This is a genomic window from Streptomyces sp. NPDC004327 (assembly GCF_042873935.1).
Taxonomy (GTDB): Bacteria; Actinomycetota; Actinomycetes; order Streptomycetales; family Streptomycetaceae; genus Streptomyces.
Genome location: NZ_JBIAME010000003.1, coordinates 391434 through 446184 on the forward strand (window position 1 = coordinate 391434; position 54751 = coordinate 446184).

Below are 54751 nucleotides of genomic sequence, written 5' to 3' on the forward strand. Positions count from 1 at the left end.
GGACGCCTACCAGCTCGTCGTCCGGCCGAAGCAGTCCGGCTCGACGGTCGAGTCGATCAAGATCGCGGTCGACGCGGCCACCGGCACCCCGCTGAAGTTCACGCTCGCCTCGGTGAGCGGCGGCAAGCCGGTCGTCGACGCGGGCTTCACCAAGGTCGACTTCGGCAAGCCGGCCGCCTCGACGTTCACCTTCACGGCGCCGAAGGGCGCGAAGGTGACGGAGGGCCTCAAGGGCGACGACAAGGCCCCGAAGGGCTTCGAGGACCCGTTCGGCGGCCTGCTGAAGGGCGGCGGCCTGGGCGGCGAGCACGGCGACCCGGGCAAGAAGGGCCTGAACGGCGGCCCGCGGGTCATCGGTGAGGGCTGGACCACCGTCGCCAGGCTCGACACCGGTGCCCCGGCGCCCAAGACCGAGGACGCGCCGAAGGAGTTCCAGGGCTTCCTGGACTCGTTCGGCGACAAGGTGAGCGGGAAGTTCGGATCGGGCACGGTCTTCAAGACGAAGATCGTCAACGCGCTGATGACGGACGACGGCAAGGTCTACGTCGGTGCGGTGACCCCGCAGAAGCTGGTGGAGGTCGCCAACTCGGCCAAGTAGGAGGCCGATTGGGGCCCGGGCGGGTCGGGGGCAATGGTCACCGGCCCGCCCGGGAGCTTTTTCGTGCGCGAACCGCCTTACGGGAAGGTCAGCTTGAAGCTGTTGATCGTGCCCGTGTCGGACGCCGCCTTGTCCTGGACGCGGAGCTTCCAGACGCCGTTGGCGACCTCGCTGGAGGCGTTCACGGTGTAGGTCTTGTTGATGTCGTGCGTGCTGGAGCCGGTCCGGTTGTGCAGGTTGTAGACCGAGCCGTCGGGCGCGATGAGGTCGACGACCAGGTCACCGATCCAGGTGTGGCTGATGTTCACGCCGACCTGGAGGCTGCTGGGCGCGTTGCCCGTGATGCCGGAGACGGTCACCGACGAGGTCACCGCGGCACCGGCGTCCGGGATGGCCACCGGGGTGGTGTTCTGGAAGACCGTGCCGGTCGGCGGGGTGGTCGTACCGGTCGCCAGGTTCCACACCGCGTAGGCGATGGCGTCCGAGTTGCGGTCCAGGGCGGTGTCGTTGATGTTCGCCGAGGTGTCGCACGAGGCGTGGTAGCAGCGGTCGAACGCCTGGCCCGACGTGCCGCCCCAGTTCTGCGCCTGGGTGGCGGTCTTGATGTAGTCGGCGCCGGAGAACAGTCCGCCGACCGGGATGCCCGCGTTCTTGAAGGGCGCGTGGTCGGAGCGGCCGTCGCCCTCCGTCTCGGGCTCGGTGACGATGCCGAGACCGGAGAAGTAGGTCTTGAAGGTCTGCTCCAGGGTCGGGTCGTCGTCGTAGACGAAGTAGCCCGGGTTCGGCGAGCCGATCATGTCGTAGTTCAGATAGCCGCTGATCTTCGCGCGGTCGGCGGCCGCCAGGTTGTTCACGTAGTACTGGGAGCCGACCATGCCGAGCTCCTCGGCGCCCCACCAGGCGAAGCGTATGTGCTTCGTCGGCTGGAGCTGCGCGCGGGAGACGGCGAGCGCGGTCTCCAGGATGGCGGCTGAGCCGGACCCGTTGTCGTTGATGCCGGGCCCCGCGGTGACCGAGTCGAGGTGCGAGCCGGACATCACGACCTGGTTCGGGTCGCCGCCCGGCCAGTCGGCGATCACGTTGTAGCCGGTGGCGCCGTTGTACGTGAACTGCTGGAGCGTGGTGGTGTATCCGGCCGCGTCGAGCTTGGCCTTCACGAAGTCGACGGAGGCCTTGTAGCCGGTGCGGCCGTGGGCCCGGTTGCCGCCGTTGTTGGTGGCGATGGTCTGCAGGTCGGCCAGGTGCTGCTTGACGTTGGCCACCGAGATGTCGGGCGGTGTGACGGCGGCGGTGCCGGACGCGGCCGCGGTGGCGGGCGCGGCGCCGGCGAGGGCGCCGACGATCAGGGCCGAGGTGCCGGCCAGGGCGGAAAGTCTCGCGGAGAGTTTCATGTGGGGGCTCCGGATTCCGAACTGGGGATGGGACGGAACGTACGAGCGCCTCGCGTCGTGGGTGGCGCGAGGCGTTGGAGCTGTGCGGGTTGCGGTGCTGTGCGGGTTGCGGTGCTGTGTGCGCAGGGCTCTGTGAGACGAATGTTCAGCGGGAGTCTGATATTCCGTCAAGATGGAAACCGGTCACGGGTGTTCGCTGAGCGGACAAGGGTTCCCGTCGGGTGCTTCCGGCCGTTGCAGCGATAGGGCGGCCAGCGAATGGATGAAACACGGCGAAACGGACACCGGGTGCGTCCGCTCTCCTCTCTCCGGCGCCCACGATGCCGAGTGGCCGCGCGAGTCCCGCGGCCGTGCCGTCCGGCTCCGGGAGAGAAGGAATCACCTTGGCAACCACACGAAAAGTCCGCCGCACCATGCTGGCCACCGTGGCCGCGCTCGCGATGGGCGTCGGCATGGCCCAGGCCGCGACGAGCTCGCAGCCGGCGGACGGCGCCGCCGCGAAGAGTGCCGCAGCACCGGCCAAGAAGTGGCTGACCTCGCACGCGCCCAAGGAGCACACTCCTGCCGGCCAGGCCCAGCCGAAGCACCCGCGACCAGTGACCGGGCCCCGCCTCACCGCGACCGAGCGGGAGCTGGAGCTGGCGGCCCGGACGACGCCGGAGGTGAAGCGCCCGGGCGTCGGCAACCGGATCGGGCAGGCCCCGGTCCTGGCCCCGCCCGGGAAGTCGTTCAGCTACGAGGGCGCGAGCCAGAACACCTCCCTCTACCCGCCGGACACCCACGGAGCCGCCGGCAAGGTCAACTTCGTGGAGGTCACGAACGGCGAGGGCGTCAGCGTCTACACCAAGACGACCGGCACGCTGCAGAAGAAGACCTCCTTCGCCAGCTTCTTCGGCTACACCGACCAGACGATCTTCGACCCGCGTGTCGTCTACGACAAGACGTGGAACCGCTGGGTGATCAGCGCCGAGGCGTTCCCGGAGGCCGGCGGCGCCCAGTACGCCTTCATCGCCGTGTCCAAGACCTCGGACCCCAAGGGCGCGTACTACGTCTCCCAGTTCGACGTCTCGGGCCTCGGCGGCTTCTTCGACTACCCGCAGCTCGGCCTCGACCAGGACGCCGTCATCATGACGGCCAACGAGTTCAGCGACGTCGCGTACACGGGCTCGTGGGCCTTCGGCATCGGCAAGGCGCAGCTCTACAACGGGCTCGGCTTCAGCGTCCCGGCGTTCGACCTCGGCACGCCCGGCACGGTGGCGCCCCCGATCGTGGAGGACAACAGCACGAACGCCTTCCTCGTGGCGGCGGGCGTCGGTGACAACACGCACCTGAAGCTGTTCAAGGCCAGCAACTTCGGCCGCAGCGGCGTGACCGTCGCGGCCCCGACCGATGTGACGGTGACCGCGTTCAGCGCCCCCGCCCCCGCCGCGCAGCCGGGCACGGACCAGACGCTCGACACGCTGGACGCGCGCTTCCAGAACAACAGCACGCAGATCGGCAACCAGCTCCTCAACGTCCACACCATCGGTGGCAGCCTGCCGACGCCGAAGTGGTACCAGATCAACACCGGCACGAGTGCCCTGACGGCCAGCGGCCTCTTCTACGAGACGACCACGTCGTCGGACTTCAACCCGTCGATCGCCGGCTCCGCCGTGGGCGGCACCCTCGACAACCCCATCGGGCGGTTCTTCGTCACCTGGACGGCCACCGACACCGGCCCCACCCCGCACCAGGTCAGGGTGAAGGGCAGCGGCCGCCTGGCCTCCGACCCGGTCAACTTCACCGGGGGCGCGACCTTCGGGCCGACCGCGTCCACCTTCTACAACCCGGACTCGGACACCGTCGGCCGCTGGGGCGACTACTCGGCGGTCTCGATCGACCCCAGCCCCGCCACCGGCTGCGACGTCGGCAACCGCGCCTTCATCGTGAACGAGCGGCAGAACAGCCAGACCCAGTGGGCCTCGCGCATCGGCCGCCTCGGCTTCTGCTAGGCCGGTAGGGCACCACCAGGACACTCACCGAGGCGGAGGAGCGGCGGCACGCTCCTCCGCCTCCGCCGTGCCTATGGTGGAAGGGACGAGGACGGGAGGTGGCGGGACATGCGCCGGTGCCGGGGGCACGCACCCGACCGGACCCGTCTGCCCGGGCTCCGGCCGCTCGGGCTCCTGCTCGCCCTGCCCGCGCTCGTCATGTGCCAGCACACGCCGGCAGCGCCGCCGGCGCCGTCGGCGACACCGTCGTCCGGGATCACCGGAGTCGTCGTGCTCTGGCCGGCCTGCCCGGTCGAAGGCGTCCCCGGCCGCGACTGCGGCGCGCGGCCCACCGAGGCGACCGTGGTGGTGCGGCAGGACGGGACGGTCGCCGCGACCGTGCGGAGCGGGCCCGACGGCCGCTTCCGGGTCGCCGTGGCGCCCCGGACGTACACCGTGACGGCCGAGGGCCCGCGCGGGCGCCCCTGCCCGCCGGTCGGCGTCACGGTCCGCGCCGGTGCGTACGCGGACGTCACGCTGCGCTGCGACTCCGGCATCCGCTGACCCCGGAGCGGGCGCTCAGCGCGCCGTGCCCAGCAGCCGGCGCAGGGCGGTCGGCGTGTGGCCCACGTGCTCGCGGACGGTACGGGTGAGGTGGGCCTGGTCGGAGAAGCCGAGCCGGGTGGCCAGCTCGGCGAGGCCGGTCGCGCCCTCGGCGATGCCTTCCATGGCCCGGGTGACGCGGACGCGGTTGCGGTAGCGGGTCAGCGAGACGCCCATCTGCCGGGAGAAGACCCGGCTCAGCCGGTACGGCGACACCTTCAACAGGGCCGCGAGGCCGACGAGTTCGGCGGACTCCACAGCTCCTTCGAGGATCGCCTCGCGCGCGGCGGCGGCCAGCGCCCGGTCGGCCGCCGCCCGCGGCCGGGTCTCCCGCGCGCCCGCCGTCTCGCCGGACGCCGCCGTGACCAGCCGCAGCAGCTCCTCGGTCAGCGCGTACTCGACGTCGCCGGAGCCGGCGGCCGCGACCAGGCGGCGGTGGGCGAGATCGACGCGCGCGTCCACGTACACGGTCCGTGCGGCGGGCGTGCGTTCGAGGAGGGAGGGCCGGAAGGTGATCGACGTGCAGGTGTCGCCGCCGGCCGGATGAGCGAAGCGCTCCTCCTCGCCGGGCGCGCCGAAGTAGGCCATGGTCGGGTCGAGATCGGCGTCGGCGCCGTCGGCCAGGCGCCGGAAGCGGCCGGTGCGGACCAGCACGAGACGGTGGCTGTCGTGGGTCTCCGGCTCGGACCACCGGGTGTGGTCGGAGCGGCACCCGACCACGGACACGGTGAACTCGGGCCGGCGGGCGAGGGGCGAGGCGGACAGCATGCTGCGGACACTACGCGCCGGGACTGACGGTCAGGTGCGGTCCGGTGACGAAAGGGGTTCGCCCGCAAGGATCTTCAAGACCGCGGGGGCGGTCGCGGCGGATGCTGGAGGCCACGTGAAGACACGAAGGGAACCATCCATGGCCGTCAACGCACAGCTCAGCTCGATCGTCCTCGACTGTGCCGACCCCCAGGCGCTCGCCGCGTTCTACGCCAAGGTCACCGGCTGGGAGATCAACTCGGCCGACGACTCCTGGGCCTCCGTCGGCCAGGGCCCGGTCCAGCTGGCCTTCCAGCACGTCGACGGCTACCAGGGCCCGGCCTGGCCGGACGCCGGCAAGCACGTCCACCTGGACTTCAAGGTCGCCGACCCGGAGCTCGCGGTGAAGGAGCTGCTCGCGGAGGGCGCGACCAAGCCGGAGTTCCAGCCGGGCGGCGACAGCTGGACCGTCCTGGCGGACCCGGAGGGTCACCTGTTCTGCGTCATGGCCGCCTAGTCGGCCGGCCGGCTGGTCGGCCGAAGCGCGACGAGGTACGACGCACGACGCATGACGCGCATGACGCATGACGCGCATTACGCATGACGCGCGAGGCCGCGTCGCCGGAGCACGGCTCCGGCGGCGCGGCCTTCGCGTTCACCGGGATTCGTCGTCCTCGGCCTTCGTGTAGAGCACCTCGCGGGCCTGCTCCGCCGCGCGCAGCAGGCTCTCCGAGATGAAGTCGAGGAAGCGGGCGACGTTTTCGAGGCGGTTGGCGGCCGGTGTGCCCGCGCCGAGGACGGCGACGCCCTCGCGGGCGGCCGTGCTGAACGTGTTGTTGTCGCGGGCGCTGCGGATCATCGACTGGTACCAGAGGTCGTCGTCGACGAAGTAGCGCTCGCGGCGGCGCTCGTCGCGCTCGCGGCGGACGAGTTCCATGGTCGACAGGAACGTGACCGCCTTGGAGACGGACGCCGGGCTGACCTGGAGGCGCTGGGCGAGTTCGGCGGCGGTGAGGCTGCCGGCGTCGGTGGTGTAGAGGCAGGCCATGACGCGGGCCATCATCTTGGGCAGGCCCGAGTGCATGAGGACGGTGGTCAGCGTCTCCTCGTACGCGCGCACGGCCTCCGCGTCGCGCCCGTGCGGCTGGGGCACCGCCTGCGAGCCCTTGGCGGCGGCGGGGGTACGGCGCTGGGCGCGGCGCTCGGTGGCGCGGTGGGCGAGGTCGGCGCGGTAGGAGGTGGGGCCGCCGTTGCGCATGACCTCGCGGGTGATCGTGGACGTCGGCCGTTCGAGGCGGCGGGCGATCTCGGCGTAGGCGAGGCCGTCGGCCAGTCCCAGCGCGATCTGCTGGCGTTCCTGCTGGGTGAGCCTGCCTCCCGGCATGTGCGGTCTCCTCGGTTCGTGTCGCGGGTCGGTTGGTGTCGCGGGCCGTTGCGGGTGCCAGCCTAGCGTTCACCTTCAATCCATTGCAATGACTGGGAGGGGGTTCGTTGCGTTAGGCGAGAACTCGTTGCAACACTTTTCCTCATCTGACCTGCATTTATGGGGAAGTTGCGCAACGAGCATGTTGCCGAGATCTGGAAAGCAACGTAGCTTTTCCCATGTCGGAAACGCCGACGAGAACAGCAGGACACAGGAGAGAACGATGCAGCAGTTCGCCACCACCGCCCCGATCACCGCCGTCCTCGACATCCCCGCCGGCCGGGTCCAGTTCATCGCCGCCGACCGCTCCGACACCACCGTCGAGGTCCTCCCCGCCAACCCCGGCAAGGACCGCGACGTCAAGGCCGCCGAGCAGACCACCGTCAGCTACGACGACGGCATCCTGCGGATCCGCGCCGCCGAGCCCGCCAGCAAGCTCCTCGGCTCCACCGGCTCCCTGGAGATCACCGTCAAGCTCCCCGCCGGCTCCGGCGTCGAGGCCAAGGCGGGCGCCGCCGAGCTCCGGGTGGTCGGCCGCCTCGGCGACCTGGCCTTCGACGGCGCGTACCGCCAGATCAAGATCGACGAGGCCGCGAGCGTCCGCCTCACCGCCATGGACGGCGACGTGGAGATCGGCCGCCTCACCGGCTCCGCCGACATCCGCACCGACCGCGGCGACATCCGCGTCGCCGAGGCCGGCCGCGGCACGGTCGTGCTCCGCACCCAGGACGGCGACATCACCGTCGCCGCGGCGGCCGGCGTCTCGGCGGCGCTGGACGCCGGCACCGACTACGGCCGCGTCGACAACGCGCTGCGCAACGACGGCACCACCGAGCTCGCGATCCGCGCCACCACCTCGCGCGGCGACATCACGGCCCGGAGCCTGTGACGGCCGGGGTGGTGGTCGCCGCCACTCCGTCCCGCCGCCGCTGCCGGGTGGTCCTCAGGGTCCACCCGGCAGCCAACGCGGTGCCCGCGGTGCCCGCCGTCGCCAGGTGGCCCGGTCATGCCCTCGGCGACATGGCGCGATAGCCGAATTGGTCTTGGAGGACGCGGCCCAACAGGTCATAGCGTCAGGGGAGTTCGCGTACACGGTTCGCGTACGGAGTTCACGTACGCGGTTCACGACGAGGAGGCTCCGCCATGGTCCCCGACGCAATCAGCGGCACGACGGGCAACGGCACGACGGGCAACGGCAAGACGGGCAGCGGCAGGGCGAGCGGCGGCAGGCGACGCGTGACGCTCACGAGGGTCCTGGCCGCCTCGATGGCCACCGCCGCGATCGGATTCGCCGCGGTGGGCAACGCCGACGCCGACGCCCCGCGGCAGCGCGACCGCGTCGAGATCCTCGAACTCAAGGTCCGCAACGACCAGTACACGGCCGTGGACCTCGGCCCGGCGGGGCCGAGCCTCGGCGACATGGACGTCTACTCCGGTACGGCGATCAAGGACGGCCGCGGTGTCGGGCGCGGCGGCGGACAGTGTCAGGTCATCGCCCTGTCCGGCGCGGAGACCACCTCGCAGTGCGTCCTGACGATGGAGGTCGAGAGCGGCTCGCTCACGATGCAGTCGCTCTGGACGAAGGGCGGCACCGCCCCGCTCGACATGGCCATCACCGGCGGCACCGGCGCGTACGCCGGCGCGCGGGGCATCGTCCGCTTCTGGGACATCGGGACGGCGGACGAGCGGGCGCGGGCGGAGATCCTGCGCTGACGGCTGAGACGGCTGAGACGGCTGAGACGGCTGAGACGGCTGAGACGGCTGAGACGGCTGAGACGGCTGAGACGGCTGAGACGGCTGACGGTCAGGCGTCGGCGGGCGGCTTCGGCCGGGACAGGCGGGCGACGAGGAAGAGCAGGACGCCGCACGCGCAGACGAGGATCCAGCCCGGGCGGGACGCCTGCGCGAGCTGCGTCGGGCCGGCGCCCGTGACCAGGCCGCCCGCGACGGCGATGCCGAGGGCGGCGCCGATCTGCCGCGCGGTGGAGGTGATCGCCCCGGCGACGCCGGCCCGGGCGGGCGGGAGGCCGTTGACGGCGGTGTTGGTGATCGGGGCGTTCGCGAAGCCGAATCCGACGCCGATCAGCGCGTACGCGGCGAGCAGCAGGAGCACGGGCGTGTGCGGGGTGAGCCGGACCAGGCACAGTCCGCCCGCCGTGATGAACGCGCCGGCGAGCAGCAGCGGCAGCCCCGGTCCCGTACGGCCGACCATGCGGCCGGACCACGGCGCGCAGACGGTCGCCCCGGCGGCCAGCGGCAGGGTGGCCAGGCCGGCGGCCAGCGGTGTCCAGCCGCGGGTGTGCTGGAGGTAGAGGGTGTTCAGGAGCAGCGTCATGTTGAGGGCGACGAAGACGGCGACGGCGCCGGCGACGGCGCCGCCGAAGACCGGCCGCCGGAACAGCCGCAGGTCCATGAGGGGCTCGCTGCGGCGGGACTCGACCCACACGAACGCGGCGGTCGCCACGGCGGCGCACGCGTATCCCGCGAGCGCGAGCGGCGACGTCCAGCCGATGCGCGGCCCCTCGATCAGGACGCCGACCACGGCCGCGAGGAGCACGGTCAGCAGCACCTGCCCGGGCAGGTCGAGCCGCCGGGCCGGCTGTCCCGGGGCCCGCTGCCCCCGGGACTCCGGCACGAAGACCGCGCTCAGCAGCAACGCGGCCGCGATGACGGGCGCGTTGATCCAGAACAGTGCCCGCCAGTCGAGCCCGGCGAGCAGCGCGCCGCCGGTCACGGGCCCGGCGGCCATGCTCAGGCCGAACACCGAGGCCCAGACGCCGATCGCCTGCGCCCGCTCCTTCGGGTCCGGCATCGCGTTCACCACGATCGCGAGCGCCACGGGGCTGAGCATCGACGCGCCGACACCCTGTACGGCCCGGGCCGCGACGAGCACGCCCGCCGACGGCGCGACCGCGCAGACCAGCGAGGCCGCGCCGAACACGACGAGGCCGGTCTGGAAGACGCGGCGCCGCCCGAAGCGGTCGGCCAGCGCGCCGGAGGTGACCAGGAGACCGGCCAGGACGAGGGTGTAGGCGTCGACGATCCATTCGAGCCCGCGCGTGCCGGTGCCGAGCCCGCGCCCGATGGCGGGCAGGCCCACGTTGATGATGGTGGTGTCGAGGCCCACCAGGAACATGCTGAGACAGCAGACAGCGAGCACGGTCCAGCGTCTTCGCGCGCTCAGCGCGGTCTGAACGGGCGGTGGGGCGAGGGGTGTTGTAGCGGTCACGGTCGGCCTCCGGGGTCCGGGAACGGTGCCCGGCAAGGGTCGGTCCGGACGGCGTCCGCGGCCCAGCGATTTTGCTGACACGGCAAAGAGAATTTCCGGAGAGCGACCGGCGCGGCGGTCCCGCACCTGTGAACCGAATTTCCGCACCGCATCGGACGGCCGCATCGGACGGCCGCACCGGATTGACGGTCAATCCACCCGCCACTTAAAGTCGAATGGATTCGAGTTTGACCTCTTCGGTACACAACGTGACCGGGACTGCCCCCGTATGCCCGGATTCCGGCTCCCGGTTCCCGCGAAATGAGTGAGCATGGCTACACACAGCAACCGCGACGTGGCGGTCATCGGCAACGGGCTCATGGGCTCCTCGATCGCCCGCGCCCTGGGACGGGCCGGCTGGTCGGTCACCGCGTACGACCCCGACACCTCGCGCTCCGAGAGCCTCGCCGCCGAGCTGCCGGACCGCATCCGGGCCGAGGCGGACCTGGTGGCGGCGGTCGCCTCGGCCCGCCTGGTCCTGACCTGCGCCCCGGCGTACGGAGCGGTCCTGAAGACCCTGGAGGCCGTCGAGGACTGGGCGGGCAAGACCCTGCTCAACACCGGCACCAGCTCGACGGAGGAGTCGGAGACCGCCGGCGCGTGGGCCGCCGAGCGGGGCGTGCCCTACCTGGACGCCGCGATCCTCTGCTTCCCGCAGGACATCGGCACCGAGCGCGGGTACGTCCTGTTCTCCGGGAACGCCGAGGCCTGGGCCGAGCACGAGAAGCTGCTGGGCGCGCTCGGTCCGGCCATGCGTTTCGCCTCCGAGCAGGTGCAGGCCGCGAGCGCGGTCGACGCCACGATCGTCGGCGGCGTCTACACCGCCGCGCTGGCCGGCTACGTGGAGGCCGTGGCCTACGCCAGGAGCCAGGGCGTCGGCGGCGAGGTGCTCGACGAGGCCACGGACAAGGTCCTGGCGGCGCTGAAGGACGGCACGCGGGAGGCCGTGCAGGCCATCGACAGCGGCGACTTCACGACCGACCAGGCCACGCTGGAGGTGTTCCTCCACGGCGGGGAGACCGTCCTCGCCGGCATGCGTCGTGCGGGCTTCGCCGCGAACGTGCTGGAGGCCGCGGTGCGCAATCTGAAGACGGCCGAGGCTGCGGGCCTCGGAAAGTCGGGCTTCTACGCCCTCGCGAAGGTCGCCGCGGACGACTCGGCGATCCGGCAGCAGGGGTAGGAGGGGCGAGCGGTTCGCACACCCGCTCACCCGGAGGGCGGCGGTCACGACGACCGCCGCCCTTGCCGCCGTTACGCGACCGCCGCCCTTGCCGCCGTTACGCCGCCGACGTCCGGCCGGTCGTCGAGCCGAAGCCCAGCCACGTGTGCCGGTTGCCCCACCAGCACCAGCCGACCTTGGGCGCGTCGCGGCGCTCGCGGCCGTCCCGCCCCGTGCCGTTGCTGATCCAGATCGCCGGGGTACGGGCGTCGAACGTGCCGTTCGGCTTGCGCAGCCGGGCGCCGACGGTCATGAAGCAGAGGTTGCGCTCCAGGGCGGCGGGCTGCTGGAGCACCCAGTGGATGCCCTCGGTGAGGATCAGCGGCGAGCGGCCCTCCTCGGCGAGGGCGGGCAGCGCCTCCTCGGGGCTCCAGTTGGCCATGCGGTCGCCGCGGTCGACGCCCGCGAGGAGATAGAGCGGCTCGTCGGGCACCTCGACGCCGCCGGCCGGGGCGAACGCGTCGACGTCGGTCATGTCGACGACGACGAACCCCGGCTTTCCGTCGCGGTCGAGCAGCGGCGCGAGAGCGGAGGCGGGAACGCGGTCCGGATGGACGGCGAGCAGGACGTCACTCCTGTCCCCGCCGGCGCGCTCGGCGAACGCGCGCAGCTCGTCGGCCGGCATCCCGGCGCGCTCGTGCACGCCGAGCGCGATCAGCCGCTCGGCCTGCGCGGCGAGCGCCGGCAGAGCGGCGACGTGGGAGGGAGTGGTGGCGGCGGTGGCGGTTCCGGGCGTGGTGTCGGGCACGTGACTCCTCGGTTCGCTGTTCGTCGCGCGGTGCTGGTCGCAGCAAGCGCAGCGGGGCAACGCGGCGAGCCGCCGAATCGTTCCCGCTGCCGTCGCCGCCCTGGTTCGGCCGGCAGCCGCACGAAAGACGCCAGCACCCCGCTCGACGTGGATATTCGGCCATATCTGCGGCCGGACTCCTGCAAACGTTTGCATGTGCGTTTCCGCGCTGGGAATCATGGCCACTCCGCCTGAGGTGCCGAAGGGTTCCCGGGACGGGGACACGGGGAGGGGTCTGCGATGGGGTGGGACGAATGGGAACAGGCCAAGGCCGATGTGGCGGCGCAGCGTTCCTCTTCGATGCGGCTCAATCAGATTCCGGCCGAGCCGGGAGGCGGTGCCGGGGCCTCGGAGGAGCTGAAGTCGGACAAGCGGGCGTGGGTGAAGGCCGGTGAGGGTGTCACGGGCCTGAAGGACGGTGTCGGCAAGGCCTTGTCGAAGCTGGACGACGGGCAGACGGGGCTCGGCGACACCGCCGGGTGTCAGAGCGCGGCGGCGCAGAAGGAGTTGTTCGACTCCTGGAAGAAGTACGTCGGCGATGTGAACGGCCGCTGTGACGCCCTGGGCGGGCTGCTGGAGAAGTCGGGGCACGATCTGACCAAGCCCGACTCGACCCTCGTGGACGAGCTCGCCGCCTTCAAGACCAGGTACGCGGACACCGAGGCCGTCGGCGGCCAGGCGAAGGGGAAGTGATCGCGGCCATGGATCTGGCGACGTTGAAGGCCTTCAAGCAGGCGGAGTACGAGGAGGCCGCGGACGGCTACCGGGCCGTCGCCGACACGGCCGGCACGGCGAAGGACGCGATCGAGAACCGGATCTCGGCGGGCATTCGTGCCGAGTTGTCGGGCAAGGCGGCGGAGGCGGCGCTCGGGGAACTCAAGGAGCTGTCGGCGAACTTCCACTACGCGCGGACCGAGTGCGCGCTGGCCGGCACCGCGCTGAACGGCTTCGCCTTCGACATGGCGGTGGCCAAGCGAAAGCTGGACGCGGCGCTTGAGGACGCCCAGGCCGACAACTGCACCGTGAACCCAGACGGTTCGGTCACCTTCCCCGCCGGCGCGAAGCCCGGCGCCGACAAGGTCGCCGAGGGCGGCACGGTGACGGGCAGCGCCGGTCCGGGGAACGAAACGTCCGACGCCCTGGAGCGGCAGGCCGCCAACATCCATCCGAACCCGAACTTCGGCAAGGCGTGCGGCTACGCGGACCGGATCGCCGAGGCGCTGAAGGAGGCGTCGGACGCCGACGCGAAATGGGCGCCGAAGCTGCGGGCGCTGAAGGCGGACGACGACCTGAAGGTGAGCAACCGGGACTGGACCGACGCCAAGTCGGACATGGACGGGGTGCTCCAGGCCGCCGATCCCTATCTGCACAGCATCAAGGCCCCGCCCAAGGACGGCACGCCGGACCAGAACGCCGAGTGGTGGAAGGCCCTCTCCCCGGAGCAGCGCGCCGATTACCTCTCCGTCCACCCGGGCGCCCTCGGCGCGATGAACGGGCTCCCGTCCGACATCCGCGACGAGGCGAACCGCATGGTCCTGGCGGAGACCAAGGCGGCGTACCGGCTGGAGCTCGACGGCATCCCGAAGGAGCCGGCCAAGTACGCCCCGAACTCCAACGGTGGCTACCCCGTCGCGGTGATCACGCCGGAGTGGCGGGAGTGGCAGGAGAAGTACGGGGACAAGAAGTCGAGGATGGAGGGCGTGATGAAGGGAATGGACGCCATCCAGGCCCGCTTCGACCGGACCGGCGAGCACGGTCTGCCCGAGGCCTATCTGCTCGGGTTCGACCCGACGGGACTCGGCGACGGAAAGGTCATCCTCGCCAATGGCAACCCGGACACGGCCGATCACGTCGGCGTCTACGTCCCGGGTACGTTCGCCGGCATCGAGGACATCGGCGGCGACGACGACAGTCACGGGGACCTCGGCCGCGGGGACCGGCTCTGGGCCGACAGCACCAAGTTCGCACCGGGGCAGAAGGTCTCCACGATCACCTGGCTCGACTACCGGACAGCATCGTTCCGCAGGCCACGCGGGGCCAGTACGCGGAGGAGGGCGGCCCCCGCCTGTACGACTTCCTGCAGGGCAACAGGGCGGCCCAGGAGGGCGCCGACGGCTCACGGGCCCACACGACGGTCATCGGCCACAGCTACGGCAGTACGGTGGTCGGCGTCGCGGCCCAGTCCGGCAGTTGGAAGGACCCGGGCGCGATGGACGACTTCGTCTTCGCGGGCAGTCCCGGCGTTCAGGCGGACCACGCGGCGGACCTGGGAGTCGGGGCCAAGCACGTGTGGGCGATGGGCGGCCCCTGGGACGATCAGGTGGTGCGGCAGGGCGGTCGCCTGATGGGCCTCGGTGACAACTGGACCATTCCCACCGACGACTCGTTCGGTGGCAACGTCATGAAGAGCGACGCGGGCGGGCACACCGCATTCTTCGACGAAGGCTCTCTGAGCCTTCGAAACCAGGCAGCCGTGATAGCCGGCCGTTACGACAGGGTTGAACTTGACTAGGCGATTTTCGGTTTCTGTGGCTGTTGTGGCGACCTGCATGCTCGCTGTGGCGTGCACGAGCGGAAGCGAGGCGAAGGTGGAAGTGCGCGACAGCGCCACGGTGCAGGCCGATACGGAGAAGGCGTCCAGCCGGGTCCTCGAAATGCTGGGGCTCAAGGGGAAGGCCACCGAAGCGGGAGCGCAGATCGCACCGTGCTCCGGCTACGCGGAGGACGAGCGGGTCTACCGCGCCCACCACCCCTGGAGCGTCTACGGGGTTCCCTTCGCCGACATGCAGAAGGCCATGGACCGGCTGCGGGGCGAGCTCCCCAGGAACGGCTGGCGGATCACCAAGGACGGCGTGGACGGCAGCATCGCGAAGAGCCCCCAGATCGTCGCGGAATCGAGCGGGCGAGAATTCGCCGTCGATGTACGTCTGCAAAAGGCGAGCCCGAACGAATCCAACCCGAGGGACTTCATCGAAGTCACCACCGAGTCGGCCTGCTTCAAGAAGAAGTAGGGCTCCGGGTACTAGGTTCACCATGAGACCGGGTGCAGGCTTCATGGCACCGTCCTCCTGAGGTGCCCTAGCGTCGTGCCATGACGATTCCAGCTGGACTGAGGCGCACGGTCCTCCGGGCGCGGCGGGACACCGGCTTTCTTGCCGCTGGTGTGCTGCCGCACCTGGCGCTGGTGCCCGTGTGGGCCTGGGCGGCGACGACCACCGCCAGGACGGGGAACTGGCTCCTCACGGTTTCCGTGTCGGCGGTCCTGGTCGTGCTCGTCGCCCCGGTGCTGACGGCCGTTCAGCGGGCGCGCTACCGGCGGCTCATCGGTGTGGACGTCCCCCGGCTCACGCCCGCCGCGCCGGAACGGCGGACGTGGGCCTCGGTCGCCCGGTGGCTCGTGGCGGCGCGGCCTTGGCGCAGGATCGGCTACCACCTCGTACTGGGCCCGCTGCTCGCGCTGCTGGAGCTGCTGCTGCTCGTGGCGGCAGCGGCGTGCCTGGCGGGCGTCACCGCCCCCGCCTGGTCGTGGGCGCTGCCGACCGGAATCCGCCTGGACTGGTTCGGCTACGCGACCCGGCTGCCGGTCTACGCAGCGGCTGGCCTCCTCCTCCTGTGCGCCCTGCCCTGGATCGCGCGGGCGGTGGCCGGGGCCGAGACGCGCATGGCGTTGGAGCTGCTCGGGCCCAGCCGATCGCAGCGGCTCCAGGAGCGGGTCGATCAGCTGGCCGTGAGCCGGACCGACTTGATCGAGGCCGTCGACGCGGAGCGCCGCCGGATCGAGCGCGACCTGCACGACGGCACCCAGCAGCGGTTGGTGTCTCTCGCGGTCAACCTGGGTCTGGCCATTGCCGGCCACCCGGACCTGCCGAGTGAGGCCCGCGAGGTGATCACGAGAGCGCACCTGGAGGCGAAGGAGGCGATCGGCGAACTCAACGACCTGGTACGGGGGCTGCACCCGGCCGTGCTCGAAGACCGGGGTCTGGACGCGGCGTTGTCCGGGCTGGCCGCCCGTACGCCGCTGCCGGTGCGGCTGCGGGTCGATCTGGAGGAGCGGGTGGCGCCCAACGTGGAGTCGGTGGCGTACTTCGTGGTCTCGGAGGCGCTGACCAATGCGACGAAGCACGCCAACGCGATGCGTGCGGAAGTGATGGTCCGCCGGGTCGGCGAGGTGCTGCGGGTGCGCGTCACCGACGACGGGCTGGGCGGTGCCGACGCCGCCGGCGGCACGGGGCTGACCGGGCTGGCCAGGCGGGTCGGTTCCCTCGACGGGTCCTTCCACGTCAGCAGCCCCGTCGGGGGGCCCACCACGATCACGGCGGAGCTGCCGTGCGCGCGGTGATCGCCGAGGATTCGGTGCGGTGCGCGGCTGACCTGCTGTCCCGGGCCTGACCTTCCCTCCGTGATCACGATCTGCTTCCCGCTCGGCGCGCGCCGCTGCCCCGAATGGTGTATCGAGCGAGCTGAGCGCAGAATGAGAGGTAACGGATCACTCACGCTCATCGCCATGTTGTCTGTGTGCGCATGCGTCTGCGTATGCGTATGGGAATGCGATATGCGCATGTGTGCGTACCGAGTTCGAATGCTCTGCGGATCACCGGGGATGTGATCGCATGAGGTATGAGTTGAAGCACCGGCCCCTGACGCCCGAGGAACTCAGGGACCGCGCACCGGAGATCGAGCGAGAGGGGCGCGAACCCCCTGCTCAGCTCACCTCCTTCGTCACCGGCACGGAGACTCCGCGCCCCAAGGTGGCGGTCCACCGCACCGGGGACGGGTGGCTCGTCGACGTCGAGGTGAACGGCGCGAAGGTCGCACACCGGGCCGGACGGTCCGAAGAAACGATCCCTCGCCCGAGCCATCGGAGAGGACCGCTCCAGCTCGACGGCTTCGTTCCCGCTCACGCGGCCGTACGGCTGACACCGGAGACGGCCATGCCGGCCCCACGAAAGCGCCTGATCGGAAAGAAGGGCGAATTCACGCCGCTCGGGGTGTTCCCGCCCGACGGCCGAACGTTGTTGACGGACAAGAGCTACCCGTGGAGGTGCACCGGGCTCGTCACGACCAGCGATGGAGAAGCCGGCTCGGGTGTTCTCGTGGGTGACCGGCTGGTGCTGACCGCGCATCACTTGCGACCCTCGGTCAGTATCGGCAATGGCTCCTGGTGGGTGTCCTTCGCCCCGGAGTACGACAACGGCAATGGGGCGTTCGGGGCGAGCGACGTCAGCGACCTGCGTCACTACGACGCCGAGAGCGACGACGACTACCGGGTGGGCCACGATTACATGCTCTGTCGCCTCTTCGAGCCGATAGGAGTGCACTGCGGCTATCTGGGCTCGACCGTCTTCGCGGACAGCTGGAGGGGCCAGCAGGTGTGGGCCAACGTCGGATATCCGAAGGATGTGGGAGGCGGCCAGCGTCCCGCGGTGCAGTGGGGCCAGAGCATGGAAGACGACTACGAGGACGACAACGGACAGATCATCGAAACCGAGGCGAGCCTCAATCACGGCAACTCCGGCGGCCCGTTCTTCTCCACCTTCGACGACGGCAACACGCGACTCTGCGGAGTCGTCTCCGGTGAAGGGAGCTTCGACGGCGACGTGGACAACGCACTGGCCAGCGGTGAGGACATGGTCGCCCTGATCGACGGGGGCCGTGCCGACTGGCCGGCATGACAGTGCCTGGAGCCCGGCAGCCGTTGGCTTCGGCCTCGGATCATTGACGGGACAGCCTTTGGCCAGCCCCTTCAGGCGGCCGGCCAGCCCCTTCAGGCGGCCTCGGTGTCCGTGTGGCGGCAGTCGCGGCAGAGGGCGTCGGTCGGCGGGGCGCCGCGGAAGGGGCGGCCGCAGTCGCTGCATTCGGCGAAGGGGGAGCGGGGGGAGGTCACGGTCACCCGGGCTCTGGGGGCCGGGGCGGCGATGTGCACCGGCGGCGGGAGCAGGGCCGTGAGGCGGTGGGCGAGGAGGCCGGCCGGGTGGGCGAGGTTGTCCGGGAGCGTGGCCGTGAGGGTGCGGGTCACGGCTTCGGGGTGGGCGCCCCGGTCCAGCCAGGCCGTGACGCCGGGCGCCAGGCGTTCGATGTCCGCCTCGCCGAGCAGGAGGCGGGGCTCGTGGGCGCGGAGGCCCGCGAGCAGGGCGGCGGCGGGGCGGTCGCGTTCCACGAGCGGGGGAGGAGCGGGCCGCTTCGGGCGCGGTACGGGCTCCGGTGGCGGCGGCGTCGCGCGTACGGGCTCGGGCTCAGCCCCCGGCCGGTTGTACGAGATCGTGCGCGGCACGAACCTGCCGTCGGGCAGCCGTTCCTTGGTGCGCTTCACGTAGCCGTGCTTCTCCAGCTCCCGCAGGGCGGCGGCGATGCGCAGCTCGCTCTCCGGGTGCAGGGCCGCGATGGCCTTGATGCCGACGGAGGCACCGGCGGGCAGCGACTGGATGTAGACGGCCAGGCCCTTGGCGAGCAGTGAGAGCTCGCGGTGCTGGGCGAGGTGGTTGCCCACGACGGTGTAGCGGGTCGTGTGCCGGACATTGACATGAATGAGCCCGGAGGCGCGCGGGGGCGCGCTAGGCTGCGTGGAAGCCATCAGGAAGGTGCTTCTTCCTCGGTGGTCAGGCCCTCGATCGGGATTGCGAGTCCCGGCCGGGGGCCGACGTGTTTTTGGGGTTGTCGGGTGATGCTGGCGTGAGCATATGCCAGGCAAGCAGCCATAAATCCAGCCCAGTTGGCTCAAGTCACCCGTCCGAGTGACGGACGTCGACGGGGAGGACGGAGGGGTTGGGAGGGTGATTCCCCAGGCCTTTAAAGCTTTTACGTCGTAGGCCTCCGCGTCGCGGGAATCCACGACGTGGAGGCTGCGGGGTTGGAGCCGGATCCGGGGCCGGGGCCGGTGGCTAGAGCTCCAGGAGCGCGATGCGGATGGCCCGTTCCACGTGCGCGGCGGCGTTGGCGTGTCCTTCGGCGTTGGGGTGGACCAGGGTGACGCGCTTGCCGATGAGGCCGCAGTTCAGGAGCGTGCCGGGGAGCGTGGTGGGCCAGTAGTCCGCGGCGTCGCCGCAGATGCCCTCGATCCACTTGGTCTCCGCGGGCTGGCAGGCGTCATGGCCCACGCTGGAGGCGTAGACGTCGACGTAGCGGTCGCCGAAGAATTCCGTGACGGTCTTGATCGTGTTGTTCAGCTGCTTGAGGACGTCGTCGCGGAGCCAGTTGACGTCGGCGCGGGTGATGCCGCCGAGCTCGTTGAGGGAGAGCCGGTTGCAGGTGCTCGCGTCATCCGGCAGGACGGCCGGGTAGCCGACCGTGATCACCTTGGCGTTGGGAGCGGCCTGGTGCACGTGGGCCAGCATCCCGATGTACTCGTTCTGGACCCGGGCGAGCTTGTCGTGGATGTTCTCCTCGCCCTCCGGCGGGTTGGTGTAGAAGTCGCGGCAGGACTTGTTGACCGCACCCGTTTCGAGGCACTTCAGGAGCACGCCGCCGAAGGGCAGGCTGTTGCCGCCGACGCCGATGGTGACCACGTCGGTCTGCTCGTTGAGCTTGGCCCGCGTGACCTGCGGGTCCACCGCGGGCCAGCCGCCCTCGGGCGGCTCGACCGGGCTGATCGGCGTCTGCTTGGCCGAGGCGATGTCGGCGATGGTCGCGGCGCCGCAGCTGACGTTGGTCAGGCGGACGGGCTTGCCCGGCGGGAACTCGGCCAGCTCCCGCTCGACGAGATCGGGGTAGGAGTTCGTGGTGCGGTCGCAGCCGTCCCGCGAACCGTCGCCCAGCGCGGGCTGCGGGTCGCCGACGAAGACGCCGGCGGTGTACGAGTCGCCCAGTGCGGCCCACTCGTACTGGTCGGCCGCACCGGCGGAGCCCGAGGGCAGCAGCGCGGCCGCCGCCAGCACGAAGCCGGCGGCCATCGCCTGCACGCGTCGGCGGGAAACAGGGTGTCGCATGGATCCTCCAGGATCTGCGGAAGACGCCCGGGGCCGGAGAGTGACCTCGGGCGGTGGCACCTCGACCAAGATCATCCAGACTGTCCGCCCTGTCCCTCCGGCGATTCGGCCCCACCACCCCCGAACGAGCTAAATGATCAGATCTTTCGTGTCGCCGCCGGGCGTCCCGGCCCCTTACGGCGACAGCGCCACCTCGGCCCACACCGTCTTCCGCGGTACCGGCCCGGTCCACACGCCCCAACTCCGCGCCAGCGCCGCGACGATGACCAGCCCGCGCCCGGTCTCGCCCGCGCCCGCGTGAGCGATGCGCGGGAGCCGGTCACCCCGCGTGTCCGTCACCTCGATCCGGAGCGTCGCCCCGGCCGCCAGCAACGCGAGGTGGAAGTCCCGGCCGGCCACGTGGCCGTGCGTCACCGCGTTCGCCGCGAGTTCGGCGACGATCTGGGCCGCCGGCTCCGCCGCGTACACCAGTTCCCACGAACGCAGCTGCTCCACGGCGAGCAGCCGCGCCAGGCGCGCGCCGCGCCGCGTGGCGGAGAGCTGGATTCCGAATTGGCTTACGGATGCCAAGAGTTGGGTTGGTTCCTGATTCATGTCACCCAGCGTGGCGGGATCTGCCTACGCTGCCCATCGAACAAGCCCTTACGTACGGTTACTGTCCTGCGACTGTCCGGTGCTGTCTCGACTGTCTCGCGCGACGCCACGGGAAGGGCTCTGCCGAAGGAGGTGGGCGCGCATGAGCGTGAACGAAGAGATGGACGGTGCGGCGGCAGAGGACGCGGGCTGGGAGGTGGAGCCGGGCGACGAATCGGGCGCGGCGGTGGTCGCTGCCGTGGGGCGCCAGCTGAAGCTGTGGCGGGAGGCGAAGGGTCTGAACGCGGCCGACTTCGGTTCGATGGTCGGCTACGGCGAGGACATGATCCGCAAGATCGAACGAGGGGACCGCATCCCGCGCCCGGAGTACCTGGACAACGCGGACCAGGTGGTGGGTGCGAACGGGATGGTCTCGGCGATGAAGAAGGACGTCGAGGACGTCCGATACCCGAAGAAGCTACGGAACCTGGCGAAGCTGGAGGCGAGAGCGGTCGAGTTCAGCCTGTACTCCAACTTCAACGTCCACGGCCTGCTGCAGACCGAGGAGTTCTCTCGGGCGCTGCTGCGCACATGGCGTCCGGCGTACGGGCCGGCGGACCTGGAGCGGTACGTGACGGCGCGCGTGAAGCGCACGGCGGTTCTGAAGAACGACCCGGGGCCCGAGTTCAGCTTCGTCCAGGAAGAGGCGACGCTGAAGCGTCCGATCGGAGGGAAGATGGTGCTTCGGCGTCAGCTCGAACACCTTCTGGAGGTGGGCGACTTGCCCAACGTCGAGATCCAGGTGATGCCGACCGAGCGTGCCGACCACCCCGGTACGGCCGGGCTGATCGAGATCCTGAAGTTCGGGGACGGTACGGGCGTGGGGCGCAGTGACGGCGACTTCAACGGCCGCCCGGTCTCCGACCTCAAACGACTCCGGATCTTGGAGCTGCGCTATGGCATCATCCGCTCCAAGGCCCTTACTCCTGTGGAGTCACGGGACTTCATCGAGCAACTGCTGGGAGAGACATGATCCGCAAGCCCGAGCTGGAATGGTTCAAGAGCAGCTACAGCAGCAGCAGTAACGGCGAGGACTGTGTCGAGGTCGCCAACACCCCCGGCACCATCCACGTCCGTGACTCCAAGAACGCCGAAGGCCCCCGCCTCGCCTTCCGCCCCACCGCCTGGGCCGGTTTCGTCGCCCACGCCTCCGGCGAGTGACTCCCCGCGCCTCACCAGCGAAGGGCCCGGCTTGATCTCAAGCCGGGCCCTTCGCTTTCCGGTGCCGGATCAGACCGCGGCGAGCCGGTCCACCAGTAGCTCCACCCGCCACTCGGTGTGCTCCGGCGGCAGCCGGCCCGCGCGGGTCAGGGTGGCCAGGCCGTGCAGGGCCGCCCAGAACGTCTCGGTGAACAGGCCCGGGTGGACGTCGTCCCCGGCGACCTCGTCGAGGGTTTCGAGGAGCGCGGCGAAGGCGTCCTTCAGGGGCGCGGGCGTGTCCTCGTGGGCGAAGGCCAGGCCGCCGTCGAGCTGGAAGATCGCGTCGTAGACGGCCGGGTTGGCCTCGGCGAAGGCGAGGTAGGCGCGGGCGAGGGCGGCGACCCGGGCGCGGGGGCCGTCCGCGGCGGACGTCGCGGCCCGTAGCGCCGCGGCCAGCTCGGTGGAGCCCTCCAGGGCGACGGCGCCGATGATCTCGCGCTTGCCGCGGAAGTGGCTGTAGAGGACGGGCTGGCTGTACTCGATGCGCTCGGCGAGCCGGCGGGTGGTGACCGCGTCCCAGCCCTGCTGCTCGGCGAGTTCGCGGGCCGTCGCCACGATGAGGCGTTCGCGGTCCGCCCGTTCGCGCTGCTTGCGTTCCTGTACCGACATAGCGGAATTCTAGCACTGCTAGACAATCGAGCGGCAGCAGTACTAGCGTTGCCTCATCGGCTAGCAGCGCTAGATCCCCGGAGGGGTTGCCATGCTCAACGCACTTGAGGTCGTCACCACCGTGCTCGTCGGCCTGATGGTGGGCGTCGAATTCGCCGTCGCCTTTGTCATGAACCCGATCTTCAGCGCCCTTCCCGAGGACAGCAACCAGCAGGCCCGCTCCCACGGCGGCCGGATGCTCGGCGCCCTGATGCCCTTCTGGTACATCGGCTCGCTCGTCCTGAGCGCGATCTGGGCCGTCGCCGCGTGGGACCGCCCCGGCACCGGACTCGTCGTCACCGCCGCCGGGCTGCTGATCCTCAGCGTGGTCATGTCGCTGCTGCTGCTCGTCCCGATCAACAACCAGGGCAAGACGTGGACCCCGGAGAACCGGCCCGCCGACTGGAAGGAGCAGATGAACCGCTGGGACCGCTACCACTACGTCCGCGTCGCCGTGATCATCGCCGCCTTCGCCCTCCTCGTCACCGCCCTCGTCTGACGCCCGCCGGCTCCACGAAGACCGCAAGGAGAAGATCCGTGTCGCTGAAGAAGATCAACACCGTCCTGGCCGCCGCCTTCGTCCTCTTCATCCTCTGGTTCGGGACGGAGTACATCCTGAGCCCGGAGATTCCGGCACCCGGCTACGGCCTGCCGAGCTGGCCGTCCGGCGACGGCGGCGGCTTCCTCGTCGTGAAGGGAATCCGCGACGTCGTCATGGCCCTGGTCCTGGGCGTCCTGCTGGTGACGGGCCAGCGGCGGGCGCTGGGCTGGACCCTGATGGTGGAGGCACTGGCCGCGTACGGAGACATGGCCAACGTGCTGGCCCATCACGGCTCCGTGGCCACCGCGCTCGGCGTCCACTGCCTGACCGCGACGCTCATGCTGGGCAACGGCCTGCTGATCATGCGCGAGACCCGCAGGTCCGCGGCCGCTCCGGCGACGTCCGTCCCGCAGCCCGCATGAGGCCGCGGGTGCGACGGCGCGGGGTCCACGACCGCGTGGCGGTCGTGGACCCACGTGGCTCAGCCCCTGGTGCGGGTCACCGGGAACCACAACTGCGCGTCGGAGTGCGCCGGATCGTCCTTCGACGGACGGGTGCGCAGGATCTCCGGGCCCGGGCGGTACTCGTACGGATTGGACGGGATCCACTGGGCGGCGATGTCGCCCCACATCCGCTGCAGCGCCTGCGGGAACGGCCCGGTGTTCTCGAACACCGCCCAGGTGCCCGCCGGGCAGTCGAGGACGTCGAGGTCCCCGGGCAGCTCGCCGGCGGCGGTCGAGGTGACCACGGCCTGGTAGTAGTCGAGGTCGCTGCCCTCCTCGATGCCGTCCCGGAGGTCGTCCGAGACGCCGTCCGGCAGGCGCACGGTCACCGAGACGACGCCCTCCGGGTCCTGGTCCGAGAAGGCGGCGATCCGCAGCATCGTCTCCGGTGGGATGCTCCGGATGTGCTCGGCGATGTGCGGGTTGACGCCCTCGTAGATCAGCGGGACGCGCGCCTTCCTGCCGACGACACGGAATGCTTCCTTCTCCACGATGCGGTAGCGCATGGTGCTGTTCCCTTCGACGGTGAGGCGGAAGGACAGCCGGGGCTGCGAGTTCAGCGCCGCGCCGGTGCGCCGGGCCTCGCCCGGGCCGACACCGTGCACGGCACGGAACGCCCGGGCGAACGCCTCGCCCGAGGCGTAGCCGTAGCGCACGGCGATCTCCAGCAGCGTCGGCTCCCCGGCCAGTACGTCGGCGCCCGCGACGGTGAGCCGCCGGCGCCGTACGTACTCCGACAGCGGCATCCCCGCCAGCGACGAGAACAGCCGCCGGAAGTGGTACTCCGACGTGACCGTGATCCGGGCCAGCGCCGACACGTCGACGTGCCCGTCGAGGTGACCCTCGATGTGCTCCATGGCCTGGTTCAGCCGATCCAGCAACTCCGGCCCCCTTCCCTTTCGATCACCACGCTAGGAAGGAGCAAGCCTGCCGCACCCGACATCCTGTGCCCGCTCCGGTCGGGTGCCGCCGCTGCGAAGGCCGGGAAAAAGCCCTGGCGTGGCACGGCGGGGCGCTGCTACCTTTCGAGGAGCCGTGCAACTGACAAAGGAGGTGGTTCCCGTGATCGCAGTTTCGTCATGGGTGCTCCCCTCCCGGGTCACGGTCGGGCGATAGGTCGTCGTCAGGGAGCGCCGTTTCACGCGCATTCCCGAAAGGCACGACCTTGAACTTCACATCTGAGCAGCGTTTCGACGAAGGCGTCACCGAGCGTGCGTTCACCCTCGGCGACATCCCCGGCCTCCTCTGGACGCCCGAACCCGCCCCCGCATCCGCGCCCGGAACCGCTTTCGCGTCCGCCCCGGCGCCGCTGATCCTCATCTGCCCGCCGCCGCTCGCCGTGCGCCAGGTGTACCCGCGCCTCGCCGTCCGGGCGCGCTACTACGCGGCGAAGTACGGCTTCGCCTCCGCCACCATCGAACTCCCCGGCTTCGGCGAGCGGCCGCCGCTGCCCGCCATCGAGCAGGCCCGCGCCGACATGCGCCGCGCGCTCGACGCCGGCGAACCGGTCGGCGAAGCGCTCGTCGACGCCCTCGTCCTCCCGCTGGTCGAGGCGGCGGTCCCGGAGTGGCGGGCCACCCTGGACGCCCTCCTCGAACAGCCCGGGATCGGCGGCCCCGTCGGCTACGAGGGAGGCGTGATCTCCATCGGCATCCAACTGGCCCTCTCCGAGCCGCGCATCGCGGCCGCCGGCCTCTTCGCCGGCAGCTTCGTCCCCGCCGCCATGTTCGAGGCGGCCCGGCAACTCACCCTCCCGCTGCACGTCCTGCTCCAGTGGGACGACGAGGGCAACGACCGGCAGGCGGCCCTGGACCTCTTCGACGCCTTCGGCTCCAAGGAGAAGACGCTGCACGCCAACATGGGCGGGCACAAGGGCGTCCCGCAGTACGAACTCGACGCCGGAGCCCGGTTCTTCACCCGGCACCTGAGGTGAGCCGCCGCTAGACGGTGACACACCGCCGCCCCGACCGCGCCGGAACCGGCCGGCCGGGGCGGCACGCCATGTCCGGTGGAACGGTCGACGGAAGGCCCGGTGGAGGGCCGGGTCCGAAATCCGCCAGCGGGAGCGGCGCGACTTCGTGACGCTGGAGCCATGACGACCACGTTCACCCCGCTGCCCATCCCGCCCGCCACCCTCGCCCAGCTCCGCGCCACGGACGACGCCGGCCGGCCCTGCGTCCCCTACACCGCCACCGACGACACCGGCGTCGGCAGCCCGCTGCGCTGCTGCCTGCGGCCCGTCGCGCCCGGGGAGCGGATCGCGCTCGTGTCCTACGCGCCGCTGCGGCGCTGGGCGGGCGAGACGGGCGCCGAGCCCGGGGCGTACGACGAGCAGGGGCCCGTCTTCATCCACGCGGAGGCGTGCGAGGGCCCGGCCGCGGGCTCCGCCTCGTATCCCTTCGACCGGCCCGGCGCACTGCGCACCCTGCGGCGCTACGACGCCCGCGGCCGGATCGTCGGCGGGCGGCTCCTGGAGATCCCCGCCGAGCCGACCGAGGGCTTCGACCGGGCGTTCGCGGAGGCCTTCGCGGACCCGGCGGTCGCGCTCGTGCACGTCAGGGCCGTGGAATACGGCTGCTTCCAGTTCGAGGTGCGGCGCTAGGGTCGCTGCATGGCGAACGAGTTCACCCTATTCAGCGACGCATTCTTCCTGGAGGCCGAGCGGCACGCCGCCTGGGGCGCGGCCCAGCTGCGGGCCCTGACCTCCTTCCTGCCCGAGGGCTCGTGGGCGGCCGACCTGGAGACGTGCCGCTACCAGCAGGGCGGGCCGCAGGGCGAGGTGGAGCTGCGGGTCGGACTCCTCGGCTCGTTCGACACGGACGAGCTGACGTGGATGTGGGGCTGGGCTCACCCGGGGCTCCAGGGCACCGAGGTGGTCGCGCTGACCGGCGCGCTCGCGCGGTACGGGCGGGTGTACGGCATCCCCGAACTCACCCTGCCCGTGCTCGACCTCTCCGGCCTCGCCGACCCGCGCCACGCCGCCGAGCTGCTCGCCTTCGTCGGCATGGGCGTCGCCGACGCCCCCGGCTACATCGGCGTCCCGGCCGGCCCCGGCAGCCAGGTGTACTTCCTCCCCGACGACCCCCGGGTGCCCCGGCCCGCCCTCGACCCGATCACCCTGCCGCGCCACCTCATCGACGGCGCGAGCCTCATCGGCCACGCCCCGCGCGAGGTCGTGACCGGCTACTTCGACCACCACGGCGCTCCGTGGGAGACCGCGGCCGACGGCCGGATCGTCGCCGAACTGCCGGACGGCTCGGCGGCCGAGGTCGAGTTCGACGAGCTGGGCCGGATCGCCGGCGTACGCGCCACGGCCCGGCCGTGACCCTCTGGGACGGGGCGCGGGTGCGCGAGCGGGTGCGGGCGCTCGCGGAGCTCGACCCGCGGTGCGCGCGCTTCGGCGCGGACACGCACCGGTACGGGATGCGGCCGCCGCTGCCCGAGACGGAGATCCGCCGCTTCGAGGCGGCGCACGGCATCGTCCTGCCGGCCGCGTACCGGGCGTTCGTCGCCGAGGTCGGCGACGGCCCGGCGGGGCCCGACCACGGACTGATGCCGCTGGCCGTGCCCCGGCCCGAGGCCGAGACGGACGACGAGGACGACGAGTGGGCCGTCGACCACGAGTGGCGCGAGGACCGGCTGCCCGGACGGCTCGCCGCGCCCTTCGCGCTCGCCGGGCCGCTGCCCGGCCTCCTGCGCACCCCGGCCGAGGCGCTCACGCCCGGCACGCTCATGCTCGCCGAGCAGGGCTGCGGGATGTACGTACGCCTCGTCCTCAACGGGCCGCACGCCGGCGAGATCTGGCAGCTCGACCCGGACTGGGCCGGCTTCGTGCCGGCGCACCGGGACTTCCGCGCCTGGTACGAGGAGTGGCTGCACAAGGCGTGACCAGGGGCGTGGTCAGGGCGTGACCAGGGCGTACCGGGTCAGTGCACGCAGAACTCGTTGCCCTCCGGGTCCCGCATCACCGTCCACGAACCGCCCGGCTCCGCCACCTCCCGCAGCACCGTCGCGCCCAGGACCTCCAGGCGCGCCACCTCCTTCTCCCGCGTGCCCGGGGCCGGGTGCAGGTCGAGGTGGAGGCGGTTCTTGCCGGTCTTCGGCTCCGGGACGCGCTGGAAGAGGACGCGGCGGCCGAGGCCGGTGTCCGACGCCGGGTCGAAGGGCTCGTCCGGGTGGCGGACGGCGGCCAGGTCGCGCCAGGCGGGACGGCCGTCGACGGTGACGGTGGCCTCGGCGGGCACGGCGCCGGCGGCGAGGAGGCGGGTGACGAGCGGGCCGTGGTCCTCGCGGTGGTAGTCGAGCGCCGCGGCCCAGAAGGCGGCCTGTGCGTGCGGGTCGGCGCAGTCGATGACGAGCTTCCAGTGAAGTGCGGTCATGCGACTTTTATAGTGCGCCGCACCGCCCTCGCTCGTCACTCTGATCGCACCCGACGGCATCCGAGGGCATGTGGCGGCGCCCGATGGCACTCGGCGGCGCCCCGGAGTGGGCGCCAGGCGCCACCGGGGCCGGGCCGGCCTGCGACCGACGTCACGGCCTCGGCGCGGCGATACGCGCCTAATGTGGAGGGATGAACGATTCGCCCGGCAGCCCTCTGGCCGGCATCGCCGCCACGTACATGCCCCGGCTCTCGGAGTTCGCCTTCGAGCCGGGGCTGGTGGCCGCCGTCGACCAGCACGCGGCCGCCGTGTGCGACGCCCTCATCCCCGTCCAGCGAGGCCCGCAGGCCCTGCCGCGGGCCCGGACCGTCGGCCGCGAGGAACTCGCCGACTACGTGCTCGGCTTCACCGACCGGCTCACCGAGGTCGACTGGGTGGAGCCGGTCGGCCACGACTTCGCCACCCTGCGCCTGACGGCCGTGTGCTGGCTGATCCGCGAGCACGACCTGCTCGGGGCGTAGCCCGCGGGCCCGGCCGGCGCGGTCAGCCACAGGTCCGCGCCGGGAGGGTCAGCTGCTGGGCTGTGCCGACGGGGTGGAGAGCGGGGCCGCGTCCGGGGCGGTCGTCGCCGCCGCCGTCCTCGCCGCTTCCATGGCGGCCCGGCTGCGCCGCGCCGTCCGCAGCGCGTCCCAGGTCAGGACGGTCAGCGCCAGCCACACCAGCGAGAAGCCGGCCCAGCGCTCCGGCGGCATCGCCTCGTGGAAGTAGAAGACGCCGAGCAGGAACTGGAAGACCGGCGCCAGGTACTGCAGCAGGCCCAGCGTCGACAGCGGCACGCGGATCGCCGCCGCGCCGAAGCAGACCAGCGGGACCGCCGTCACCAGACCGGTCGAGGCGAGCAGCAGCGCATGGCCGGTGCCGTGCTGCCCGAAGGCGAGCGAGTCCCGGGAGCCGAGCCACAGCAGATAGCCGAGCGCGGGCAGGAACTGCACGGCGGTCTCGGCGGCGAGCGATTCCAGGCCGCCGAGGTTCACCTGCTTCTTCACCAGGCCGTACGTCGCGAAGGAGAAGGCGAGGGTGAGCGAGATCCACGGCGGCCGGCCGGCGCCGACCGCGAGCACGACGACCGCCGCGAAGCCGACGCCGACCGCGACCCACTGCGCCGGGCGCAGCCGCTCCTTGAGGACGAGGACGCCGAGGGCGATGGTGACGAGCGGGTTGATGAAGTAGCCGAGCGAGGACTCCACGACCCGGCCGTTGTTCACGGACCAGATGTAGAGGCCCCAGTTGACGCTGATCACGGCAGCGGCCACGGTGATCAGCGCGAGCTTGCGCGGGCTGCGCACGAGCTCGCGCAGCCAGTCCCAGCGGCGCACCGCGAGCAGCGCGAGGCCGACGACGACGAGCGACCAGACCATCCGGTGGGCCAGGATCTCGACGGCTCCGGCCGGCTTGACCAGCGGCCAGAAGAGCGGGACCAGACCCCACATGCCGTAGGCGCCGATCCCGTAGAGCAGTCCTGCCCGTCCCTCGTTCTTCGTCTCCACTGGACCTCCCGCCCTGTCGGCCCTGCGCCGCGCATTTTTGTTGAACCTTGTCGAAGGTAGCGCCGCACAGGGCCGGCTGTCATGCCCGTATCGCCATACGGTCCTTACGGATCAAGAAGGCGGGAGGAGGGGCGGGAGCGGAGGCGGGTCACGACGTGGCCAGGGCGGCCGCGACCGTCTCCGCGAGCGGCGTCGTCGGGCGGCCGATCAGCCGCGACAGGTCGTCGCCGCGCGCCGCCAGCGCGCCCCGCGCGATCGCCGCGTCCACGTCGACCAGGATCTCGGCGAACGGCTGCGGCACCCCGGCGCCGACGAGGATCTCCAGGTGGGCCGCGGCGGGCACCTCCGTGTACGCGATCTCCCGGCCGGTCTGCCGGGCCACCTCGGCCGCGTACTCGGCGAGGGACCACGACACGTCACCGCTCAGCTCGTACGCCCGGCCCAGGTGCTCCTCCAGCGGGCCGGTCAGCACGGCGGCGGCCGCGGCCGCGTAGTCGGCGCGCGCGGCCGAGGCGATCCGGCCCTCGCCGGCGTTGCCGACGACGGCGCCGTGGGCGAGGACGGGCGCGAGGTTGGCGGTGTAGTTCTCGGTGTACCAGCCGTTGCGCAGGAAGGTGTGGGGCAGGCCCGAGTCGAGGATCGCCCGCTCGGTGGCCCGGTGCTCATCGGCCAGCAGGAAGTCGGCCTCGGGCCCGCCGAGGATGCCGGTGTACGCGAGCTGGGCGACGCCCGCGGCCTTCGCGGCGCTCACCACGGCGGCGTGCTGCGGCACCCGCCGCCCGACCTCGCTCCCGGAGATCAGCAGCACCCGGTCGCCCGCGCCGAAGGGGCCCGCCAGCGTCTCCGGCTCGTCGTAGTCGGCGACGCGCAGCTCGATCCCGCGCTCGGCCAGGTCGGCGGCCTTGGCCTTGTCGCGGACGACGGCGACGACGGAGGAGGCGGGGACGCGGTGCAGCAGCTCGGTGATCACGAGGCGGCCGAGCAGGCCGGTGGCCCCGGTGACGACGATGCTCATGGGTTCTCCCAGGGGTGCGAGGAGTCGGGTGATGCGGTCTCCACTCACCGTACGATGGGCACTAACCTTTCGTAAGTACCCACTTTGAAGTAAGGTACTGGCATGGGAGTAAGTGAGCACATCATGGTCGACGCCATGTGCCCCGAGCGCCGCGTCCTTGAGCACGTCACCAGTCGCTGGGGCGTGCTGATCCTGATCGCGCTGAGCGAGCGCTCGTACCGCTTCAGCGAGCTGCGCCGCGCCATCGGCGGCGTCAGCGAGAAGATGCTCACGCAGACCCTGCAGACCCTGGAGCGCGACGGCTTCGTCCACCGCGCCGCCCGGCCCGTCATCCCGCCCCGCGTCGACTACAGCCTCACCGCGCTCGGCGCCGAGGCCGCCGGCCGGGTCTCGGAGCTCGCCCGGTGGACCGCGAGCAGCATCGACGCCGTGGAAGAGGCCCGGGAGCGTTACGACGCGGTGCGCGGAGCGTCCCAATGAGGTTGTAGCGCCGCCCAGTTGATCCACGGAGCCGTACGATCTCCTTCACCGGCTGGGGGATCGTGCGAGAGACCGTGGGGGAAACATGGTGGACGCGTACGGAAGAGTGCTGCGCACCGCTGCCGTCGTGGCGGCGGGCGCGTTACTCGCTACGGGCTGCTCTTCGGGCGGCGGCGGAGGGGACGGGAAACCGCCCCGGAGCACACCCACGAGCAGCGGGACGGCCGCGTCCGGCACCCCGTCCGCGACGGCCGCGCCGACCGGCCCCGACTTCACCCCGGACCCGAAACGGGTGCCGCGCACCGAGGCCGCCGCGCAGCGCCTCGCCCTCGCGGTCGTGGCCGGGCCGGACGACTGGGGGCCCGAGTACGTCAAGCGCAGCCCGTACGTCAGCGAACCGGGCTCCTGGCCGGTCCTCGACACGAGCTGCGAGTGGGAGGCCGGCACCCTGCCGCGCTCCGTCCTCTACAGCGTCACCGCCTACAGCGAGATCCCGGCCTCCGGCGGCAAGGGACCGCTGCGCGTCGCCGCCACCGTCACCGTCCACGGCGCCGAGTCCGACGCCGACTGGGAGATGGCCGAGACCCTGGAGGAGGCGCTGCGCTGCCCCGACCAGCAGCTGCGCGAGGGCGAACGCATCACCGGCCTGATGTCCCTCGGCACGCCCTACGGCACCGGCGGCAACAACACCACCACCGACTCGCTCATCGAGCGCGGCTCGTACCTCAACGACGCCTTCAAGGGCCCGCAGTTCTACAGCTGGTTCCAGACCCGCACCGCGCAGGTCACCGTCGCCGCCGTCGTCAAGGGCGCCCCCGGCTACACCGAGGCGGAGACCAACGCCGCCCAGGTCCGGGCCGCCGTCATCATGCAGGACCGCCTCAAGAAGCAGTTGGGAGCCCAGTCGTGAGCCCGATGGCCCAGCCCGCTCCGGGAACGCCGCACGACCCCGGCGCGCTCCAGCCGCTCCTCCCCTCCGACCCGTCCGCCATCGCCGGCTACCGGCTCCTCGGCCGCCTCGGCGCCGGCGGCATGGGCGTCGTCTACCTCGGACGCACCGGCACCGGCGAGCTCGCCGCCGTCAAGGTCACCCATGCCGAGCAGGCCGACCAGGCCGACTTCCGGGCCCGCTTCCGCCGCGAGGTCGAGCTCGCGCGCCGGGTCGCCAGCCCCTGGGCCGTGCCCGTGACCGGCGCCGACCCCGACGCCCCCGAGCCGTGGATGGCCACCGCCTTCGTGCCGGGACCGTCCCTCGGCGAGGCGGTCCGCGAGCACGGGCCGCTGCCCGAGCGGAGCGTACGGATCCTCGGCGGCGCCGTCGCCCGGGCGCTCGCCGCCGTGCACGCGGCCGGGCTCGTCCACCGGGACGTCAAGCCCGGCAACATCCTGCTCGCCGCCGACGGCCCCCGGCTCATCGACTTCGGCATCGCCCGCGTGACCGGAGAGACCGGGCTCACCTCGGCCGACATGGTCGTCGGCACCCCCGGCTTCCTCGCCCCCGAGCAGGCCGAGGCCCGCGCCGCCGAGATCGGCCCGGCGGCCGACGTCTTCGCCCTGGGCTGCCTGCTCGCCTTCGCGGCCACCGGCCGCCCGCCGTTCGGCACCGGCGCCCTGGACGCGCTGCTCTACCGGACGGTGCACGACGAGCCCGACCTCGCCGGCGTACCGGAGCCGCTGCTCGACCTCGTACGGGAGTGCCTCGCGAAGGAACCGGCCGCGCGCCCCACCGCCGAGGAGATCGTCGGCCGGCTCACCGAGGACACCCCCGGAGCCCCGGCCGACTGGCTGCCCGCACCCGTCGTCGCCACGATCGCCGCCCGCTCGGCGGCCATGCTGGCGCTCCCCGACATCGACCCGACCGCGCCCGGCACGGCCCCGGACGCCCCCGCCAAGCCCAGCAGACGCGGCTTCCTGCTGGCCGGCGCCGGTGCCGCCGTGCTCGCGGCCGGCGGCGGCGCCTACGCCCTGCTCAATCGGCGCGACGCCGGCGACGGCAAGCACCCCGCGCCGGCGGCCCGGAAGACCTGGGCCATCGGCGTCCTCGCCGACCTCTCCGGACCCGCCCAGGAGATCGGCCGGGCCCAGGAGCGCGGTGCCCGGCTCGCCGTCGAGAAGTTCAACGCCGTGCACAAGGGCAGGCCCTTCACCCTCGAACTCAAGGTCTCCGACGACCGCGGCGACCGCACCGGCGCCCTCGCCGCCGCCCGCCGGCTCACCACCGACCCGTCCGTGATCGCCGTCCTCGGCCCCACCTCCGACGACACCGGCATCGCCGCGCTGCCCGCCTTCGAGGAGGCCGGCGTGCCGCTCCTCACCACCTCCGCGGGGTACAACCTGCTCACCCTGCGCGACGTGGCCGGACCGCCGAACACCACCGTGCTCCGCGCCATCCCGAACCACATCATGGCCGGTACCTTCCTCGCCTGGTCCGCCACCCTGCTGCCGCAGATCCGGCGGCCCGGTGTCCTGGAGGAACGCACCGACGACCAGTACAGCTGGCAGTACACCGGCGGCGTCCGCTTCGGCTTCAAGCAGGCCGGCATCAAGCCGCACTTCCGGGTGGTGCCCGCCCGGGCCACCGACTACCGAAGGATCATCGGCGAGATGATCGACGCGGGCATCGACGCGTACATCCACAACGGCGTCCGCTCCACGGCCGTGCTCGCCGCCCGCGCCCTGACCGAACTCGGCTTCACCGGGCCCCGGTTCACCGGCCAGCACGTCTTCGGGAACCGGTTCCTGAAGGAGGCCGGCAGCGCCGCCGAGGGCTGGTTCGTCTGCGCGCCCGTCATCGACCCGGTCCAGCGGGCCGCCGACCCGAAGCAGAAGCCCGCCGACCGCAAGCTCACCCAGGACTTCCTCGACGCCCACCGCAAGCGCTACGGCACCGCACCGGCCTTCTACACCGGTGAGTCCTTCGACGTCGTCGAACTGGTCACCACCTGGCTCGCCACCAGCGCCGCCCGCGGCCCGCTCACCCGCAAGGGCCTGTGGGACGCCCTGCGCAAGCAGAAGTACACCGGAGCCATGGGCGGGTACGAGTTCAACGAGCGCGGCGACCTGCGCGGCGTCGGCACCTTCCTCTACGGCGTGCAGAAGGGGGCGTACAAGCTCCTCGGCTCCGCGCCCCCCGAGCCCGCCAACAAGAAGTCCGGGAAGAGCTGACGGTGCAGCCGCTCAAGAAGGCCGACCCCTCCGTCATCGACGGCTACCGCCTCCTCGGGCGGCTCGGCACCGGCGGCATGGGCGTGGTCTACCTCGCCCGCTCCGCCGGCGGCGCGCTCGCCGCGCTCAAGCTGATCCGCGCCGAGCACGCCGCCGACCCCGGCTTCCGGGCCCGCTTCCGCCGCGAGGCGGCCGCCGCCGAGCGGATCACCGGCCGCTGGGTGGTCCGCGTGCTCGGCGCCGACCCGGAGGCCCGCGAACCGTGGCTGGCCACCGAGTACGTGCCCGGGCCCTCGCTCGCCGAGGCCGTCGCCCTGCACGGCGCACTGCCCGAGCCCACCGTCCGCGCCCTGGGCGCCCGGCTCGCCGCCGCCCTCGACGGCATGCACGCGGCCGGGCTCGTCCACCGCGACGTCAAGCCCGGCAACGTCCTCCTCGCGCTCGACGGGCCCCGGCTCATCGACTTCGGCATCGCCCGGGTCAGCGGCGCCACCGCGCTCACCGCCACCGACGCGATGATCGGCACGCCCGGCTTCCTCGCCCCCGAACAGGCCCGGATCGCGGGCGCGGGCGAGGTCGGCCCGGCCGCCGACGTCTTCTCGCTCGGCTGCGTCCTCGCGTACGCGCTGACCGGGCAACGCCCCTTCGGTACGGGCGCGGTGGCCGCCGTCGTCTACCGCACCGTCCACGAGGAGCCCGACCTCGACGGCCTGCCCGAACCGCTGCGGCCGCTCGTCACGGCCTGCCTCGCCAAGGACGCCGCCGACCGGCCCACCGCCGCCGAGGTGCGGGACGCGCTCGGCCCGCACGAGGGCCCGGCGGCGGGCGACTGGCTGCCGCCGGGCCTGCCCGCGCTGATCGCCCAGCGCTCCTCGCGGGTCCTGGACCTGCCCGTCGCCGACCCGACCATGCTCAACCCCGAGGAAGAGAAAGGGACGTCACGCCGCCGCTTCCTGGTCCTCGGCGCGGCCGGAGCCGTCGCCTCGGCCGGTGGCCTCACGGCCTGGCTGGTCGGCCGCGGCGCGGCCGGCGGATCGGGCGGCGGCACCGGCGGCGGGGCGGTGAGAACCTCGTACACGCTCGGCGTGCTCACCGACCTCAGCGGCCCCGGCCAGGCGGACGGGCGCGCCCAGGAGCGCGGCCTTCGCCTCGCCATGGAGACCTTCAACGCCCGCGCGGACCGGCCCTTCGACCTGGTGCTCAAGATCCTCGACGACGGCGGAGACGCCAAGCGGGCCGCCGCCGGGGCCCGCGCCCTCCTCCAGGTGCCGTCCCTGGTCGCCGTGCTCGGCCCGACGACCACCGAGACGGCCCTCGCGGCGGCGGACGTGCTCGTCGACCGGAAGGTGCCGATGCTGAGCGTGGTGGCGTCGGTCCCGGACGGGGTGATCCGGGGCCAGACGCCGGACATGCGCACGTACTTCCAACTGCGGCCCGTCCCCGACGTGATGATCGTGCCCTTCGGCCGCTACCTCAGCGAGCACCGTCTGGGCCGCACCGCCGTCATCGAGGACCGGGCGGCCGGCGCCTACAGCTGGCTCGCCGCCCGGAGCATGAAGAACTCGCCGCCCGCCGGCGGGACGGTCACCGTGCAGCAGGTCGCCGCGGACAGCGAGGACTTCGCCACGGCCGTCCGGGCCGCCCTCGCCGGCACCCCGACCGGCGTGATGTACGTGGGGAAGTCGCCGCGCCGCGCCGCGCTGTGCGCCAAGGCGCTGCGGCAGCAGGGCTACCGGGGTCCGTGCGGCAGCGTCGAGCCCGCGTTCGGGCCGGAGTTCCTCGCCGTGGCCGGCCCGGCCGCCGAGGGCTGGTACTTCGGGACCGGCTACACCGATCCCGACACCGTGCCGGCCGCGAAGGAGTTCGCGGCCGCCTACCGCAAGCGCTGGCGGCTCGCGGCCGCGGACCCGGTCGACCGGTTCGCCGTGGAGTCGTACGACGCCCTGTACTGGATGGTGCAGACGCTGCGCACCGCCACCAAGAGGAACGCGGTGGACCCGAGCGCGGCGATCTCCAACCTCCTCACGAATGACGGCAAGCAGTTCCGCGGCGTGGCCAGGGCCTACAACGCGAGGGGCGACGAGAGCTCGGCGGCCCAGCTCGAAGGACTGACCCTCTGGCAGATCAGGTCCGGAAGGCCCCGCTGCCTCGGCCCGTTCGCCGAGGCAGCGAAGCGCGACTGACCGCGCGGGCGGTCGCCGGCCCGGCCGGTGTCAGCCGACGACCGTCCAGGTGTCCTTGCCCGTCAGCAGCTGCGCCAGGTCGCCCTTGCCCTGCTGTTCCACGGCCTTCTCCAGCTGCTCCGCCATCAGCGTGTCGTACACCGGCCGCTCCACCGACCGGAAGACACCGATCGGCGTCTGGTGCAGCGTGTCCGGGTCGGCGAGCCGTGAGATCGCGAACGCGGTCGTCGGGGAGGCCGCGTGGGCGTCGTGGACGAGGATCGCGGACTCGTTGTCCGGGGTCACCGTGACGACCTTCAGGTCGCCGGTGGCCGGGTCGCGGACGACACCCTTGTCCTGGTCGGCGCCGAAGCGGATCGGCCGGCCGTGCTCCAGGCGGATGACGGCCTCCTTGGCCTGCTCGTTGTCCTTGAGGACCTCGAAGGCGCCGTCGTTGAAGATGTTGCAGTTCTGGTAGATCTCCACCAGCGCCGTGCCGTTGTGGTCGGCGGCCTGGCGCAGCACCTCGGTGAGGTGCTTGCGGTCGGAGTCCACCGTCCGGGCGACGAAGGACGCCTCCGCGCCGAGCGCGAGCGACACCGGGTTGAAGGGGGCGTCGAGGGAGCCCATCGGGGTCGACTTGGTGATCTTGCCGAGCTCGGAGGTGGGGCTGTACTGGCCCTTGGTCAGACCGTAGATCCGGTTGTTGAAGAGCAGGATCTTCAGGTTGACGTTGCGGCGCAGCGCGTGGATGAGGTGGTTGCCGCCGATGGACAGCGCGTCGCCGTCACCGGTGACGACCCACACCGACAGGTCGCGGCGGGAGGTCGCCAGGCCGGTGGCGATGGCCGGGGCGCGGCCGTGGATGGAGTGCATCCCGTAGGTGTTCATGTAGTACGGGAAGCGGGAGGAGCAGCCGATGCCGGAGACGAAGACGATGTTCTCCTTCGCCAGGCCGAGTTCGGGCATGAAGCCCTGGACGGCGGCGAGCACGGCGTAGTCGCCGCAGCCGGGGCACCAGCGGACCTCCTGGTCGGACTTGAAGTCCTTCATCGACTGCTTGGCCTCCGCCTTGGGGACCAGCTGCAGCAGGGACTCCGTGGATCCGGCCGACTCCGTGGTAGCAGCCGACTCACTCATCGATGACCTCCTTGAGGGCCGCGGCGAGCTGCTCGGCCTTGAACGGCATTCCGTTGACCTGGTTGTGGCTGCGGGCGTCGACGAGGTACCTGGCCCGGACGAGCATGGCGAGCTGGCCCAGGTTCATCTCGGGGACGACGACCTTCTCGTACGCCTTGAGGACCTCGCCGAGGTTCTTCGGGAAGGGGTTGAGGTGGCGCAGGTGGGCCTGGGCGATGGGGCGGCCGGCGCGGCGCAGCCGGCGCACGGCGGCGGTGATCGGCCCGTAGGTGGAGCCCCAGCCGAGCACCAGCGTGTCGGCGCCGTCCGGGTCGTCGACCTCGATGTCGGGCACCTCGATGCCGTCGATCTTGGCCTGCCGGGTGCGGACCATGAAGTCGTGGTTGGCCGGGTCGTAGCTGATGTTGCCGGTGCCGTCCTGCTTCTCGATGCCGCCGATGCGGTGTTCGAGGCCGGGGGTGCCGGGCAGCGCCCAGGGGCGGGCCAGGGTCTCCGGGTCGCGCTTGTACGGCCAGAAGACCTCGGTGCCGTCGTCCAGCGTGTGGTTCGGGCCGGTGGCGAACGTCGTGGTCAGGTCCGGGAGTTCGTCGGTCTCCGGGATCCGCCAGGGCTCGGAGCCGTTGGCCAGGTAGCCGTCGGAGAGCAGGAGGACCGGGGTGCGGTAGGTGAGCGCGATCCGGGCCGCGTCGAGCGCCGCCGTGAAGCAGTCGGCCGGCGTCCTCGGCGCCACGATCGGCACCGGGGCCTCGCCGTTGCGCCCGTACATGGCCTGGAGGAGGTCGGCCTGCTCGGTCTTGGTGGGCAGACCGGTCGACGGGCCGCCGCGCTGGATGTCGACGACGAGCAGCGGCAGTTCGAGGGAGACGGCGAGGCCGATGGTCTCCGACTTGAGCGCCACTCCGGGGCCGGACGTGGTCGTCACGGCGAGCGAGCCGCCGAAGGCCGCGCCGAGCGCGGCGCCGATGCCGGCGATCTCGTCCTCGGCCTGGAAGGTGCGCACGCCGAAGTTCTTGTGCCTGCTCAGCTCGTGCAGGATGTCGGAGGCCGGGGTGATCGGGTACGAGCCGAGGTAGAGCGGCAGGTCCGCCTGCTTGGCGGCGGCGATCAGGCCGTACGACAGCGCCAGGTTCCCGGAGATGTTGCGGTACGTGCCGGTGGGGAAGGCGCGGGTGGCCGGGGCCACCTCGTAGGAGACGGCGAAGTCCTCGGTGGTCTCGCCGAAGTTCCAGCCGGCGCGGAACGCGGCCACGTTCGCCTCGGCGATCTCGGGCTTCTTCGCGAACTTCTGGCGCAGGAAGGTCTCGGTGCCCTCGGTGGGCCGGTGGTACATCCAGGAGAGCAGTCCGAGCGCGAACATGTTCTTGCTGCGCTCGGCCTCCTTGCGGGACAGGCCGAAGTCCTTCAGGGCCTCCACCGTGAGGGTGGTCAGCGGCACCGGGTGGACCCGGTAGCCGGACAGCGAGCCGTCCTCCAGGGGGGAGGTCTCGTACCCGACCTTGGCCATGGCGCGCTTGGCGAACTCGTCGGTGTTGACGATGATCTCGCCGCCGCGCGGCACGTCCCCGATGTTGGCCTTCAGCGCGGCCGGGTTCATCGCGACCAGGACGTTCGGCGCGTCGCCCGGGGTCAGGATGTCGTGGTCGGCGAAGTGGAGCTGGAACGAGGACACGCCCGGCAGCGTGCCGGCGGGTGCCCGGATCTCGGCGGGGAAGTTCGGCAGCGTGGAGAGGTCGTTCCCGAAGGACGCCGTCTCCGAGGTGAACCGGTCACCGGTGAGCTGCATGCCGTCGCCGGAGTCACCCGCGAAGCGGATGATCACCCGGTCGAGCCGGCGGACTTCCTTCGCGGAACCGTGGTCGGCCGTCGCCGGGGCGCTGCGCTGCTCCCCGACCAGGGCCTCACCGGCCTCGCTACTGACCTGGCTGGTCACTGAACTGGACCTCCCTCGCGGCAGGGTCTCTCCGTCGAGGCTCACCCGCGGAGAAGGCTCGGTGGACGACCGGGCGACCGGCCGTCCGTGGCCCACCCTACGACCGTAAGGGGGCCCTTCCCGGGACTTCTCGCATCGTGGACCTCGTTTTGAGACGCCCATAACGCCTGTTTATTGTCAATTGTCGCTCTCTGCGGCCCCCCGGGTCCACCAGGGTGTCGCGCTCCGCACATTCTTGGTCACGGAGCGGGGTGGTGCGGTACGGGCATCCCCTGACGGATCGTCAGGTATGTCTGCCCGATGGTCGCAGCTCGTCAGGAATTGAGATAGGTCAGCACGGCGAGCACCCTGCGGTGATCCCCGTCACTCGGCGAGAGCCCCAGCTTCAGGAAGATGTTGCTGATGTGCTTCTCCACCGCGCCGTCGCTCACCACCAGCTGCTTCGCGATGGCCGAATTCGTACGCCCCTCGGCCATCAGGCCGAGCACCTCGCGCTCCCGCGGCGTCAGCGCCGCGAGCACGTCCTGCTTCCGGCTCCGGCCCAGCAGCTGCGCCACCACCTCCGGGTCGAGGGCCGTGCCGCCCCGCGCCACCCGGACCACCGCGTCCACGAACTCCCGGACCTCGGCCACCCGGTCCTTCAGCAGATAGCCGACGCCCGTGCTCGAACCGGCCAGCAGTTCGGTGGCGTACCGCTCCTCCACGTACTGGGACAGGACGAGCACACCGATCCCCGGATGGTCCTTCCGCAGCCGCACGGCCGCCCGCACCCCCTCGTCGGTGTGCGTCGGCGGCATCCGCACGTCCGCCACGACCACGTCCGGCAGATCGCCCGCGTCCGCGAGGCCGTCCACCGTCTTGAGGAGGGCCTCGGCGTCACCGACCCCGGCGACCACCTCGTGCCCGAGGTCGGTGAGCAGCCGGGTCAGACCCTCCCGCAGCAGCACCGAGTCCTCGGCGATGACCACACGCACGGCGTCCGCGCCCATGTCCGTCCCTTCCCCTTGATCGCAACGAGCATCAGCATCGCAGGAGAAGGGACGCCATGGGGGTGGAAGAGGTTCAACCAGCGGGAGCGATACGTCAGGAGCGCCAGGGCAGTTCGGCCGTGACCGTCGTCGGCCCGCCCGCCGGCGAGTCCACCGCGAGGACGCCGTCCACCGCGTCGATCCGCTCCATCAGCCCCGCCAGCGCATGCCCCTGCGCGGGGGCCGCGCCGCCCGTGCCGTCGTCACGCACCTGGAGCATCAGCCGGTCCTCCGTCCGCCACACCTCCACCCAGGCCCGCCCGGCCCCGGCGTGCCGCGAGACGTTCCGCAGCAGCTCGGAGACCGTGAAGTAGGCGATGCCCTCGATCGCCGCCGCCGGCCGGGCCGGCAGGTCCACCGACACCGACACCGGCACCGCGCAGCGGGCGGCCACCGCCGAGAGGGCCGCGTCCAGGCCGCGGTCGGTCAGGACGGCCGGGTGGATGTCGCGGGCCAGGTCGCGCAGCTCCTGCAGCGCGAGCTTCACCTCGCCGTGCGCCTCGTCGACCATCGCCGCCGCCGTCAGCGGGTCGTCCGCGATCCGCTCCTTCGCCAGTCCCAGGTCCATCGCCAGCGCCGCGAGCCGGGCCTGGGCGCCGTCGTGCAGATCGCGCTCGATCCGCCGCAGATCGGCGGCGGCCGTGTCCACGACCACGCCCCGGTCCGACTCCAGCTCCGTCACCCGCGAGGCCAGCAGCGACGGCCCGAGCAGCCCCACCACCAGCCCCCGGTCCACCGTGACCAGCCCGCGCAGCACCCACGGGCCGAGCAGCACGAGCAGGAGACCCACCGCGGACGTGAGCGCCAGCTCGTACGGGGTGTCCAGGTACACGCGCCCCGACCCGTCCCCGTACAGCTGGATGCCGTCCTGGCCCACGTACGTCGGGAAGACCCACGACCACAGCGGATACGTCAGCAGGCTCCAGCTCGTCACCCACAGCGTCAGCGTCACGCAGAACGTGAACACCGCCCACGGGAAGCGCAGCAGGCAGAAGAGCAGGTGCCGCCACGACGCCCCGCTCTTCAGCGTCGCGCCCATCCACGGCAGCGCCCCGCCCGTCCGGCCCCGGGCCGGCTCCGGCGCCCGCACGTCCAGACCGAGCATCACGCGCGCCCGCGCCCGCTCCACCGCGCCGATGCCCCGGCAGACGGAGAGGCCGGCGGCCAGGACCGGGACGCCGAGGAAGGTGACGAGCAGGCCGGCGCCCACCGAGACGAAGGTGACCGCGACGACGAAGGACATGATGGCCATCGGCAGCCCGGTCATGACATAGCCGAACGCGCGCCAGGTGCGGCCTTCGAGCGGGGCGCGGAGCCCGGCGGGGAGACGGTGGAAGGCAGCCGTCGGGGCCGCGTCCATCGGGGTTGCGTCCATCGGGAGTCCGTTTCTGGGGGATCGGAGTGATGTGTTCACCCTCCCGGGAGGGCGGGGTCCGCAGCCATGAGGCGGGTCGGCGTCTCGCACCGGGGGTTTTCCCCACCTGTACGGGACGGGGGGTGTCCCTGCCCGGCCCTTATGGGACGGGGGGTGTCCCTGGCCGGCCCTTATGGGACCAGGGGTGGCACGCCCGGCCCGTGTACGGCACGGGGTGTCCCTACGCGGCCCGTACGGGGCCCCGGTCCCGCCACGGCAGCTCGGCCGTGACCACGGTCGGCCCGCCCTCCGGCGAGTCCACGACGAACACCCCGTCGACCGCGCCGAGCCGCTCCGCGAGCCCGGCCAGACCCGTACCGCCGCCGTCCAGCCGCGCGCCGCCCGAGCCGTCGTCGCGGACCTGGAGCATCAGCCGCTCCTCCTCCCGCCACACCTCCACGGCCGCCGAACGGGCCCGCGCGTGCTTCGAGACGTTCTGCAGCAGCTCGGAGACGGTGAAGTAGGCGATGCCCTCGATGGCCTCGGCGGGCCGGGCCGGCAGATCGACCGAGACCTTCACCGGCACCGTGCAGCGCGCGGCCACCGCCGACAGCGCCGCGTCCAGGCCGCGGTCGGTCAGGACGGCCGGATGGATGCCGCGGGCCAGGTCGCGCAGCTCCTGCAGCGCGAGCTTCACCTCGCCGTGCGCCTCGTCGACCATCGCCGCCGCGGCCCGCGGATCGTCGAGCAGCTTCTCCTTCGCCAGACCGAGACCCATCGCCAGCGCCACCAGACGCGCCTGGGCGCCGTCGTGCAGATCGCGCTCGATCCGCCGCAGATCGGCCGCCGCCGTGTCCACGACCACACCCCGGTCCGACTCCAGCTCCGCGATCCGCCGCTCCAGCTCGTCCGACGGCGAGAGCAGTCCGCGCACCATGCCCCGGTCGGCCGCGGCGAGACCGCGCACCACGAACGGCAGCACCGGCCACAGCACCAACAGCGACACCAGCGTCACCGTGAACGTCAGCACGCCCCACGGCAGCCGCACGAACCCGTACAGCTGGCTCCGCCACGCCACCGGATCCTTCAGCTGCGCCCACAGCCAGCCGAAGAACCCGCCCCGGTGCGGCAGCCGGCTCGGCTCGTCCACCTGCACCCCGAGCAGCCGCCGCGCCCGCGCCCGCTCCGACCGGCCCATCCCGCGCGCCCCGGCGAGCCCCAGCGCGAGCAGCGGCAGACCGACGGCCGTCACCGCCAGGCCCACGCCGAGCGCGATCGTCACGACCGCGTACAGGAAACCGGCGATCGCGCAGGGCAGGTTCGCCAGGAGGTGCCCGATCTCCTTCCAGGTGTGCCGGTGGTAGGCGAAACGCGCCGGCGGTCTGGCGGGCGGGGCCGCGGGGGGCGCCTGGGTGTCGTGGCTCATGACGGCAAGACTGCCGGTCGGGGGCCCGGCCACGCCATGGGGGAGGTGGCCGGGAGCCCAGGGGGGATAACCCCACCGGTCTCTTTCTTACGGCCTCTTTAGCAGGGCCTAGACTCGCGTCCGTAAAGAAAAAGGAATGAGACACCGAGACCGAGGGGCGGACGTGCGGGAACCGACCGTTGTCGCGGCGGGGCGAGTGACGGAGCAGGCTGCGGACTACTTCGAGACGTATTCCGTCGTCGGACTGCTCGCCGTCGTCGGCGTGCTCTTCGTCGCGGTCGCGTTCGGAGCGAACCGGCTGCTCAGGCCCGTCGTGCCGACCCCCGAGAAGCTCCTCACCTACGAGTGCGGCGTCGACCCGGTGGGGGAGGGCTGGGCCCACACCCAGGTCCGCTACTACGTGTACGCCTTCCTCTATGTGATCTTCGCCGTCGACTCGATCTTCCTCTTCCCGTGGGCGACGGTCTTCGCGGCGCCCGGATACGGGGCGACGACCCTCGTCGAGATGTTCGTCTTCCTCGGCTTCCTGGCCGTGGGACTGCTCTACGCGTACAAGAAGGGCGTCCTGACATGGACGTGACCCCGACCCCGAACCCCACCCCGCTGCCGGCCCCCACCCTCGGCCCGCTGGCCCGGCTGGCACCGGAGCCCATGAAGGTGGTCCTCAACTGGGGCCGCCGCTACAGCCTGTGGGTCTTCAACTTCGGCCTCGCCTGCTGCGCGATCGAGTTCATCGCCGCGTCGATGGCCCGCCACGACTTCATCCGCCTCGGCGTGATCCCCTTCGCGCCCGGCCCGCGCCAGGCCGACCTCATGATCGTCTCCGGCACGGTGACGGACAAGATGGCACCGGCGGTCAAGCGGCTCTACGAGCAGATGCCCGAGCCGAAGTACGTCATCTCCTTCGGCGCCTGCTCGAACTGCGGCGGCCCCTACTGGGACTCGTACTCCGTGACCAAGGGCGTCGACCAGATCATCCCCGTCGACGTCTACGTGCCGGGCTGCCCGCCGCGGCCCGAGGCGCTGCTCCAGGGCATCCTCAAGCTCCAGGAGAAGATCGCGCGCGAGAACACGGCGGAGCGGTACGGCAGCGCCCCCTCCGTCTCCCAGCTGACGAGCCCGCTGGTCGCCCCGCCCGCACCCGGAGGCCAGGCATGAGCGACTACTTCGCCGACGCCTACGCCGCCCTCCCCGACTCCGTCACCGAGCTCTTCGGCGAGGAGGCGACCGCGGAGCGGGCGTACGAGCTGCTGACGGTCGACGTGCCCACCGCCTCCTGGATCGCGGCGCTCGAAATCGCCCGCGACAAGCTGGGCCTCACCTACTTCGACTGGCTCAGCGCCGTCGACGAGCCGGGCACCGGCTTCCGGGTGTGCGCGCACGTGGCGTCGGTGGGCCCGGGCGGCGTCCGCCGCCTGCTCCTGCGCACGACGGTCCCGCACGCCGCGCCGTCCCTGCCGTCCGCGATCGCGGTGTACGCGGGCGCGGCCTGGCACGAGCGCGAGACGTACGAGATGTTCGGCGTCACCTTCACCGACCACCCGCACCTCGTCCACCTCCTCCTCCCCGAGAACTTCGAGGGCCACCCGCTCCGCAAGGACTTCGTCCTCGCCGCCCGCGTCGCCAAGGCCTGGCCCGGCGCCAAGGAACCGGGCGAGTCCCATGACCCGGCCGCCCCCAAGCGCCGCCAGATGCTCCCCCCGGGCGTCCCCGACCCCAACGACTGGGGCCCCCTCAAGGGCCAGCTCCCCCCGGCCCCCTCCCGCCCGGCCCGCGCCGCCGCCGGCGACCGCCCGGTCCGCCGCGCCCGCACGGCCGCCGACGGCTCGGCCGGCCAGACGACCACGCCGCCGGAGGCGACACCGGGCGCACCGGCGCGCAGGGCACGCAGCGCGAGCGCGGGCTCGGCGAGCCAGCGAACGGAGACGCCCGCGGCCACCGAGCCCGCCCCGGACGCGCCGACGCCCCCCGCGGGCCCGCGCCGCGCGCGGAGCGTCAGCGCGGGCTCGGCCAGCCAGCGCACGCAGACCCCCGCGCCCGCCGAGACTCCGGCCGAGCCGGCATCGGCGCCCCCGCAGACGCCCCCGGCGGGCCCCCGTCGCAGCCGCAGCGCGAGCGCGGGTTCGGCGAGCCAGCGGGACGGCGCGGCCGCCGCAGAGGAGCAGCGCCCCGCGCCCGCCCCCGCGCGCAGCGCGGACGCCCCGTGGCACCACGCGCGCCCGGCGTTCGACGAGGAGGCCGCGCCGGAGTCGGCCGCGAAGCCCGAGGCTGAGCCGGACGGCGAGCCCGAGGCCGCCGCGCCGAAGTCCGCCGCGACGCCCGAGGCCGCCGAGCCCGAGGCCGCGCCGGACGGCGAGGCCGACGCGGCGGAAGCCACCGAGTCCGAGCCCCCCACCACCCCCGAACCCCCCGCCGGAGGCGATCCCGCGTGAACGACGTACTGGACGTCGCCCTGCGGCTCATCGCCGTGTTCGTGGCGTTCCTCGTGCTGCCGCTCGTCGTGGGGCAGACCGAGCACAAGGTGATGGCCCACATGCAGGGCCGGCTCGGGCCCATGTACGCGGGCGGGTTCCACGGCTGGGCGCAGCTGGTCGCGGACGGGGTGAAGTTCGCGCAGAAGGAGAACATCGTCCCGGCCGCCGCCGACCGGCGGATCTTCAAGATCGCGCCGGCCGTGGCGCTGCTGCCGTACCTCCTCGTGCTCGTGGCGATTCCGATCGGGCCGAGCGAGGGCGCGGTCGGGCAGGTGGTCGACGCGGGAATCTTCTTCGTGCTCGCGGTGATGGGCGTCGGCGTGCTCGGCAGCCTGATGGCCGGCTGGGCGTCGGCGAACAAGTTCTCGCTGCTCGGCGCGCTCCGTACCGCCGCACAGCTGCTCGCGTACGAGCTGCCGATGCTGCTCGCCGCCGCGTCCGTGGCGATGGCGGCCGGCACCGTGTCGCTGCCCGGCATCCTGAACGGCTTCCACTGGTGGTGGGTGCCGTGGCAGATCGTCGGCGCGCTGGTGTTCTTCACGGCCGGCCTCGCCGAGCTGCAGCGCCCGCCGTTCGACATGCCCGTCGCCGACTCGGAGATCATCTTCGGCGCGTACACCGAGTACACGGGACTGCGCTTCGCGCTGTTCCTGCTCGCCGAGTACGCCGGCATCGTCGTCCTGTGCGGTCTGACCACCGTCCTCTTCCTCGGCGGCTGGCACGGCCCCTTCGGCGCCGACGGCCTCGGCTGGCTGTGGACGCTGCTCAAGACCGCCGTCCTGGCCTTCGTCGTGATCTGGCTGCGGGTCTCCTACCCGCGCCTGCGCGAGGACCAGCTGCAGAAGCTGGCCTGGACGACCCTCGTCCCGCTCGCCCTCGCGCAGATCGCGCTCACCGGCATCGTGAAGGTGGCGATCCAGTAACCATGGCACCTCAGCTCCCCCCCTCCCGGCCCGGCTTCCCCGGTTCCGGCCTCGCCAAGGGGCTCGCCGTCACCCTGCGCACGATGATGCGCAAGAACGTCACCGCGCAGTACCCGGACGCGCAGCCCGAGCTGCCGCCCCGCACCCGCGGGGTCATCGGGCTGTTCGAGGAGAACTGCACCGTGTGCATGCTGTGCGCCCGCGAGTGCCCCGACTGGTGCATCTACATCGACTCCCACAAGGAGACGGTCCCGGCCGCCGTCCCCGGCGGCCGCGAGCGCAGCCGCAACGTCCTCGACCGCTTCGCCATCGACTTCTCGCTCTGCATGTACTGCGGCATCTGCATCGAGGTGTGCCCCTTCGACGCGCTGTTCTGGTCGCCCGAGTTCGAGTACGCGGAGACCGACATCCACGAGCTGACGCACGAGCGCGACAAGCTGCGCGAGTGGATGTGGACCGTGCCCGAGCCGCCCGCGCTCGACCCGCGCGCGGAGGAGCCGAAGGAGTTCGGCGCGGCGCGCAAGGCCGCGGAGAAGGCCGCCGCCGCGCAGGCGGCCGCCGAGGCGGAGGGGGAGCAGCAGTGATCCCCGCCGCCCAGGCCCTCACGGCCCTCGCCGCCCGGACGACGCTCCCCGCCCCGGCCCCGCACGGCTTCCTCTCGCCCGGCGGCGTCGAGATCGTCTTCGTCCTCGTCGGCCTCGCCACCCTCGGCGCCGCCCTCGTCAGCGTCACCACCAAGCAGCTCGTGCACGCCGCCCTGTGGCTGGTCGTGGCACTCGGCGGCGTCGCCGTCGAGTACCTGCTGCTGACCGCCGAGTTCATCGCCTGGGTCCAGGTGCTGATCTACGTCGGCTCCGTCGTCGTCCTGCTCCTCTTCGGCCTCATGCTCACCCGGGCACCCATCGGCCGCTCCCCGGACTCCGACTCGGGCAACCGGCCGGTCGCCCTCGCCGTGGCGCTCGCCGCCGCGGCGGCCCTGGTCTGGGTGGTCGTGGACGCCTTCCGCACCACCTGGATCGACCTCGACGGGCCCGCGCAGGGCTCCACCAAGGTGACCGGCGAGTTCCTCTTCCGGCACTGGGTGCTGCCCTTCGAGGCGCTGTCGGTGCTGCTGCTCGCCGCCCTCGTCGGCGCCATCGTGCTGTCCCGCAAGAAGGCCCCGGAGGACACGGACTGATGCACCTCGCCTACCCGGCCGTCCTCGCCGTCCTCCTCTTCTCCGTCGGCCTGTACGGCGTCCTCGCCCGCCGCAACGCGATCCTGGTCCTGATGTCCGTCGAGCTGATGCTCAACGCCGTCAACCTCAACCTGGTCGCCTTCGACGTCTGGCTCCGCGACACCCTGCACGCGGGCCAGGCCCTCACCCTCTTCACCATCGCCATCGCCGCCGCGGAGATCGGCATCGGTCTCGCGATCGTCCTGATGGTCTACCGCAACCGCGGCACCTCGGACGTCGACCGCCTGCGCGACACCAGGGAAACGCCGTCCGCCGACGAGAAGGCCGAGGCCACCGCGTGACCACCACGACCCTGGCCGTCCTCGTCCCCCTGCTGCCCTTCCTCGGCTCCGCCGCCGGCCTGCTCCTCGGCCGCGCCGTGCCCGGCCTCGCCCGCCCACTGGCCGTGCTGCCGGTGCTCGCCGCCGCCGTGCTCGCCGCCGTCGTCGCCGCCCGGCAGGGCGGCGGGAAGGCGATCGACGCCGCCACCCAGCTCACCCCGACCGGCTCGGTCCCGATCGACCTGGCCCTGCACATCGACGGCTTCGCCGCCCTCGTCGCCGTCCTCGTCGGCGTGGTCGCCACCTGCGTGCAGGTCTACTCGACCGGCTATCTCCGCCACGACCCGCGCTACTCCTCGTACGCCGCGCTCGTCTCCCTCTTCACCTCCGCGATGCTGCTCGTCGTCTACTCCGGCGACCTGATGGTGCTCCTGGTCGGCTGGGAGATCATGGGCATCTGCTCGTACTTCCTCGTCGGGCACTACTGGGAGACGCCCGAGGCCCGCTCGGCCTCCCTCAAGGCGTTCCTCGTCACCAAGCTCGGTGACGTGCCCTTCCTGATCGGCCTGTTCGCGCTGGCCGCCGACGCGGGCACCTTCCGGATCACCGGCGTGCTCGGCGCCGTCGCCGCCGGCGGACTCGACCACCCCACCCTCGTGGCGCTGCTGCTCCTCGCGGGCGTGGCCGGCAAGTCCGCGCAGTTCCCGCTGCACACCTGGCTCCCGGACGCCATGGCCGGCCCCACCCCGGTCTCCGCGCTCATCCACGCGGCGACGATGGTCGCCGCCGGCATCTACTTCGTCGCCCGGCTGCTGCCGGTCTTCACCGCCTCCGCGGCCGCGCTGACCGTGCTCGCCGTGATGGCCGCCGTCACCATGGTCGGCTCGGCGCTCGCCGCGCTCGCCCAGGACGACATCAAGCGGGTCCTCGCCTACTCGACGATCGGCCAGCTCGGCTACATGTCCGGCGCCCTCGCCGTCGGCAACCGCGGCGCCGCCGTCTTCCACCTCCTGTCGCACGGCGCCTTCAAGGCGCTGCTGTTCCTCGCCGCCGGAGCGGTCATCCACGCCGCCGGCACCAACTCGCTCACCGCCATGTCCCGGATGAGCGGCCTCGCGAAGCGCGTCCCGGACGCCTACTGGACGATGACCGTCGGCCTGCTCGCGCTCGCCGCGATCCCGCCCTTCGCCGGCTTCTTCTCCAAGGAGGCCGTGCTCGTCGCCGCCGAGCACGCCGCGACCGGAGAGACGACCGCCGCCCCCGCCGGGGCCGGCTGGATCGTGCTCGTCGCCGGACTGCTCACGGCGCTGCTCACCGCCGCGTACGCGATGCGGCTGTGGCTGCTCGCCTTCCGCGGCCGCGGCGCCGAGGCCCCGGACCACGGCAGGCAGCCGATCGCCATGACGACCGTCCTGTGGGTGCTCGCGGTCCCCTCCCTCGGCTTCGGCCTGACCGCCGGATACCTCGACGACTGGTTCGACGGCAGTCCGCTGACCCCGACGCTCACCACGGCCGTCCTCGGCACCGGCCTCGCCGTCGTCGGCGCGGCGATCACCTACGCGGTCCGGCGCACCCTCGTCGCCCGCACCACGCCGCCCCCCGCGGTCCCCGCGGGCACCGCGCCCGCCCCCGCTGCCGGGGTCCTCGCCGCCCCGCACGTCGCCCACCCCGACGCCGAGGCCGGCCAGGTCGAGGCGGAGGCCCTGGACCTGCCGCACCCCGCGGTGGACCCGGCCGACCCCGGCCGCGTCCTGCTCGGCCCGCTGCACCGGCACGCGGCCGCCGGCTTCCACCTGGACGCCGTCTACCGGACCCTGTTCGTCCGCCCCGTGCTCGCCGCCGCCTCCCTGGTCCGCTTCCTGGACCGCGAGGTCGTCGACACGTACGTGAACGGCGCGGGCAGCACCGCCAAGGGCCTCGGCCGGCTCGTCCGCAGCGCCCAGACCGGCAACGTGCAGACCTACCTGAGCGCCCTGCTCGCCGGCTCCGTCGTCCTGGCGATCGTCGCCGTCGTCCTCGCCAACGTCGCCGCCGGAGCGTGAGCCGTGATCGATATCAGCGAATCCGTGATGCAGTTCCTTCTCGCGTTGATCATCGGCGGCCCGCTCGTCGGCGCCGCCGCCGCACTCCTGCCCGCCCCGCCCGGGCTGAAGGGGAAGTCACCCGAGCAGGCCGTGCTCCGGCACGGCGTGCTCGTCACCGGCGTGATCCTGCTCGCCACGATCGTCCTGGCCCTCGGCTTCGACCACGACCACCCCTCGACGATGCAGGCCACCACCGACATCAGCTGGATCAAGGCACTCGACGTGCGGATCCACCTCGGTGTCGACGGCATCTCCCTCCCCCTCCTGCTCCTGACCGCGCTCCTGACCTTCCTCTGCGCGCTCTACAGCTACTTCAAGATGCCGGCGGGCCCGTCACCCAAGGCATTCGTCGCGCTGCTCCTCGTCCTGGAAGCCGGCACCCTGGCCTCCTTCGCCGTCCTCGACCTCGTCCTGTTCTTCCTGGCCTTCGAGACGGTCCTCATCCCGATGTACTTCCTCATCGCCCGCTGGGGCGGCGAGGGCAGGCGGGCCGCCGCCTGGAAGTTCGTCCTCTACACGCTGCTCGGTTCCGTCGTCATGCTGCTCGGCCTGCTCCTCATCGGCCTGAAGGCGGGCACGTTCGACATGGTGGCACTCGCCTCTGACAACGGCCGCGGACTGACCACGTCGGTGCAGGTCATCGCCGTTCTGGCGATCGGCCTCGGACTCGCCGTGAAGACCCCGATGTGGCCGCTGCACAGCTGGCTCCCGGACGCCCACACCGCCGCCCCGACCGTCGGCTCCGTGCTGCTGGCCGGCGTCCTGCTGAAGATGGGCACCTACGGCTTCGTCCGGATCCTGCTGCCGATCGCCCCCGACGGCATGCGCACCTTCGCCCCGTACCTCGCCGCCTTCGCCGTCGCCGGCATCATCTACGGATCGCTCGCCTGCCTCGCGCTCGCCCGGCCCGGCAGCAAGGGCGACCTCAAGCGGCTGATCGCCTACAGCTCCGTCGGTCACATGGGCTTCGTGCTCCTCGGCATCGCCACCATGACGCCCACCGGCGTCAACGGCGCGCTCTTCGCCAACATCGCCCACGGCCTCATCACCGGCCTCCTCTTCTTCCTGGTCGGCGCCGTCAAGGACCGCTACGGCACCGCCGACCTCGACACCCTCGCCGGGGCCACCGGCGCCGCCCTCTACGGCCGCGCCCCCCGCCTCGGCGCGCTCCTCGCCTTCGCCGCCGTCGCCTCCCTCGGCCTGCCCGGCCTCGCCGGGTTCTGGGGCGAGATGCTGGCGCTGTTCGGCGCGTTCGACCCGGCCGCCGGCCTCAGCCGGCCGGCCTTCCTCACGTACATGGCGATCGGCGGCCTCGGCACCCTGCTCACCGCCGCCTACCTCCTCGTCGTCGTCCGCCGCGTCTGCATGGGCGGCCCACGCCCCGCCGGCGAGGCCGCGATCGCCGACGTCCAGGGGTACGAGATCGCCGCCTGGACCCCGCTCGTCGCCCTCACCGTCCTCGCCGGACTGTGGCCCGCGGTCCTCCTCGGCCTCACCGACCCGGCCGTACAGCAGCTGATCGCCGGAGGCGCCAAGTGACCCCGATTGCCGCAGCTCCCGGCGCGGTCCCCAGCCTCGTCCAGTCCGTCGACTGGCTCGCCATCGCGCCGCCCACGCTCACCGCGCTGGTCGGCGTCGCCGTCCTCGTCGCCGACCTCTTCGTACCGGCCGCGCGCAAGCAGCTCCTGGGGTGGACCGCCACCGCCGGCCTCGTCGCCGCGCTCGCGCTGCTCCTGCCGCTGCGGGACGCCGACCGCTCGACGTTCTGCCTCACCGCCGACACCCAGCTGCGGGCGTGCAGCTACACCGCCGACCAGTTCACCCTCGTCATCCAGTTCCTGGTGCTCGGCGGCGCGCTCGTCACCGCGCTGCTCTCGCTCACCGACACCCGCGACAAGCTGCCCGCGGGCGAGTACTGGTTCCTGCTGCTCTCCTCCGCCGCCGGCGCCGCCCTGCTGCCCGCCTCCCGCGACCTGGCCACCCTCGTCGTCGCCCTCGAAGTTGCCTCGCTGCCCGCCTTCGCGCTCGTCGGCCTGCGCCGCGGCGACGTCAGGTCCAGCGAGTCCGCGCTGAAGTTCTTCCTCTCCTCGGTCACCGCCACCGCCGTGACCCTGCTCGGCGTCAGCTTCGTCTACGCCGCCACCGGCACCCTCCACCTCACCGAGATCGCCCAGCGCCTCGGCGACGTGCCCGGCCAGCTCCAGGTCCTCGCCCAGACCGGCGTCGTCCTCACCCTCGTCGGCTTCGCCTTCAAGACGGCCGCCGTCCCCTTCCACTTCTGGGTGCCCGACACCTACGTCGGCGCGCCGCTGCCCGTCGCCGCCTACCTCTCCGTGGTCGGCAAGGCCGTCGGCTTCACCGGGATCATCCTGGTGACCGTCGTCGCCTTCCCCACCTACGCGGACGTGTGGGGCCCGGCGCTCGCCGCCCTCGCCGCGCTCACCATGACCGTCGGCAACGTGGCGGCCCTGCGCCAGAGCGCCACCCGCGCCTTCAGCGCCGTACGCCTGCTGGCCTGGTCGTCCGTCGCCCAGGCCGGCTACCTCCTGGTGCCGATCGCCGCCGCCGCGTACTCCGGTAACGACCAGATCGGCTCCACCGTCGCGTACGCCCTGATGTACGCCGTCGTGAACCTCGGCGCCTTCGCCGTCGTCGTCCTCGTCGCCCGCACCCACCCCGAGGCCCGGATCGCCGACTTCCGCGGCCTGTACGCGACGAGCCCGGCCGCCGCCCTCGCGCTCGGCTTCTTCCTGCTCAACCTGGCCGGACTGCCCCCGGGTATCATCGGCCTCTTCGCCAAGGTGACCGTCTTCTCGGCGGCCGTCGACGCCGGCCTCGGCTGGCTCGCCGTGATCATGGGCGTCAACGTCGTGATCGCCCTCTACTACTACCTGCGGTGGACGGGGCTGCTCTTCCGCGGGCAGGAGGACGAGCACCGGGTCACGCCGGTCCGGGCCCCCGCACCGATCACCCTGGCCCTCGCGCTGACCGCCGTCGCGGGCGTCGTGCTGTCGGGCTACCCGCAGTTCGCCCTCCGCTTCGCGGCGAACAGCCTCTTCTGACCCCCCCCACATCCCCCCACCACAGAGAACACCAAGGAGCGGAACCACCGTGCTGAAGGGCTTCAAGGACTTCATACTTCGCGGGAACGTCATCTCGATGGCCATCGGTCTGGCCGTCGGTTCGGCCTTCACGGCCGTCGTGACCGGCTTCAGCAAGGCCTTCATCACTCCGCTCATCGGCCTGGCCACCGGCTCCGTCGGCGACTTCAGCGAGGCCAGCTTCACCATCGGCAAGACCGTCTTCCCGTACGGTCTGGCGATCGCCGCCGCCATAGCGTTCGTGATCACCGCCGCCGTCCTCTACTTCCTGATCGTCGTCCCCATGGCGAAGATCCAGGAGAAGTTCGCCAAGGAGGAGGCCGCCGACCCGAAGGCCGAGAAGCGCGACTGCCCGCGCTGCTTCACCGAGATCCCGGCCATCGCCTCCCGCTGCGCCCACTGCACCAGCGAGGTCGAGCCGGTCTCCGCGGCCCTGGTCAAGGTCCCCGCCGCGCGCTAGTCACCCGTACGGCTCACGCGACACCCCGGGCGGCCCGGGGAACCCGAGCTTCCCGCCTGGCGTTGACCTGGTGGGAAGGGTCCACTGGACGGTGGACCTTCGAAACGAGATTCGAAGCGAGACAAGGGTTCCCCTGCCGCACCACTTGGAGGGCGTACCGTGCACCGCCGGCACAACGGGCTGAGGACCGCCGTACTCCTCGGAGGGCTCTCGGCCCTCATCATCGTCATCGGCAGTTTCTTCGGACGTACGGGTCTGATCGTCGCCGTCGTCGTCGCGCTCGGCACCAACGCGTACGCGTACTGGAACAGCGACAAGCTGGCACTGCGCGCCATGCGCGCCCGCCCCGTGAGCGAGTTCGAGGCGCCGGAGCTCTACCGGATGGTCCGCGAGCTCTCCACCCAGGCCCGCCAGCCCATGCCGAGGCTCTACATATCGCCCACCCAGGCCCCCAACGCCTTCGCGACCGGCCGCAACCCGCGGAACGCGGCCGTGTGCTGCACCGAGGGCATCCTCGCCATCCTCGACGAGCGCGAGCTGCGCGGTGTCATCGGCCACGAGCTGAGCCACGTCTACAACCGGGACATCCTGATCTCCTCGGTGGCAGGCGCGCTCGCCTCCGTGGTGATGTTCCTGGTCAACTTCGCCTGGCTGATCCCGGTCGGCCGGTCCGACGACGACGAGGGCCCCGGCTTCCTCGGCATGCTCCTGATCATGATCCTGGGCCCGATCGCCGCCTCGATCATCCAGCTGGCCGTCTCCCGCTCCCGCGAGTACCAGGCGGACGCCTCCGGCGCCCAGCTCACCGGCGACCCGCTGGCCCTCGCGAGCGCCCTGCGCAAGCTGGAGGCCGGCACCCGGCAGCTGCCGCTGCCGCCCGAGCCGCGCATCGAGACCGCGAGCCACATGATGATCGCCAACCCCTTCCGTCCCGGACAGGGCCTCTCGAAGATGTTCTCCACGCATCCGCCGATGGCCGAGCGCATCGCCCGGCTCGAACAGATGGCAGGTCGACGCCCGTGAAGACGATCCTCAACATCATCTGGCTGGTCCTGAGCGGCCTGTGGCTGTCCCTCGGCTACATGCTGGCCGGCCTCGTGCTCTGCATCACGATCATCGGCATCCCCTTCGGG

Annotated in this window: 55 protein-coding genes and 1 pseudogene (2 of these 56 only partly in view); 38 read left to right on the top strand and 18 right to left on the bottom strand. The window is 72.1% G+C overall.

Features of this window, described 5'->3' with window-relative positions; genetic code table 11:
• A protein-coding gene (locus ACFYU9_RS12260; protein ID WP_389344463.1) for an outer membrane lipoprotein carrier protein LolA crosses the window boundary here: on the top strand, positions 1 to 598 show its 3' portion. Its footprint begins 620 nt before the window's first position; only the last 598 of its 1218 coding nucleotides appear in the window; its start codon lies off the left edge, out of view; the stop codon is at positions 596 to 598.
• Between the two features lie 77 nt (positions 599 to 675).
• On the opposite strand, the gene ACFYU9_RS12265 is transcribed toward ACFYU9_RS12260, so the two are convergent.
• Entirely contained in the window at positions 676 to 1989 is a 1314-nt protein-coding gene (locus ACFYU9_RS12265; protein ID WP_389204897.1) for a M28 family metallopeptidase, read from the bottom strand.
• 383 nt (positions 1990 to 2372) lie between these two features.
• On the opposite strand from ACFYU9_RS12265, the gene ACFYU9_RS12270 reads away from it, so the two are divergent.
• Both ACFYU9_RS12270 and ACFYU9_RS12275 read left to right on the top strand, forming a co-directional pair.
• Positions 2373 to 3980 (top strand): hypothetical protein, encoded by a 1608-nt coding sequence (locus ACFYU9_RS12270; RefSeq protein ID WP_389204896.1) that lies wholly within the window; start codon positions 2373 to 2375, stop codon positions 3978 to 3980.
• Between the two features lie 108 nt (positions 3981 to 4088).
• Complete coding sequence (locus ACFYU9_RS12275; protein WP_389344465.1) at positions 4089 to 4523, top strand: carboxypeptidase-like regulatory domain-containing protein; 435 nt, start codon at positions 4089 to 4091, stop codon at positions 4521 to 4523.
• Between the two features lie 15 nt (positions 4524 to 4538).
• Here ACFYU9_RS12275 and ACFYU9_RS12280 read toward each other — a convergent pair whose 3' ends face one another.
• Positions 4539 to 5330 (bottom strand): helix-turn-helix transcriptional regulator, encoded by a 792-nt coding sequence (locus tag ACFYU9_RS12280; RefSeq protein ID WP_389344467.1) that lies wholly within the window; start codon positions 5328 to 5330, stop codon positions 4539 to 4541.
• A 139-nt stretch (positions 5331 to 5469) separates the two neighbouring features.
• On the opposite strand from ACFYU9_RS12280, the gene ACFYU9_RS12285 reads away from it, so the two are divergent.
• A complete protein-coding gene (locus tag ACFYU9_RS12285) occupies positions 5470 to 5826 on the top strand; it encodes a VOC family protein (protein WP_389204893.1) in 357 nt (118 codons plus the stop codon).
• Positions 5827 to 5964: 138 nt separating this feature from the next.
• Here ACFYU9_RS12285 and ACFYU9_RS12290 read toward each other — a convergent pair whose 3' ends face one another.
• Complete coding sequence (locus tag ACFYU9_RS12290; protein ID WP_389344469.1) at positions 5965 to 6693, bottom strand: helix-turn-helix domain-containing protein; 729 nt, start codon at positions 6691 to 6693, stop codon at positions 5965 to 5967.
• Between the two features lie 262 nt (positions 6694 to 6955).
• Here ACFYU9_RS12290 and ACFYU9_RS12295 point away from each other — a divergent pair, with 262 nt between their 5' ends.
• Both ACFYU9_RS12295 and ACFYU9_RS12300 read left to right on the top strand, forming a co-directional pair.
• The gene (locus ACFYU9_RS12295; RefSeq protein ID WP_389344471.1) at positions 6956 to 7621 is read left to right on the top strand and encodes a DUF4097 family beta strand repeat-containing protein; all 666 of its coding nucleotides are present in this window, start codon (positions 6956 to 6958) and stop codon (positions 7619 to 7621) included.
• Positions 7622 to 7875: 254 nt separating this feature from the next.
• The gene (locus ACFYU9_RS12300; protein ID WP_389344473.1) at positions 7876 to 8445 is read left to right on the top strand and encodes a hypothetical protein; all 570 of its coding nucleotides are present in this window, start codon (positions 7876 to 7878) and stop codon (positions 8443 to 8445) included.
• A gap of 91 nt (positions 8446 to 8536) precedes the next feature.
• Here the strand turns inward: ACFYU9_RS12300 and ACFYU9_RS12305 are convergent, their stop codons facing one another.
• On the bottom strand, positions 8537 to 10042 hold the full coding sequence (locus ACFYU9_RS12305) for an MFS transporter (RefSeq protein ID WP_389344475.1): 1506 nt from the start codon (positions 10040 to 10042) through the stop codon (positions 8537 to 8539).
• A gap of 229 nt (positions 10043 to 10271) precedes the next feature.
• On the opposite strand from ACFYU9_RS12305, the gene ACFYU9_RS12310 reads away from it, so the two are divergent.
• On the top strand, positions 10272 to 11180 hold the full coding sequence (locus ACFYU9_RS12310) for an NAD(P)-binding domain-containing protein (protein ID WP_389344477.1): 909 nt from the start codon (positions 10272 to 10274) through the stop codon (positions 11178 to 11180).
• A gap of 97 nt (positions 11181 to 11277) precedes the next feature.
• Here the strand turns inward: ACFYU9_RS12310 and ACFYU9_RS12315 are convergent, their stop codons facing one another.
• Positions 11278 to 11967: a DUF5701 family protein gene (locus tag ACFYU9_RS12315; protein ID WP_389344479.1), complete on the bottom strand. Its 690-nt coding sequence runs from the start codon at positions 11965 to 11967 to the stop codon at positions 11278 to 11280.
• A 279-nt stretch (positions 11968 to 12246) separates the two neighbouring features.
• On the opposite strand from ACFYU9_RS12315, the gene ACFYU9_RS12320 reads away from it, so the two are divergent.
• From ACFYU9_RS12320 to ACFYU9_RS12340, 5 genes and pseudogenes are all read left to right on the top strand, one after another.
• Positions 12247 to 12699, top strand: a complete 453-nt coding sequence (locus ACFYU9_RS12320; RefSeq protein WP_389204886.1) for a hypothetical protein — start codon at positions 12247 to 12249, stop codon at positions 12697 to 12699.
• 8 nt (positions 12700 to 12707) lie between these two features.
• Positions 12708 to 14518: pseudogene (locus ACFYU9_RS12325) on the top strand (alpha/beta hydrolase).
• Positions 14519 to 14555: 37 nt separating this feature from the next.
• Positions 14556 to 15017, top strand: a complete 462-nt coding sequence (locus ACFYU9_RS12330) for a hypothetical protein (RefSeq protein ID WP_389344481.1) — start codon at positions 14556 to 14558, stop codon at positions 15015 to 15017.
• Between the two features lie 80 nt (positions 15018 to 15097).
• Positions 15098 to 16345: a sensor histidine kinase gene (locus ACFYU9_RS12335; protein ID WP_389344483.1), complete on the top strand. Its 1248-nt coding sequence runs from the start codon at positions 15098 to 15100 to the stop codon at positions 16343 to 16345.
• A 271-nt stretch (positions 16346 to 16616) separates the two neighbouring features.
• Positions 16617 to 17678 carry a trypsin-like serine peptidase gene (locus ACFYU9_RS12340; protein WP_389344485.1) on the top strand — a complete coding sequence of 354 codons (1062 nt, stop codon included), beginning with the start codon at positions 16617 to 16619 and terminating at the stop codon, positions 17676 to 17678.
• 92 nt (positions 17679 to 17770) lie between these two features.
• Here ACFYU9_RS12340 and ACFYU9_RS12345 read toward each other — a convergent pair whose 3' ends face one another.
• From ACFYU9_RS12345 to ACFYU9_RS12355, 3 genes are all read right to left on the bottom strand, one after another.
• Complete coding sequence (locus ACFYU9_RS12345) at positions 17771 to 18577, bottom strand: helix-turn-helix domain-containing protein (RefSeq protein WP_389344487.1); 807 nt, start codon at positions 18575 to 18577, stop codon at positions 17771 to 17773.
• Between the two features lie 307 nt (positions 18578 to 18884).
• Complete coding sequence (locus tag ACFYU9_RS12350) at positions 18885 to 19928, bottom strand: SGNH/GDSL hydrolase family protein (RefSeq protein WP_389344489.1); 1044 nt, start codon at positions 19926 to 19928, stop codon at positions 18885 to 18887.
• Between the two features lie 174 nt (positions 19929 to 20102).
• A complete protein-coding gene (locus tag ACFYU9_RS12355; RefSeq protein WP_389344491.1) occupies positions 20103 to 20522 on the bottom strand; it encodes an ATP-binding protein in 420 nt (139 codons plus the stop codon).
• A gap of 142 nt (positions 20523 to 20664) precedes the next feature.
• On the opposite strand from ACFYU9_RS12355, the gene ACFYU9_RS12360 reads away from it, so the two are divergent.
• Entirely contained in the window at positions 20665 to 21534 is an 870-nt protein-coding gene (locus ACFYU9_RS12360; RefSeq protein ID WP_389344493.1) for a helix-turn-helix domain-containing protein, read from the top strand.
• Positions 21531 to 21722 (top strand): DUF397 domain-containing protein, encoded by a 192-nt coding sequence (locus tag ACFYU9_RS12365; protein ID WP_389344495.1) that lies wholly within the window; start codon positions 21531 to 21533, stop codon positions 21720 to 21722. The genes ACFYU9_RS12360 and ACFYU9_RS12365 overlap by 4 nt, the downstream gene beginning before the upstream one ends.
• A 69-nt stretch (positions 21723 to 21791) precedes the next feature.
• Here ACFYU9_RS12365 and ACFYU9_RS12370 read toward each other — a convergent pair whose 3' ends face one another.
• Positions 21792 to 22370, bottom strand: a complete 579-nt coding sequence (locus ACFYU9_RS12370) for a TetR/AcrR family transcriptional regulator (protein ID WP_389204876.1) — start codon at positions 22368 to 22370, stop codon at positions 21792 to 21794.
• Positions 22371 to 22461: 91 nt separating this feature from the next.
• Between ACFYU9_RS12370 and ACFYU9_RS12375 the strand changes: the two genes are divergently transcribed.
• Together ACFYU9_RS12375 and ACFYU9_RS12380 are read left to right on the top strand one after the other, a co-directional pair.
• Positions 22462 to 22908: an anthrone oxygenase family protein gene (locus ACFYU9_RS12375; RefSeq protein ID WP_389204875.1), complete on the top strand. Its 447-nt coding sequence runs from the start codon at positions 22462 to 22464 to the stop codon at positions 22906 to 22908.
• Between the two features lie 38 nt (positions 22909 to 22946).
• Entirely contained in the window at positions 22947 to 23372 is a 426-nt protein-coding gene (locus tag ACFYU9_RS12380; protein ID WP_389344497.1) for a DUF4267 domain-containing protein, read from the top strand.
• Between the two features lie 59 nt (positions 23373 to 23431).
• On the opposite strand, the gene ACFYU9_RS12385 is transcribed toward ACFYU9_RS12380, so the two are convergent.
• Positions 23432 to 24334, bottom strand: coding sequence for a helix-turn-helix domain-containing protein (locus ACFYU9_RS12385; RefSeq protein ID WP_389344499.1), 903 nt, complete (start codon positions 24332 to 24334; stop codon positions 23432 to 23434).
• 284 nt (positions 24335 to 24618) lie between these two features.
• Between ACFYU9_RS12385 and ACFYU9_RS12390 the strand changes: the two genes are divergently transcribed.
• From ACFYU9_RS12390 to ACFYU9_RS12405, 4 genes are all read left to right on the top strand, one after another.
• Positions 24619 to 25386, top strand: coding sequence for an alpha/beta hydrolase (locus ACFYU9_RS12390; protein ID WP_389204872.1), 768 nt, complete (start codon positions 24619 to 24621; stop codon positions 25384 to 25386).
• 159 nt (positions 25387 to 25545) lie between these two features.
• Positions 25546 to 26055: a DUF1203 domain-containing protein gene (locus ACFYU9_RS12395; protein ID WP_389204871.1), complete on the top strand. Its 510-nt coding sequence runs from the start codon at positions 25546 to 25548 to the stop codon at positions 26053 to 26055.
• A gap of 9 nt (positions 26056 to 26064) precedes the next feature.
• On the top strand, positions 26065 to 26778 hold the full coding sequence (locus tag ACFYU9_RS12400) for a DUF6882 domain-containing protein (protein WP_389344501.1): 714 nt from the start codon (positions 26065 to 26067) through the stop codon (positions 26776 to 26778).
• Complete coding sequence (locus tag ACFYU9_RS12405; protein WP_389344503.1) at positions 26775 to 27341, top strand: SMI1/KNR4 family protein; 567 nt, start codon at positions 26775 to 26777, stop codon at positions 27339 to 27341. Before ACFYU9_RS12400 ends, ACFYU9_RS12405 begins: the two co-directional genes overlap by 4 nt.
• A 38-nt stretch (positions 27342 to 27379) precedes the next feature.
• Here the strand turns inward: ACFYU9_RS12405 and ACFYU9_RS12410 are convergent, their stop codons facing one another.
• Positions 27380 to 27832: a VOC family protein gene (locus tag ACFYU9_RS12410; protein ID WP_389204868.1), complete on the bottom strand. Its 453-nt coding sequence runs from the start codon at positions 27830 to 27832 to the stop codon at positions 27380 to 27382.
• 191 nt (positions 27833 to 28023) lie between these two features.
• On the opposite strand from ACFYU9_RS12410, the gene ACFYU9_RS12415 reads away from it, so the two are divergent.
• Positions 28024 to 28353: a DUF6401 family natural product biosynthesis protein gene (locus tag ACFYU9_RS12415; RefSeq protein WP_389204867.1), complete on the top strand. Its 330-nt coding sequence runs from the start codon at positions 28024 to 28026 to the stop codon at positions 28351 to 28353.
• Positions 28354 to 28401: 48 nt separating this feature from the next.
• On the opposite strand, the gene rarD is transcribed toward ACFYU9_RS12415, so the two are convergent.
• Both rarD and ACFYU9_RS12425 read right to left on the bottom strand, forming a co-directional pair.
• Complete coding sequence (gene rarD / locus ACFYU9_RS12420) at positions 28402 to 29322, bottom strand: EamA family transporter RarD (RefSeq protein WP_389205289.1); 921 nt, start codon at positions 29320 to 29322, stop codon at positions 28402 to 28404.
• 205 nt (positions 29323 to 29527) lie between these two features.
• Entirely contained in the window at positions 29528 to 30394 is an 867-nt protein-coding gene (locus ACFYU9_RS12425; RefSeq protein ID WP_389344505.1) for an NAD(P)H-binding protein, read from the bottom strand.
• Positions 30395 to 30496: 102 nt separating this feature from the next.
• Between ACFYU9_RS12425 and ACFYU9_RS12430 the strand changes: the two genes are divergently transcribed.
• From ACFYU9_RS12430 to ACFYU9_RS12445, 4 genes are all read left to right on the top strand, one after another.
• A complete protein-coding gene (locus ACFYU9_RS12430; protein WP_389204864.1) occupies positions 30497 to 30874 on the top strand; it encodes a winged helix-turn-helix transcriptional regulator in 378 nt (125 codons plus the stop codon).
• Positions 30875 to 31166: 292 nt separating this feature from the next.
• Positions 31167 to 31784 carry a hypothetical protein gene (locus tag ACFYU9_RS12435; protein ID WP_389344507.1) on the top strand — a complete coding sequence of 206 codons (618 nt, stop codon included), beginning with the start codon at positions 31167 to 31169 and terminating at the stop codon, positions 31782 to 31784.
• A gap of 5 nt (positions 31785 to 31789) precedes the next feature.
• A complete protein-coding gene (locus tag ACFYU9_RS12440) occupies positions 31790 to 34039 on the top strand; it encodes a bifunctional serine/threonine-protein kinase/ABC transporter substrate-binding protein (protein WP_389344754.1) in 2250 nt (749 codons plus the stop codon).
• 2 nt (positions 34040 to 34041) lie between these two features.
• Positions 34042 to 36222, top strand: a complete 2181-nt coding sequence (locus ACFYU9_RS12445; protein WP_389344509.1) for a bifunctional serine/threonine-protein kinase/ABC transporter substrate-binding protein — start codon at positions 34042 to 34044, stop codon at positions 36220 to 36222.
• Positions 36223 to 36252: 30 nt separating this feature from the next.
• Here ACFYU9_RS12445 and ACFYU9_RS12450 read toward each other — a convergent pair whose 3' ends face one another.
• The 5 genes from ACFYU9_RS12450 to ACFYU9_RS12470 all read right to left on the bottom strand — a co-directional run bounded on the left by ACFYU9_RS12450 (position 36253) and on the right by ACFYU9_RS12470 (position 43079).
• Positions 36253 to 37341 (bottom strand): 2-oxoacid:ferredoxin oxidoreductase subunit beta, encoded by a 1089-nt coding sequence (locus tag ACFYU9_RS12450; RefSeq protein ID WP_389204861.1) that lies wholly within the window; start codon positions 37339 to 37341, stop codon positions 36253 to 36255.
• A complete protein-coding gene (locus ACFYU9_RS12455) occupies positions 37334 to 39271 on the bottom strand; it encodes a 2-oxoacid:acceptor oxidoreductase subunit alpha (RefSeq protein WP_389204860.1) in 1938 nt (645 codons plus the stop codon). Before ACFYU9_RS12455 ends, ACFYU9_RS12450 begins: the two co-directional genes overlap by 8 nt.
• Positions 39272 to 39585: 314 nt before the next feature.
• Positions 39586 to 40245, bottom strand: a complete 660-nt coding sequence (locus ACFYU9_RS12460) for a LuxR C-terminal-related transcriptional regulator (protein WP_389205287.1) — start codon at positions 40243 to 40245, stop codon at positions 39586 to 39588.
• A 109-nt stretch (positions 40246 to 40354) separates the two neighbouring features.
• The gene (locus tag ACFYU9_RS12465; protein ID WP_389204859.1) at positions 40355 to 41674 is read right to left on the bottom strand and encodes a sensor histidine kinase; all 1320 of its coding nucleotides are present in this window, start codon (positions 41672 to 41674) and stop codon (positions 40355 to 40357) included.
• A 220-nt stretch (positions 41675 to 41894) separates the two neighbouring features.
• Positions 41895 to 43079, bottom strand: a complete 1185-nt coding sequence (locus ACFYU9_RS12470) for a sensor histidine kinase (RefSeq protein ID WP_389344510.1) — start codon at positions 43077 to 43079, stop codon at positions 41895 to 41897.
• A 136-nt stretch (positions 43080 to 43215) separates the two neighbouring features.
• On the opposite strand from ACFYU9_RS12470, the gene ACFYU9_RS12475 reads away from it, so the two are divergent.
• The 13 genes from ACFYU9_RS12475 to ACFYU9_RS12535 form a co-directional block, all read left to right on the top strand.
• Positions 43216 to 43659 carry an NADH-quinone oxidoreductase subunit A gene (locus ACFYU9_RS12475; protein ID WP_389204857.1) on the top strand — a complete coding sequence of 148 codons (444 nt, stop codon included), beginning with the start codon at positions 43216 to 43218 and terminating at the stop codon, positions 43657 to 43659.
• Complete coding sequence (locus ACFYU9_RS12480) at positions 43650 to 44237, top strand: NADH-quinone oxidoreductase subunit B (RefSeq protein WP_389204856.1); 588 nt, start codon at positions 43650 to 43652, stop codon at positions 44235 to 44237. Before ACFYU9_RS12475 ends, ACFYU9_RS12480 begins: the two co-directional genes overlap by 10 nt.
• Complete coding sequence (locus ACFYU9_RS12485; protein WP_389344512.1) at positions 44234 to 45511, top strand: NADH-quinone oxidoreductase subunit C; 1278 nt, start codon at positions 44234 to 44236, stop codon at positions 45509 to 45511. Before ACFYU9_RS12480 ends, ACFYU9_RS12485 begins: the two co-directional genes overlap by 4 nt.
• On the top strand, positions 45508 to 46476 hold the full coding sequence (locus ACFYU9_RS12490) for an NADH-quinone oxidoreductase subunit H (RefSeq protein WP_389204854.1): 969 nt from the start codon (positions 45508 to 45510) through the stop codon (positions 46474 to 46476). The genes ACFYU9_RS12485 and ACFYU9_RS12490 overlap by 4 nt, the downstream gene beginning before the upstream one ends.
• A 2-nt stretch (positions 46477 to 46478) precedes the next feature.
• On the top strand, positions 46479 to 47060 hold the full coding sequence (locus ACFYU9_RS12495) for a NuoI/complex I 23 kDa subunit family protein (protein ID WP_389204853.1): 582 nt from the start codon (positions 46479 to 46481) through the stop codon (positions 47058 to 47060).
• Complete coding sequence (locus ACFYU9_RS12500; RefSeq protein WP_389344756.1) at positions 47060 to 47653, top strand: NADH-quinone oxidoreductase subunit J; 594 nt, start codon at positions 47060 to 47062, stop codon at positions 47651 to 47653. The genes ACFYU9_RS12495 and ACFYU9_RS12500 overlap by 1 nt, the downstream gene beginning before the upstream one ends.
• On the top strand, positions 47653 to 47994 hold the full coding sequence (gene nuoK, locus ACFYU9_RS12505) for an NADH-quinone oxidoreductase subunit NuoK (RefSeq protein WP_389204852.1): 342 nt from the start codon (positions 47653 to 47655) through the stop codon (positions 47992 to 47994). The genes ACFYU9_RS12500 and nuoK overlap by 1 nt, the downstream gene beginning before the upstream one ends.
• Complete coding sequence (locus tag ACFYU9_RS12510; RefSeq protein ID WP_389344514.1) at positions 47991 to 50015, top strand: NADH-quinone oxidoreductase subunit L; 2025 nt, start codon at positions 47991 to 47993, stop codon at positions 50013 to 50015. Before nuoK ends, ACFYU9_RS12510 begins: the two co-directional genes overlap by 4 nt.
• Before the next feature lie 27 nt (positions 50016 to 50042).
• A complete protein-coding gene (locus ACFYU9_RS12515) occupies positions 50043 to 51596 on the top strand; it encodes a NuoM family protein (protein WP_389344758.1) in 1554 nt (517 codons plus the stop codon).
• Positions 51593 to 53119, top strand: coding sequence for an NADH-quinone oxidoreductase subunit N (locus tag ACFYU9_RS12520; protein ID WP_389204850.1), 1527 nt, complete (start codon positions 51593 to 51595; stop codon positions 53117 to 53119). The genes ACFYU9_RS12515 and ACFYU9_RS12520 overlap by 4 nt, the downstream gene beginning before the upstream one ends.
• A gap of 49 nt (positions 53120 to 53168) precedes the next feature.
• On the top strand, positions 53169 to 53618 hold the full coding sequence (gene mscL, locus ACFYU9_RS12525; RefSeq protein ID WP_389204849.1) for a large conductance mechanosensitive channel protein MscL: 450 nt from the start codon (positions 53169 to 53171) through the stop codon (positions 53616 to 53618).
• 159 nt (positions 53619 to 53777) lie between these two features.
• The gene (gene htpX / locus ACFYU9_RS12530) at positions 53778 to 54641 is read left to right on the top strand and encodes a zinc metalloprotease HtpX (RefSeq protein WP_389344516.1); all 864 of its coding nucleotides are present in this window, start codon (positions 53778 to 53780) and stop codon (positions 54639 to 54641) included.
• On the top strand, positions 54638 to 54751 hold the beginning of the coding sequence (locus tag ACFYU9_RS12535; protein WP_389204847.1) for a YccF domain-containing protein. The gene runs 297 nt beyond the window's last position; 114 of the gene's 411 nt are visible here — the first part of the coding sequence; it begins with the start codon at positions 54638 to 54640; its stop codon lies beyond the right edge, outside the window. The genes htpX and ACFYU9_RS12535 overlap by 4 nt, the downstream gene beginning before the upstream one ends.

Bases quoted from the DNA above. Each gene is read 5' to 3' on its own strand.
- ACFYU9_RS12265 (WP_389204897.1), bottom strand. From the start codon at position 1,989: ATGAAACTCTCCGCGAGACTTTCCGCCCTGGCCGGCACCTCGGCCCTG.
- ACFYU9_RS12275 (WP_389344465.1), top strand. From the start codon at position 4,089: ATGCGCCGGTGCCGGGGGCACGCACCCGACCGGACCCGTCTGCCCGGG.
- ACFYU9_RS12280 (WP_389344467.1), bottom strand. From the start codon at position 5,330: ATGCTGTCCGCCTCGCCCCTCGCCCGCCGGCCCGAGTTCACCGTGTCC.
- ACFYU9_RS12285 (WP_389204893.1), top strand. From the start codon at position 5,470: ATGGCCGTCAACGCACAGCTCAGCTCGATCGTCCTCGACTGTGCCGAC.
- ACFYU9_RS12290 (WP_389344469.1), bottom strand. From the start codon at position 6,693: ATGCCGGGAGGCAGGCTCACCCAGCAGGAACGCCAGCAGATCGCGCTG.
- ACFYU9_RS12295 (WP_389344471.1), top strand. From the start codon at position 6,956: ATGCAGCAGTTCGCCACCACCGCCCCGATCACCGCCGTCCTCGACATC.
- ACFYU9_RS12300 (WP_389344473.1), top strand. From the start codon at position 7,876: ATGGTCCCCGACGCAATCAGCGGCACGACGGGCAACGGCACGACGGGC.
- ACFYU9_RS12310 (WP_389344477.1), top strand. From the start codon at position 10,272: ATGGCTACACACAGCAACCGCGACGTGGCGGTCATCGGCAACGGGCTC.
- ACFYU9_RS12320 (WP_389204886.1), top strand. From the start codon at position 12,247: ATGGGGTGGGACGAATGGGAACAGGCCAAGGCCGATGTGGCGGCGCAG.
- ACFYU9_RS12330 (WP_389344481.1), top strand. From the start codon at position 14,556: ATGCTCGCTGTGGCGTGCACGAGCGGAAGCGAGGCGAAGGTGGAAGTG.
- ACFYU9_RS12335 (WP_389344483.1), top strand. From the start codon at position 15,098: ATGACGATTCCAGCTGGACTGAGGCGCACGGTCCTCCGGGCGCGGCGG.
- ACFYU9_RS12340 (WP_389344485.1), top strand. From the start codon at position 16,617: ATGAGGTATGAGTTGAAGCACCGGCCCCTGACGCCCGAGGAACTCAGG.
- ACFYU9_RS12345 (WP_389344487.1), bottom strand. From the start codon at position 18,577: ATGGCTTCCACGCAGCCTAGCGCGCCCCCGCGCGCCTCCGGGCTCATT.
- ACFYU9_RS12350 (WP_389344489.1), bottom strand. From the start codon at position 19,928: ATGCGACACCCTGTTTCCCGCCGACGCGTGCAGGCGATGGCCGCCGGC.
- ACFYU9_RS12355 (WP_389344491.1), bottom strand. From the start codon at position 20,522: ATGAATCAGGAACCAACCCAACTCTTGGCATCCGTAAGCCAATTCGGA.
- ACFYU9_RS12360 (WP_389344493.1), top strand. From the start codon at position 20,665: ATGAGCGTGAACGAAGAGATGGACGGTGCGGCGGCAGAGGACGCGGGC.
- ACFYU9_RS12365 (WP_389344495.1), top strand. From the start codon at position 21,531: ATGATCCGCAAGCCCGAGCTGGAATGGTTCAAGAGCAGCTACAGCAGC.
- ACFYU9_RS12370 (WP_389204876.1), bottom strand. From the start codon at position 22,370: ATGTCGGTACAGGAACGCAAGCAGCGCGAACGGGCGGACCGCGAACGC.
- ACFYU9_RS12375 (WP_389204875.1), top strand. From the start codon at position 22,462: ATGCTCAACGCACTTGAGGTCGTCACCACCGTGCTCGTCGGCCTGATG.
- ACFYU9_RS12395 (WP_389204871.1), top strand. From the start codon at position 25,546: ATGACGACCACGTTCACCCCGCTGCCCATCCCGCCCGCCACCCTCGCC.
- ACFYU9_RS12400 (WP_389344501.1), top strand. From the start codon at position 26,065: ATGGCGAACGAGTTCACCCTATTCAGCGACGCATTCTTCCTGGAGGCC.
- ACFYU9_RS12410 (WP_389204868.1), bottom strand. From the start codon at position 27,832: ATGACCGCACTTCACTGGAAGCTCGTCATCGACTGCGCCGACCCGCAC.
- ACFYU9_RS12415 (WP_389204867.1), top strand. From the start codon at position 28,024: ATGAACGATTCGCCCGGCAGCCCTCTGGCCGGCATCGCCGCCACGTAC.
- rarD (WP_389205289.1), bottom strand. From the start codon at position 29,322: ATGTGGGGTCTGGTCCCGCTCTTCTGGCCGCTGGTCAAGCCGGCCGGA.
- ACFYU9_RS12425 (WP_389344505.1), bottom strand. From the start codon at position 30,394: ATGAGCATCGTCGTCACCGGGGCCACCGGCCTGCTCGGCCGCCTCGTG.
- ACFYU9_RS12430 (WP_389204864.1), top strand. From the start codon at position 30,497: ATGGGAGTAAGTGAGCACATCATGGTCGACGCCATGTGCCCCGAGCGC.
- ACFYU9_RS12440 (WP_389344754.1), top strand. From the start codon at position 31,790: ATGGCCCAGCCCGCTCCGGGAACGCCGCACGACCCCGGCGCGCTCCAG.
- ACFYU9_RS12450 (WP_389204861.1), bottom strand. From the start codon at position 37,341: ATGAGTGAGTCGGCTGCTACCACGGAGTCGGCCGGATCCACGGAGTCC.
- ACFYU9_RS12465 (WP_389204859.1), bottom strand. From the start codon at position 41,674: ATGGACGCAACCCCGATGGACGCGGCCCCGACGGCTGCCTTCCACCGT.
- ACFYU9_RS12470 (WP_389344510.1), bottom strand. From the start codon at position 43,079: ATGAGCCACGACACCCAGGCGCCCCCCGCGGCCCCGCCCGCCAGACCG.
- ACFYU9_RS12475 (WP_389204857.1), top strand. From the start codon at position 43,216: ATGAGACACCGAGACCGAGGGGCGGACGTGCGGGAACCGACCGTTGTC.
- ACFYU9_RS12480 (WP_389204856.1), top strand. From the start codon at position 43,650: ATGGACGTGACCCCGACCCCGAACCCCACCCCGCTGCCGGCCCCCACC.
- ACFYU9_RS12485 (WP_389344512.1), top strand. From the start codon at position 44,234: ATGAGCGACTACTTCGCCGACGCCTACGCCGCCCTCCCCGACTCCGTC.
- ACFYU9_RS12495 (WP_389204853.1), top strand. From the start codon at position 46,479: ATGGCACCTCAGCTCCCCCCCTCCCGGCCCGGCTTCCCCGGTTCCGGC.
- nuoK (WP_389204852.1), top strand. From the start codon at position 47,653: ATGCACCTCGCCTACCCGGCCGTCCTCGCCGTCCTCCTCTTCTCCGTC.
- ACFYU9_RS12515 (WP_389344758.1), top strand. From the start codon at position 50,043: ATGCAGTTCCTTCTCGCGTTGATCATCGGCGGCCCGCTCGTCGGCGCC.